The organism is Nocardioides sp. Z40_12 (assembly GCF_058215795.1).
In genome coordinates this window covers 55099-109751 of the sequence record NZ_JBZAJA010000002.1, presented here as the reverse complement: position 1 = coordinate 109751, position 54653 = coordinate 55099, and the positions used below count along the sequence as shown (strand labels likewise).

Sequence of the window (54653 nt, the reverse complement as noted above, 5' to 3'; positions counted from 1 at the left end):
GGACCCTCCCGGTTTCGGGCACCTTCACCGACCTGCAGCGCGACCTCTACGAGCTGGTGCTCGCCGCCCAGCAGCGCGGCATCGAGGCCGTCCGCCCCGGCGCCGCGTTCCTGGCCGCGCACGAGGCCGCGATGGAGGTGCTCGCCCACGGGCTGGCCGACCTCGGCCTGCTGCCGGTCAGCGCGGAGGAGGCCCTCGACCCGTCGTCCAAGGTCTACGCCCGCTGGACCCTGCACGGCACCTCGCACATGCTCGGCATGGACGTGCACGACTGCGGGCGGGCCGCCCCGGAGGCCTACACCAAGGCCGAGCTCGCCGAGGGGATGGTGCTGACGGTGGAGCCCGGCCTGTACTTCCAGGACGACGACCTGCTGGTCCCCGAGGAGCTGCGCGGCATCGGCATCCGGATCGAGGACGACATCCTGGTCACCGCCGAGGGCAGCCGCAACCTCTCCGCGGCGCTCCCGCGCAGCTCACACGACGTCGAGGAGTGGATGGGCCGGCTCCGGGGCTGAGGCGGCGGGCGCCCCGCCGCCCCCGGCTCCACCACCGCCTGGCCCCTCCAGCCGCCGGAGCCGCCGGAGCAGGCCGAGCGAGATCAGCACCGCGACCGCCATCGCGGAGACCGTCACCGCGAAGGCCGCCGTGTGGCCCCGTTCCGGGCCCACGTGGTCGGCGAGCCGCCCCGCGACGCCCGCGCCCACGGCGTACCCGACGTTGACGGCACTACCCAGCAGGCTCAGGCCCAGGGAGAACCGTCCAGGCGGCAGGGTGCGCTCGCCCAGGGTGAACGCGCTGATCATGAAGGGCGCGACGCCGAAGCCGAGCGCCAGGACCACCAGGGTCAGCGTGCCCAGCGAGCCGACGGCGAGCAGCGGGACCGCGCCGACCAGCAGGAACACCGCGCAGAGCACCATCCGCCGTTCCTGGGCGAAGGAGGCGGGGAGCAGCGCCGTGCCGAGCCCGGCGATCACGCTGCCGATGCCGAGCGCGGCGTGGACCAGGCCGACCAGGCCGGAGCGGCCGGAGGCGTCGGCCAGCACCGTGGACCCGGTCTGGGTCGCCCCGAACAGCGCCCCCACGCAGAGCAGGGCCACCAGCAGGGCGACGAAGACCGGGGTGAGCACGCGGGCCGGTCGGACGACCTCCGCGGCGTCCGTCCCCTCCCCGGTCGGTCGACCGGCCCCGGGCGCCGACTCCTGCAGCGTCACCGTCTCGACGGCCGGACGGGGCCGGGCCGTCGGGTGCAGGGCGAAGGCGGTGCCGAAGACGAGCAGTCCGACCGCCCCGGTCGCCATCGCGGCGGTGGGCGAGGCGACGGCGACCAGGAGCCCGACCAGCGCCGGGCCGAGCACGAAGGAGGCCTCGTCCGCGGAGCCGTCGTAGGAGAACGCGGTGTTGAGCAGCCGCTCCCGGTGCGGGTCACTCGACCCGATCATCGGCCGCCAGCGCGCCCGGGATAGCGGACCGACCTGCGGGATCAGCAGCCCGGCCAGTCCGGCCGCGGCGATCAGCGTGGTGCCGCCGGCCCCCTGCTCGCCGGCCAGGACCAGGGCGGCCAGCGCCCCGGCACCGGCCAGGGACTGGCCCAGCACCACCGGGCGCTGGCCGAACCGGTCGGACAGGGCACCCGCGAGCGGGGCCCCGACGGCGTTGGCCACGGCCAGGACGCCGGCGGCGAGCCCACCGGCGGCATAGCTGTCGGTGGCGGAGGAGACCAGGAGCAGGGTGCCGAGCTGGCTCATGGAGAGCGGCAGCCGGCCGAGGAAGGCGACGGCCACGTAGGCCGGACCGGCCAGCTCGAGGAGCCGCCGGTAGGAAGCGAGCGGAGACAAGGGGGTGGAGACTTTCGGGTAGGCGCTGACGACGCGCGCCGTACCCACCTCCAAGAACGCGCAGAACCCTCTGCGCCGCACATCTTAGCCGAGAGGCCCGGCGAGGTAGATTCGCCGACGTCATGGACTGTGCCCACTACGACGCCCGCCGGTGTCGCTCCTGCTCCTGGCTGGAGGTGTCCCGGCCCGACCAGCTGGCGGCCAAGGCCAGGCACCTGCGCGAACTGCTGGACCCCTTCGGCGCGGGCGAACCGATCGCGTGGCTGCCCCCGGTGGCGGGCCGGGAGGCCGGGTTCCGCAACAAGGCGAAGATGGTGGTGGCGGGCAGCGTCACGGCCCCCACCCTGGGCATCCTGGACGAGGACCGGCGCGGCGTCGACCTGCGCGACTGTCCGCTGCACACCCCCGGGCTGCAGGCGGCGCTTCCGGCGCTGGCCGACTTCGTCACCCTCGCCGCGATCGAGCCCTACGACGTGGCCCGGCGGCGCGGGGAGCTCAAGCACCTGCTGGTCACCGAGTCCCCCGACGGCGAGCTGATGGTGCGGTTCGTGCTGCGCTCGCAGGAGCCGGTGGCCCGCATCCGCAAGCACCTCCCGGCGCTGCTCGCGGCGCTGCCCGGCGTGCGCGTCGTCTCGGTCAACCTGCAGCCCGCGCACAAGGCCGTGCTCGAGGGCGAGCGCGAGCTCGTGCTGCACGGGGAGACCCTGGGCATGCGGGTCGGCCACCTGACGCTCCACCTGAGGCCGCAGAGCTTCTTCCAGACCAACACCGAGGTGGCCACGGCGCTCTACCGCCAGGCGACCGACTGGGTCGCCGAGATCGTCCCGGCGCCGGTGGAGATCTGGGACCTGTACTGCGGCGTCGGCGGCTTCGCCCTCCACCTCGCCGGCCCCGGACGGCGGGTGCTCGGTGTCGAGGTCAGCGCCGAGGCGGTGGCCAGCGCCCGGCGTACGAGCCGGGACGCCGGCCTGGGCGAGGTCACCTTCGAGGCCGGCGACGCCACCGCCCACGTGCTCGCCGCCGACCACTCCCCCGACCTGGTGGTCCTCAACCCGCCCCGGCGTGGCATCGGACCGGCCCTCGCCGGCTGGCTGGAGAGCTCGACGGTGCCGCACGTCGTCTACTCCAGCTGTCACGCGGAGTCGTTGGCGCGCGACCTGGCGGCGATGCCCTCGCTGGTCCCGGTGCGGGCCCAGCTGCTCGACATGTTCCCGCACACCTCGCACTACGAGGTGCTGGTGCTGCTGGCCAGGAGGCCCGCACGATGACCCGGCGGGTGCTGGACGAGGAGTACGTCGAGGCGGTGCTCAGCCTGGTCGAGCAGGTGCCGCCGGGGCGGGTCGTCACCTACGGGGCGCTCGCCGACGCCGTGGGCCGGGGCGGTCCACGGCTGGTGGGACGGGTGATGGCGCTGCACGGCGGCGGCGTCCCGTGGTGGCGGGTGGTGCGCGCCGACGGACGGCCCGCCGAGTGCCACGACGGGGCGGCGTGGGAGCTGCTGCGCGCCGAGGGGGTGGCCACCCGCACCCCGGAGCGGGTCGACCTCGAGGTCGCCATGTGGTGGCACGGCGCAGACTGACCCCCGTCCGGGACCACCTCTTTCCAGAGCACTCGCTCTGCTATCTTCTCCTCGCCCCCACGAACCCGAGGAGATCGCACATGCCCACCCTGACCACCGACGGCCCCGTCTGGACCCTCGACCTCGGCGACGACGAGAACCGCTTCTCCCCCGAGTGGCTCGCCGCCACCTCCGGCCTCCTCGACGAGGTCGCCCGGTCCACCGAGCCGGCCGCGCTGGTCACCATCGGCTCCGGCAAGTTCTTCTCAAACGGTCTCGACCTGGAGTGGCTGGGTGCCCACCCCGAGCAGCTGGGCAGCTACGTGGACAGCATCCACGCGCTCTTCTCCCAGGTCCTCACCCTGCCGGTGCCGACGGTGGCGGCGATCAACGGCCATGCGTTCGGGGGCGGCGCGATGCTGGCGATGGCCCACGACCACCGGGTGATGCGCGCCGACCGCGGCTTCTTCTGCTTCCCCGAGGTCGACATCCACATCCCCTTCACCGCCGGGATGTCCGCCCTGATCACCGCCAAGGTGACCCCGCAGGCCGCGGTGGCCTCGATGCTGACCGGACGCCGCTTCGGCGGCCCCGAGGCGGCGAGCACCGGGCTGGTGGACGCGGCCACCGACCTGGAGTCGCTCGCCGGTGCCGCCGCCGACCTGGTCCGCGACCGGGCCGGCAAGGACCGCGCGACGCTGGGGGCGATCAAGGCGACGATGTACTCCCACGTCGTCGAGGTGCTCGCCCGCCCGCAGGCCTAGGCGGGCGGCGGCGATGGGGCGCCGGCGCGAGCACGACCTGGACACCCTGCTCGACCATGCCCGCGCGCTGTGGACCCGCAAGGGCCGGGACGCCGTCAGCATCCGCAGGCTGAGCGCCGCCTCGGGGGTGAGCAACGGCGCGATCTACCACGCGTTCGGCTCACGCGACGGCCTGCTCGCCAGCACCTGGGCCCGGGAGGGACGCCGTTTCCTGCTCCATCAGCGAGCGGCGGTCGCGAAGGTGGTCGCCGAGGGGGGCACGGCGGTCGAGGCGGTCGTCGCGGCGGCCTGCGCGCCGGCCGACTACGCCACGCACGACCAGGACGGCACCCGCCTCCTGCTCTCCGTGCGCCCCGGTGACCTGCTCGACGGGAGCCTCTCCCCCGAGCAGGTCGAGGAGCTCACCACGCTGCGGCGCGACCTCGACGCGCTGGTCCGCGAGCTCGCCGAGCGGCTCTGGGAGCGGACGGACCGCTCCGCCCGGACCACCGTCGGCTACTGCCTCGTCGAGCTCCCGTCCGCCCTGCTCCTGGAGCCGCGCAGGGTGGCGGACCCGCTGGGCCGGGTCGTCCTGGAGCGCGCGGTCCGGGGAGTCGTCTCGGCCCCGCCGCCCTGAGCCAACCCCGTGCGGTCCCGACCACCTCGGCAGGGCCTAGCCTCGGTAGAGTCCCGCTCGGTCGTGGGGGCGGCCGTCCGGTCCGGCACCAGCACGAGAACCCCAGGAGACACCATGGCTTGGACCCTGCACGGCGACGGTCGCACCGTCGCACCGGACGCCATCGTCCGGCCCGGCGAGCGGCTCACGTGGCCGCGGACCATCGGATTCGGCGCCCAGCACGTGGTGGCGATGTTCGGGGCCACCTTCCTGGTCCCGCTGCTCACCGGCTTCCCGCCCAGCACCACCCTGCTCTTCTCGGGGATCGGCACGCTGCTCTTCCTCCTGCTGACGCGCAACCGGGTGCCGAGCTACCTGGGCTCCTCGTTCGCGTTCATCGCGCCGATCCAGGCCTCGATGACCGAGGGAGGCATGGGCGCCGCGCTCTTCGGCGTGATGGCCACCGGCCTGCTCCTGGCCGCCGTCGGCGTGGTGGTCAACCTGACCGGGACCCGGTGGATCGACGTCCTCATGCCGCCGGTGGTCACGGGCGCCATCATCGCCCTCATCGGCTTCAACCTGGGCGGAGTCGCGACCGGGAACTTCCAGCAGGCCCCGTGGATCGCCACCCTGACGCTGGCCACGATCGTGGTCGTCGCGGTGCTCTTCCGCGGCATGGTCGCCCGCCTCTCGATCCTGATCGGCGTGGTGGTCGGGTACGCCGCGGCCGCCGCGACCGGCCAGATCGACTTCACCCTGGTCCGCGAGGCCAAGCTGTTCGGCCTGCCCGAGCTGACCACCCCCGACGTGACCTGGTCGGTGGTGCCGATGTTCCTGCCGGTGGTGCTGGTGCTGGTCGCCGAGAACGTCGGCCACGTCAAGAGCGTCGCCCACCTGGTCGGGGACGACAGCATCAACGACCGGACCGGGAACGCCCTGCTGGCCGACGGCCTCGCCACCGCCCTGGCAGGTGCCGGCGGCGGCTCCGCGACGACGACGTACGGCGAGAACATCGGGGTGATGACCGCGACCCGGATCTTCTCGACCGCCGCCTACTGGGTGGCCGGCATCGCGGCCATCGCGCTCAGCCTCTCGCCGAAGTTCGGGCAGCTGCTCAAGACCATCCCCGACGGGGTGCTCGGCGGCGTGACCGTGGCGCTGTACGGGCTGATCGGCCTGATCGGCGTCAAGATCTGGATCGACAACCAGGTCGACTTCGGCCGGGCGGTCAACCAGTACCCGGCCGCTGCCGCGCTGATCATCGGCATCGGGGACCTCACCCTCAACGCGGGTGAGATGACCTTCACCGGCATCGCCCTCGGCACCGTGGCGGCCGTCGTGCTCTACCACCTGATGGCCGCCCTGGAGCGGCTGCGCGGGGGGCGGGTGGACGACGGCACCGAGAACCCCGACGAGCCCGACGACCGCCGCTACGTCTGAGCCGCGGCCGTAGCGGTCTCCTCGGACCGCTCGCTCAGCGGCCCGGTCGCAACCGGTACCGGTCCGGCCCCGCCTGCTCCACGTCGTCGTAGGAGGCCACGCCGCGCCCCTGCACCTCCACGCACATGTGCCGGGTCAGCATGGTGACGACGGTGGCGTCGGCGAACCGGCTGCCGCGCCGCCGCACCTCGGCGAGGACGTCGTCGACGTGCACGAGGTCGCGACCGGTGCGCTCCACCAGTGACCGCACCGCCGCCAGCACCTCCGCCCTGGCAGTGCCCTGCGGGGACGGCGCGGCGGCCACCGGCGGCGGCGCCAGCGGCTGCTCGGGCACCCGCACGACGCGGGCGGGCCCCGGCGGCGCCGCCAGCGGCTGCTGGGGCGCCCGCACGGGGTGGGCGGGTCCCGGCGTCGGCGCCGCGCCCGGCTCGGGCCGGGGGCGACCGGTCGTGGACCGCATCTCGGCGGCCAGGGACGTCGAGACGTCGAAGACGTAGAGGGCGAGCCCGTGGACGACGGGCCAGGCTCCCGCACAGGCCACCACCAGCGGCAGCTGCCAGCGCCCGTCGGCCAGGACCCTGGCGGCGCCCGGGGGCAGGTCGTCCAGGGCGGCGCGGTCCAGCAGGGAGCGCACCCCGGCCCGCCCGGGCCAGACGAGGCCCCGACGGGTGGCCACGCTCTCCAGGTGACGCATCCGCTCGCTGGCCAGCACCTGCACGACCCACCTGCGGCGGGCCGGCACCGCCCCGATCCGGAGGAGGTCGCGCACCAGCACCCCCATCGCGTGGCTGTCCTGCCCCTCGGCGTCCCAGGGGAGCCTCAGGTCGACCACCGTGCCGCCGGGACCGTCGACCAGGAGGTCGGCGATCGGGCCGCTCCATCCGTCGGCGCCGGCGACGGGCAGGTCGAGCGCCATCCTGGAGGGCGCGACCCCGACTGCCTGGAGGGCCAGCACGGTGGCCAGCCGGACCGTGTCCCGGGTGACCAGGTGGCCGCGCCCCGCGCCCAGATGGCCGCCGAGCGTCGTGGCCACCTGGCTCCACACCAGAGGCCAGTCGACCGTGGCGTCCGGCTCGTCCATCCTGCCCCCTCCGGCCGCTCAGGCCAGCTCCTCCAGGAGCGCCGGCACCTCCCGCGGCAGCTCTCGCGCCAGGAAGCCTACGGCTCCCTGGGCCTGCGCGAGGCGTTCGCCCGCCCTGGCGTGCAGGTGTGCCCCCCACAGGGCCGCCAGCCACGGCTCGGCGCCCCGGGCCAGGAGCCCGCAGACGAGGCCCGCCTGGACGTCGCCGGAACCGGAGACACCCAGCCCCGGGCCGCCCCCCGGGACCACCCACACCTCGAGGTCGGGGGTGACCACGTGCTTGTCGGTGCCGCCGCAGAGCACCACCACCTGGGAGTCCCGGGCGACCTGGCACGCGGCCGGGACCGGGTCGGCGGCGACCTCCTCCTCGTCGCCGCCGACGGTGCGGGCCAGCTCCGTGGGGTTCACCGTGAGCACCGCCCGCCGCTGGAGGTGGTGGAGCCCCTCGGGCGTGCGGGTCAGGAAGGCGGACCCCAGCGCGTCGAGCACGACCGGCCCCCGCAGCCTTGGCACCAGCGAGGCGAGCAGGGAGGCGGCAGCCTCCACCTCACATGCCCCGGTGCCCAGCAGCACCGCGTCGCAGCCCCCGGCCAGGTCGGCGATCGCGGCGGCCGCGACGGCTGAGATCTCGCCGTCGAGCTCCGCCAGGGGCCGCACGGCGCCCTCCGGCACCGCGACCGCCAGCGCCGCCGCAGTACTCGCGACGGTGCCGATCTGGAGCTTGCCCGCCCCGGCCCGCAGCGCGGCCTCCCCGGCCAGCAGCACGGCGCCGGGGGTGGCCGCGCTCCCGCCGACCACCAGGACCTGGCCCCGGGCGTGCTTGTCGTCCCCGGGGGCGGGGAGCGGGTGGTCGCGCAGGAACGCCGGTGCGAGGAGCCGCGGCTCAGGCCCGCCCATCGCCGCGCCCCGCCTGCGAGGGCTCATGGGTGACGTCGGCCCCGGGCGCGGCATCGAGGGCACGGGTGTCGGCGAAGCCGACCAGCTCCAGCAGGTCGCCGTCGCGGCGGTAGCGGGTCATCGAGGCGTTCGGGATCTGCACCCGGCGGTCGATCTCGAGCAGGTCCTGCTCGGAGATCCCCTCCAGCACGTAGCGGAAGGTCATGATCACCGCCTGGTGGGTGAAGAGCCACACGCGCGCGCCGTCGTACCCCTCGCGCAGGTCGTGGAGGAGGCTGCGCACCCGCAGCGCCACGTCCGCCCAGCTCTCCCCGCTGGGCGGCTGGTAGTAGAACTTGCCCAGCCTGTCGCGCCGCACCGTCTCCTCCGGGTGCCTGGCCCGGATGCCCTTGCCGGTCATCCCGTCGAAGAGACCCAGGTCGCGCTCGCGCAGCCGCTCGTCCAGGACCAGCTCGATGTCCGTGCCGTCCAGGGTCAGCCGTGCCGTCTCGGCGGCCCGCCGGTAGGGCGAGCTGATCGCGACGGTGGGCAGCCCGTCGGAGGCCTGGTCGCGCAGCCAGTCGCCCAGGGCCCGTGCCTGCGCCGACCCGTCGTCGGAGAGCTCGACGTCGGCGTCGCGCATCTCCAGGTCGAGCACCTCCGCCCCGGCCTCGCGCGCCTGCTGGTCGGCGAGGTTGCCGACACTGTGCCCGTGCCTGACCAGGGTCAGCTCCGCCGGTCCGCCCGGCATCCGTGGTCGCATCGATCCTCCCGTCGTCGCCACGCGAGTACCCCGGAGTCCCCGGGGCGATGCACGACGGGGAATGGAGCCGGCCACGGGCGGGTTGTCACCTGCGTGCGCACCAGGACGAACGTCGAGGGAGAGCTGCTGACGCGGCGCCTGTTCATCGACCTCGTCCGCGCCCAGGGCACCCGCTGTCGCTGACCTCTCGACGCCCACCCCGCGAGCGCGGGGGCGCGTCCCAGCCGCCCCGCTCGCTCCCCCGGTCGGCGCGACGCCTCGCGCCGCCGTCCCACGAAAGGTCATCTCGATGAGCACCCACTCCACCGCCGCCACCGCGGCCCCCGACCGGCAGGAGCGACCGCGGCGCCGCTGGCTGCCCTCCTTCGGCACCCAGGTCCTGATCGGCCTGGTCCTCGGCGTCGTGCTCGGCCTCGCCGCCCGGTCGATGGGTCCGGACTCCGTCGACGCCGCCGGCGTCGCCGACCCCAACTGGCTGACCGAGACGCTGACCCAGGTGGGCGGCATCTTCGTCACCCTGCTCCGCGCCATCGTCCCCGCCCTGGTCTTCCTGGCCATCGTGGCCTCCATCGCCAACCTGCGCGACGTCACCGGCGCCGCCAGGCTGGCCTGGAAGACGCTGGCGTGGTTCGCCGCGACCGCCCTGCTCGCGGTCGGCATCGGCATCGCCCTGGGCCTGCTGCTCGAGCCCGGACGCAACACCTCGGTCTCCGCCGCCGCGGCCGCTGAGCCCTCCAGCACCGGCTCGTGGCTGGACTTCCTCAACGGCCTGGTGCCCGCCAACCTCCTCGGGCTCCAGGCCAGCGCCGGGGACGACGGCAGCGTCAGCCTCTCATTCAACGTGCTGCAGATCCTGGTGACGGCGATCGCCGTCGGCATCGCGGCCCTCAAGGTCGGCCCCGCCGCCGACCCCTTCCTCGGCTTCGTCCGCTCCGCCCTCGCGGTCGTCCAGAAGGTGCTGTGGTGGGTCATCCTGCTCGCCCCGGTCGCGACCGTCGGCCTGCTGGGCCGGGCCGTGGCCACCTACGGCTGGGACGCCCTGGGCTCGCTGGGCACCTTCACCGCCGCGATCTACCTGGGCCTGGCCCTGGTGCTCTTCGTCGTCTACCCGGTGCTGCTGCGGGCCAACGGGCTCTCGGTGCGCCAGTTCTTCTCCGGTGCCTGGCCGGCCATCTCGCTGGGCTTCGTCTCGCGCTCCTCGGTGGGCACCATGCCGGTGACCCAGGCGGTCACCGAGCGCAACCTCGGGGTCCCGCGCGCCTACAGCTCCTTCGCGGTGCCGCTGGGCGCGACCACCAAGATGGACGGCTGCGCCTCGATCTATCCCGCGATCGCCGCGATCTTCGTCGCCCAGTTCTTCGGCGTCGACCTCGCGCTGACCGACTACCTGCTGATCGCCTTCGTCTCGGTGATCGGCTCCGCGGCCACCGCCGGCGTCACCGGGGCGACCGTGATGCTGACCCTGACGCTGTCCACCCTCGGGCTGCCGCTGGAGGGCGTGGGGCTGCTGCTGGCGATCGACCCCATCCTCGACATGGGCCGCACCGCCACCAACGTGGCCGGCCAGGCCCTGGTCCCGACGCTGGTCGCCAAGCGCGAGGGCATCCTCGACCTGGCGGCCTACTCCGCGAGCCGCGAGGGCCGCGCCTGGCGCGAGGAGGAGGTCGACCTGGTGCCGGCCGACGCCGGCTCCCCGGAGGTCGGGCGCCCCGCGCCGCAGCAGGCCGTCACGGCCTGACCTGCCCGGCGTCGCCGGCCGCGGTGGGGCGTCCCTCGGGCACCTTGGTGACCAGGGTCAGCACCACCGCGGCCAGCGCCACCACCCCGATCGTGGTGTAGGCGGTGGTGTAGGACAGGTCGTCGCCGATCAGGGCGGAGGCCAGCAACGGCCCGAAGACCCCGCCGATGCTCCAGCCGATCAGCATCAGGCCGTAGATCGCCCCGGCGTTGCGGACGCCGAAGAAGTCGCCCGCCGTGGCCGGCATCGTCCCGAAGGCGCCGCCGTAGCAGAGGTAGATCACGGCGGCCAGGACGAAGAAGAGGGCAGGGCTCTCCGCGTGCGGGATGGCGATCAGGCAGAGCCCCGAGAGCCCCAGCATCGCCGCGAAGGACCTCATCCGGCCGAGCTTGTCGGAGGCGGCGGCCCAGACGACGCGGCCCGCCCCGTTGAAGACGGCCAGCACGCCGACCACGGTGGCGGCCGCGCCGGCGGAGTAGCCGGCGATGTCCGAGGCGCTGGCGGCCGCCTGGGAGATCAGCGAGATCCCGGCCGCCACGTTGAGGGTGAGGATCGCGGTCAGCAGGTACCACTGCGGGGTCCGCAGCGCCTCGCCCTGGGTGTAGTCGTGCACCTGGGCCCCCGAGCCGGTGGCCGCGGTCGCCGGCTGGCCGCCGACGGTGTAGCCCTCGGGAGGGTTCTTGAAGAGCGAGGCGCCCAGCACCGACATCACCAGGTAGGCGATCCCCAGCGGGATGAACGCCTTGGTCGGCACGTCGGGGTCGCGGTCGATGAGCCAGTTGGCCACCGGCGAGGTGAGCACCGCGCCGAAGCCGAAGCCCCCCACCGCGAGCCCGGTGATCAGCCCACGCTTGTCGGGGAACCACTTCTGCAGCATCGCGATCGGGACGATGTAGGCGACCCCGAGACCGAAGCCGCTGATCACGCCGTAGCCCAGCACCACCAGCCAGAAGCTGTCGGCGTCCCGGGCGAAGCCCGCCAGCAGCACGCCGAGGCCGTAGATCACCCCGCCGGCCATGGCCACGATCCGTGGCCCGCGCCGGTCCTGGATGCGTCCGCCGACGTAGGTGCCGACGAAGATCATCCCGATGGTGACCTCGAAGGGGATGGCCGCCTGGACCTTGCTCAGCTCGAAGGCGTCGGCCTCCTGGAGCGCCTTGGAGAAGACGCTCCACGCGTAGACCGCCCCGATGGAGAACTGCAGCAGCAGGCCGGCGGCGACCAGCAGCCACCGGTTGGTGGATCCGGAGGGACTGGTGCGGTCTGGCTGCGTGCTGGACATCGCGACACCTCACTGCTCGAAACGGACGGGTCCCTCGCGTTCCAGTCGCTCCCGCTGCGGGACGACCGTGTACTTCGGGTCGTTGGCCGAGGCGATGCCCGCCTCGAAGACGCCGAACCGGGTGCAGGCCGAGCCGGCCATCAACGCGGTGCCCGACAGGACGCCGAGCAGCCGGCTGCGCCCGCTCAGGGCCGCCCCGACGGCGCCGGCCGCGGTGAGCACCTTGGAGGCCCGCATCAGCCGCCCGGCCCGGCCCTCGTGCAGCGGCTCGGCGGTGAGGCCCATGGACTGCTCCATCCGGTGCTCGGCGACCAGCTCGAGCAGCGCGCCCCCCACGGCCAGCCGGCGGACCGGCCCGGTCTCGCGCCGCGGCGCCCCGACCAGCCCGAGCCCGGCCGAGGAGGCGGCCGCCGAGCCGACGAAGACGAACGGCAGCTCGCGGTAGGAGTCGTGCCACGTCGGGGTCGCGGTGTCGGAGAGCAGCACGGCGGTGTAGGCCGCCAGTGGCGGGCCGAAGAGGGCCGCCCAGAGGCCGGCGGGCCGGTCGGCGAAGGAGGCCAGCCGCGAGGCGACACCCAGCACCCCGGTGCGTCGACTCGTCGGCAGCAGGTCGAGCAGCTCGGCGATCCCGGCGATCCCGGCGCCGGGGGCGAAGCCGGTGAGGATCCAGGTGCCCACCGACATCGGCGAGGTCAGCTTCGCCACCCGGAGCATGTTGACGAAGCGCGACGGCTTGCCCAGGTCGTGGACGAGGGCAGCCCCGGAGAAGGCCACCGCACCGAGCGCACCCAGCCGGGCAGTCCGGCGCAGGTGGGGGCGCCCGGTGAGGTCGGCACCTGCCGCCACGAGCGCCGACCCGGCGGCCAGGCCGCCGGAGAACAGGTAGGCCGGGATGTCGGCCTCCCACGGGGCCGCCTTGACGATCGGCCGGCCGTAGTAGGAGGTGAAGTCGGCGTCCGGGACCACCTGCTCGACGCCGGGGCCGTGCTTGCGCCGCCCGCCCGGCCGCCGGGGACGGCGCCCGCCGCCCGACCCGATCACCGCCGTGGTCTGCCGCTCGTCGTCGGGGCGGGCACCCTCGGGACCGGTCACGGTGTGCCGCCCCGGCTCGGCGCGCCCGCCCTGGTCGGACGGTCCGCCGGTCACGGCCGCCTCCCCAGGAAGGCCGCGGCGGCGCCCACCAGGAGCACCCCGGCGGCCGCCGAGGCGCGCCGGAACATGTGCGGCAGGTCCGCCGTGGTCACCACCGGGTCCGGCGGGAAGCCGTAGACCTCGGGCTCGTCGAGCAGGAGGAAGATCGAGCCCGTCCCGCCGACCCCGTCGTGCGGGTCGTTGCCGTAGAGGCGGGCGTCCATCACCCCGGCCTCGTGGAGCTGGGCCACCCGGGCGCTCGCCCGCTCGCGCAGCTCCTCGACGTCGCCGAACTGGATCGACTGGGTGGGACACGACTGCGCGCAGGCCGGGGTCTGGCCGGCTCCGAGCCGGTCGTAGCACAGGGTGCACTTCTGGGCGATCCCGACGTTCTTGGCACCGTCGGGCCCCTTGCGGCGGTCGATCACCCCGTAGGGGCACGCCGGCACGCAGTAGCCGCAGCCGTTGCAGATGTCGTCCTGCACGACCACGGTGCCGAACTCGCTGCGGAAGAGCGAGCCGGTCGGGCAGACGTCGAGGCAGGCGGCGTGGGTGCAGTGCTTGCAGACGTCGGAGGACATCAGCCAGCGGAAGTCGGGCTTCTCCCCCTCCTCGGCCTCCACCCGGTCGGCGACGGCGCCGGCGGTGTCGGTGGGCCGGACCGTCGGCATCCCCAGGTCGGCCACCTCGGCCGGACGCAGGCCCGGGTCCTGCGAGCCCAGCCTCTTCGGCTGCTCGATGAAGGCGACGTGGCGCCACTGGTTGGCGTTGAGGGAGTGGCTGTTGTCGTAGGAGGTGGCCGTCATGTCGAAGTGGTCGGCCGGGACGTCGTTCCACTCCTTGCAGGCGACCTCGCAGGCCTTGCACCCGATGCAGATGCTGGTGTCGGTGAAGAACCCCTTCCGCTTCGGGTGGTCGCCCGGATAGCCGGCGTTGGCCGTGGGGTTCACCGGCCCGGACAGACTGTTCCTGCCGCCGATCACTGGTCGTCTCCGCTCACGTCGTCGCCTCCGTCGGGCCTGGGTGTCTCGTCCCCGGAGTCGTCGGCGAACGCGCCGGGCCCGGTGGTCACGATGGGGCGGGTCAGGTCGTGGTCGACACCGGCTTGCCGCTGGTAGTCGGCGACCAGGGCGGTCAGGTCGCGGCCGGTGGGCCGCCGACCCGCACGCACGTCGCAGGTGCCGACCTTGGTCTCCTGGATCAGCACGTTGGGGTCCAGCGAGATCCCGAAGAGGTCGTTGGCGGAGTCGCCGGTGACGATCCCACCTTGTCCCCAGTGGTAGGGCAGCCACACCTGGTGGACGACCCGTCCCTCCACCCGCAGCGGGGTGAGCCGGTCGGTCACCATCACCCGGGCCTCGATCGCCGCCCGGGCGGTGACGATCGTGGCCCACCCGCCGTTCTCCAGCCCGCGCTCGGCGGCCAGCTCGGGCGAGACCTCCACGAACATCTCCGGCTGCAGCTCGGCCAGCCGCGCGACATAGCGGCTCATCCCGCCTGCCGTGTGGTGCTCGGTGAGCCGGCTGGTGGTGAAGACGAACGGGAAGACCTGCGCGTGCTCCTCGGGCGGGCTGGGGTTCATCCGGTTGCTGGACCGGACGTACTCCTTGCGCGTCGGGTTGGCCTGCTGGCCGTAGACCGGGTTGGCGAACGGCGACTCCACGGGCTCGTAGTGCGTCGGCATCGGGCCGTCGAGCAACCCGGTCGGCACGTAGAGCGCACCCTTCCCGTCGCCCTGCATGATGAACGGGTCGACCCCGGAGATCCCCGCCACGCCGTCGTCCTCGGGACCGGGCCGGTAGGAGGGCGGCTTGCCCTTCTCGAAGTCGGGCACGTCGTGGCCGGTCCACTCCTGTGCGTCCTCGTCCCACCACACGTAGGCCTTGCGCTCGCTCCACGGCCTCCCCTCGGGGTCGGCCGAGGCGCGGTTGTAGAGGGTGCGGCGGTTCGCCGGCCACGCCCAGCCCCACTCCGGCGCGACCCAGGACTGCTCGCTGCCGGGCTTGCGCCGGGCCGCCTGGTTGACCCCGTCCTTGTAGACGCCGGTGTAGATCCAGCACCCGCCCAGGGTCGACCCGTCGGCCTTCATCTCCAGGAACGTCGAGAGCGGGCGGCCGGTCGCCACCTCGTAGCCGTTGACCTCCTTGAGCACCGCCTCCGCACTGGGCTCGCCCCACACCGACCCCTCCTCGCCCTCCTCGTGGGTCGGGTAGTCCCAGGCGAGGTCGAGGACCGGGCGGTCACGCTCGTCGGTGGAGCCCGCCAGGCGCTCGCGGACCATCCGGCCGAGGTGGTAGAAGAACCACAGCTCGGAGCGGCAGTCGCCGGGCGGCTCCACGGCCTTCTCCCGCCACTGGAGCATCCGCTGGGTCTGGGTGAAGGTGCCCTCCTTCTCCACGTGGGAGGCGGCCGGCATGAGGAAGACCTCGGTCGCGCACTCCTCCGGCACGATCTCGCCGGTGGCGACCTCGGGCGAGTCCCGCCAGAAGGTGGCGCTCTCGATCTCGAACAGGTCGCGCACCACCAGCCAGTCGAGGTTGGCCATCCCCAGCCGCTGGACCTTGCCGTGGGCGGAGCCGACCGCCGGGTTCTGGCCCAGCAGGAAGTAGCCCTTGACCTTCCCGTCGATCATGTCGAGCACCGTGCGGTACGTGCCGTGGTCCCCGGAGATCCTGGGCAGGTAGTCGAAGCAGAAGTCGTTCTCCGGGGTCGCCGCCTCGCCCCAGTAGGCCTTGAGCAGGTTGATCGCGTAGGCGTCGGCCTTCGACCAGAACCCCTTGGCCCCCGGCTGCCGGACCGAGTCGGGCCACTTCTCCAGGGAGGTGTGCTCCTCGGCGTTGGGCATCGGAAGGTAGCCGGGGAGCAGGTTGAACAGGGTCGGGATGTCGGTCGAGCCCTGGATGCTGGCGTGGCCGCGCAGGGCCATGATCCCGCCGCCCGGACGACCCATGTTGCCCAGCAGCAGCTGCAGGATCGCGCCGGTGCGGATGTACTGCACGCCCACCGAGTGCTGCGTCCAGCCGACGCTGTAGACCAGCGCCGTCGTCCGGTCCCGCCCGGAGTTCTCCGTCCAGGCGCGGCAGACCTCCAAGAACGCCTCCTCGCTGACGCCGCAGGTGCGCGAGACCATCTCGGGGGTGTAGCGCGCGTAGTGCCGCTTGAGGATCTGGTAGACGCAGTTCGGGTCCTGCAGCGTCTCGTCGCGGGGCGGCTGCCCCTGGACCTGCATGCCGTGGGTCTCGTGCTGCATGGCGCTGGCCGTCTCGCGCTGCATCGGCGCGTCGTCGCCCGCGGCGTCGCCCTCCTGAGTGGCGTACTGCCACGACTCGGTGTCGTAGGTGCGCGTCTCGGGGTCGAAGCCGGAGAAGAGCCCGTCGAGGTCCTCGGTGTCGCGGAACCGCTCGCTGACGATCGTGGCCGCGTTGGTGTAGTTCACCACGTAGTCACGGAAGTCCAGCTCGTTGCTCAGCACGTAGTTGACGATGCCGCCCAGGAAAGCGATGTCGGAGCCCACCCGCAGCGGCACGAACGTGTCGGCGAGCGCGCTGGTCCGCGTGAAGCGCGGGTCCACGTGGATCACCTTGGCCCCGCGCGCCTTGGCCTCCACCACCCACTGGAAGCCCACCGGGTGAGCCTCGGCCATGTTGGAGCCCTGGATGATGATGCAGTCGGAGTTCGCGAGGTCCTGGAGGAACCCGGTGGCGCCGCCGCGCCCGAAGCTGGTCCCCAGACCGGGGACGGTGGCGGAGTGTCAAATACGGGCCTGGTTCTCGATCTGGATGGCGCCCATCGCGGTGAACAGCTTCTTGATGAGGTAGTTCTCCTCGTTGTCGAGCGTGGCGCCGCCGAGGCTCGCGATGCCCATCGTGCGACGGACCCGGCGGTCCTGCTCGTCCTGCTCCTGCCAGAAGTCGCGCCGCGTCTTCACGACGCGGTCGGCGATCATCTCCATCGCGGTCTCGAGCTCGAGGTCCTCCCACTCGGTGCCGTGGGGGCGCCGGTAGCGGACCTTGGTCTGCCGCAGCTCACTGGTGACGAGGTTCTTGCTGGCCGCGCCCTTGGGGCAGAGCCGGCCACGCGACACGGGGCTGTCGGGGTCGCCCTCGATCTGGGTGACCTCCCCGTCCTTGACGAAGACCTTCTGGCCGCAGCCCACGGCGCAGTAGGGGCAGACGCTGCGGGCCACGCTGTCGGCGGTCGTGGTGCGGGAGACGATCTCCTCGGTGTGCTGGGAGCGCGCCGCGGTGCCGCGACCCAGGACGTCGTTGCCGCGCAGCTGGCGCAGCACCGGCCAGTCAAGGAACGTCTTCACGATGTGGCCCTCCTCACCGACCGCGCTGTACCCACTATGCGCCGATCACGCACGGATGACCACCGGTGACGTGCCCGCGGGCACGAACTCGCCGATCACCGGGTGGCCCGGGAGCTCGCCGGCGACCAGCAGGCCGCCCGAGGTCTGGGCGTCCGCGAGGAGCACCATCTCCTCCTCCCCCACCGCCGACTCCAGGTGGGGTCGCACCCAGTCGAGGTTGCGGCGGCTGCCGCCGGGCACGTAGCCGGCGGCGCACGACTCGCGCACCCCGTCGAGATAGGGCACGGCGGCGCTCTCCACGACCGCGGTCACCCCGCTGGCCCGCGCCATCTTGTAGAGGTGGCCCAGCAGGCCGAAGCCGGTGACGTCGGTGGCGGCGGTGATCCCGGCGTCCAGCGCCGCCCGTGAGGCGTCGCGGTTGAGGGCGGTCATCGTGGCGATCGCCTCCTCGAACCGCTCCCCCGTCGCCTTGTGCCGGTTGTTGAGCACGCCCAGCCCGAGCGGCTTGGTCAGCGTGATCGGCGTCCCCGCCACCGCGGCGTCGTTGCGCAGCAGCCGGTCCGCGCGCCCGATCCCACTGACGGCCAGCCCGTACTTCGGCTCCGGGTCGTCGATGCTGTGGCCGCCCGCCAGGTGGCAGCCGGCCTCGAGGCAGATGTCGGCCCCGCCGCGCAGCACCTCGCGGGCGAGCTCGAAGGGCACCCTGTCGCGGGGCCAGGCCAGCAGGTTGACGGCAAGGACCGGCTCGCCGCCCATCGCGTAGACGTCGGAGAGGGCGTTGGCGGCGGCGATCCGGCCCCAGTCGTACGGGTCGTCGACCACCGGGGTGAAGAAGTCGGCGGTGGCGATCAGCGCCTGCCCGCCGGCGAGGCGTACCGCGGCGCCGTCGTCGCCGTTCTCCAGCCCGACGAGGAGGTCGCCCGGGGCCCCCGTCCCCCCGTCGGCGGCCCGCCCGCCAGGCAGGCCGGCCAGCACCCGCTCCAGCTCCCCGGGCGGCACCTTGCAGGCGCAGCCGCCCCCGGAGGCGAACTGGGTCAGCCGGACCGCCGGGGCGCTCGTCATGGCCAGGAGCCTATGGGGCGACGGTCCGGACCGCACCCCCCTAGAGTGGGTGCCGACGTCGCAGGGAGGCGTTTCTCGTCTGGTGACGGGCGCGGTCCTCAAAACCGTAGGGGCCCAGTACCTGGGTCCGGCGGGTTCGATTCCCGTCCGCCTCCGCCACGTCACCCTGACGACCTGCGGCCGAGCTCGGGAGGACCAAGGTGCCGGACCCGCGTCGCTCGGTGCCACGCACCGACACCCTGCTGGCCGACCCGGTCCTGCGCGCCGCCGTCTCCCGGCTCGGTGACCGGCTCGTGAAGGCGGCCGTGGTCGCGGCCCAGCAGCGGTGCCGGGCCGGGGAGATCGCGCCCGACCAGGTGCTCGCCGAGGCGATCGCGGCGCTCCCCGCCGGTGCCACCGCCCTGCGCCGGGTCGTCAACGCGACCGGTGTGGTGGTGCACACCAACCTCGGCCGCGCCCCGCTCTCGGCCGCCGCCGTCGAGGCGCTCGAGGTCGCGGCCGGTGCCACCGACGTCGAGCTCGACCTCGCCACCGGGCGCCGCGGACGACGAGGCCGGTCGGCGATGGCCGCCCTGGCCGCCGCCGTCCCCGACGCCGGGGGCGTCCACGTGGTCAACAACGGCGCCGCCGCGCTGGCCCTGGTCGCCTGCGCGCTGACCGAGGCCGGGCACGGTCCCCGCCCCGAGGTGGTGATCGCCCGGGGCGAGCTGGTCGAGATCGGCGACGGCTTCCGGCTCCCCGAGCTGCTCGAGTCGGTGGGGGCCAGACTCCGGGAGGTCGGGACCACCAACCGGGTGCGGCTCGAGGACTACCGGGCCGCCGTGGGCGAGCGGACCGCCTTCGTGCTCAAGGTGCACCCGTCCAACTTCGTGGTCTCCGGCTTCACCTCCACCGTCGACGTGCGCGAGCTGGCGGGGCTGACCGGGCCGCACGGCCCGGTCGACGTCGTCGCCGACATCGGCTCCGGGCTGTTGGCCCCCCACCCGCGCCTCCCCGCGGAGCCGAGTGCCTCGGCCGCCCTGGCCGCGGGCGCCGGCCTGGTCACCGCCTCCGGCGACAAGCTGCTCGGCGGGCCCCAGTGCGGCCTGCTGCTGGGGCGGGCCGACCTGGTGGAGGCGCTGCGGCGCCATCCCTTCGCCCGGGCGCTGCGCGTCGACAAGCTCACCCTGGCGGCCCTGGAGGCCAGCCTCGTCGGCCCGCCGACCCCGGTCGCCCGGGCGCTGGAAGCCACGCCCGAGGCGCTGCGGACCCGGGCGGAGCGGATCCGCGGGCTCCTCGGCGACCACGTCGAGGCCCGGGTCGTCGACACGGTGGCGGCCGTGGGCGGCGGCGGCGCGCCCGGGGTCCCGCTGCCCAGCGCCGGGATCGCCCTCCCCGCGACCCTGACCGAGCCGCTGCGGACCGATCCTGAGCTGCCGGTCGTCGGCCGCGTGGAGCGGGGATCGCTCCTCCTCGACCTGGTCGCCGTCGCCCCCGAGGACGACGACGCCCTGGTCGCGGCGGTACGCCGGGCCTTCCGCCCGGACGCGGGCCGGGAGGGCTGAGGCGTGCACGTCGTCGCGACCGCCGGGCACGTCGACCACGGCAAGTCCACGCTGGTCGACGCCCTCACCGGCATGCGCTCCGACCGGCTCGAGGAGGAGCGGCGGCGTGGCCTCTCCATCGAGCTGGGCTACACCTGGACCTCCCTGCCGGGCACCGGGGAGATCGCCTTCGTCGACGTGCCGGGGCACGAGCGGTTCGTCTCCACGATGCTGGCGGGCATCGGCCCGGTCCCGGCGGTGCTCCTGGTGGTCGCCGCCGACGACCCCTGGATGCCGCAGGCCGCCGAGCACCTCGCCGCCCTCGACGCCCTCGGGGTCCGGCACGGGGTGGTCGCCGTGACCCGCTCCGACCTCGCCGACCCGGCACCGGCGTCGGCCCGGGCCGCCGCGGAGGTCTCGCGGACCTCGCTGCGCGGCGCTCCGGTGGTCGCGGTCTCGGCCCGCACCGGGCTCGGGCTGCCGGAGCTCAGGGCGGCCCTCGGCACCATGGTCGCGAGCGTGCCGGTCCCGGACGCCGCCGCCGACGTGCGGCTCTGGATCGACCGCCGCTTCACCGTCAAGGGTGCGGGCACCGTGGTCACCGGGACGCTCCCCGCGGGCCGGGTGGCGCGGGGCGACGAGCTGGCCGCCGGCTCCAGGAGGGTCCGGGTGCGGGGCGTCCAGGCGCTCGGTCGCCCGGTCGACGCCGCGGTCGGGGTCGCCCGGGTGGCCCTCAACCTCACCGGGGACGAGCTGGACCTCCTCGACCGGGGCGACGCGCTGGTCACCCCCGGCGCCTGGCACTCCTGCGAGGTCGCCGACGTCCGGGTCGTCGGCCCCGAGGCGCGCCTCGCCACCCACCTGCAGCTGCACGTCGGCGCGGCCTCGGTCCAGGTCCGCGTGCGGCCCCTCGCGGCCGACCTGGTGCGGCTGACCCTGGAGCGGCCGCTCCCGTTGCGGGTCGGCGACCGCGCGCTCCTGCGCGAGCCGGGCAGCCGCGCCGTGTGGGGCGTCCGGGTGCTCGACCCCGCGCCGCCGCAGCTGCTGCGCCGGGGGGCCGCCGCGGCGCGCGCCAAGGTGCTCGCGGCCGACTCCGGAGAGCCCGACCTGGGCTCCGAGATCGGCAGGCGCCGGCTCGTCGACGGGGCGTTCCTGCGCCGGATCGGGGTTTCCGCCACCGAGCCGGGCACCGCCGCGCTGCGGGTCGGTGACTGGTGGCTGGCCTCCGACCTGGTGGACGAGGTGCGTGCCGAGGTCTCCCGGCTGGTCGCCGAGCACGACGCCCGGCACCCGCTGGACCGCGGGGTGCCGCTGGTCGCCCTGGCCGAGCGCCTCGCCCTGCCCTCCCCCGACCTGGTGAGCGCCGTGCTGGCCGGCGCACCAAGCGCGGCGGACGTGACGGGCGGGCCGGACCCCGGGACCGGCCGCGGCGCCGAGGCGCTGGTGGTGCGCGACGGCCGGGTGCTCACCCCCGGCCGGGCGAGCACGCTGCCGCCCGAGGTGGAGACCGCCGTGCGCGCCCTCGAGGCCGACCTGCGGGACCAGCCCTTCGCCGCCCCGACGGCCGACCGGCTCGCCGAGCTGGGCCTCGATCCGCGGCGGGCCGCCGCGGCCGCCAAGGCCGGCCGGGTGCTGCGCGTCGCGCCGGGGATCGTGCTGCTCCCCGGGGCCGACCGGGTCGCCGCCGAGTGGCTGGCCGAGCTGCCCCAGCCCTTCACCACCAGCGAGGCGCGCCGACGGCTGGGCACGACACGACGGGTGGTCCTGCCCCTGCTCGAGCTGCTGGACCGCGCGGGGACGACCCGGCGACTGCCCGACGACCGGCGCGAGATCGGCTGACCCTCCGGGTACCGGGGCGGGTCACGGGGCACGTTCAGCGCAGCGAGCTGCGCACCACCAGGCTCAGCAGGTCCACCAGCAGGCAGACCGCGACGAGCGCCAGGATCGTGGTGCTCATCGCCGCCAGGTCGAAGCCGGCCCGCTGCTGCTCCAGCAGCCGCCCCAGGCCACCGGCGCCGACCACCCCCACCACCACGGTCTCCCGCACGGTCACCTCCCAGCGGTAGAGGCTGTAGGCGACCAGCTGGCCCAGCGCCGCGGGCACGGAGGCGTAGGCGAACGAGGCCACCGGCGAGGCACCGAGCGAGCTGAGTGCCACCCGCGGGCGCTGGTCGAGCTCCTCGACGACCTCGGCGAAGAGCCGACCCAGGATCCCGAACGTGTAGATGCCCAGCGCCAGGGCGCCGGGCAGCGGGCCGGGGTAGACCACGAAGAGCACCAGCAGCGCCCACACCGGGGGTGGGACGGCGCGGGTCACCAGCAGCAGCTGTCGTGCCGCCCAGCCCGCCAGCCGCCGCCCCGCCGAGGCGCGGGCACCCGCCGCGGGCCGGGCGGCCACCAGGGCCACGACGAGGCCCAGCAGGCTGGCCAGCGTGATCGCCACCACCGACATCTGGAGCGTCTCCACGCTGCGGCGCAGCAGCAGCGGCCACCCGCCCTCGGGCAGCTCGGGCGGCACCATCGCCGCGACGAGCCGCTCCAGCCGCTCGGCGGTGCGCCCCGAGAGCCACCGCGCCGGGTCCGGCTCCAGGTGCCACACCGACGCCACCACCAGGCACGCGCCCAGCGCGGCGGAGAGGCGGACCCGGCTCCTGGTGCCCCGGCGCAGCAGCAGGCCCCACCGGTCGATGAGGGCACCGAGCAGCACGAGCGCATAGATCGAGGTCCACATCTCGCCGTACTGCAGGCCGGCGAAGCTGAGGCTGAGCTGGAGGCCCAGGCCCCCGGCGCCGACCATGCCCAGGATGACCGCGGACCTGATCGAGCACTCGAACCGGTAGAAGGCGTACGACGTCGCGGCCGGCACCAGCCCGGGCAGCAGGCCGTAGCAGAGCGCGGTGACCCGGCCTGCGCCGGCGCGACGCATCACCTCGTAGGGCTCGTGGTCGGCCTCGTCGAGGAGCTCGGAGTAGACCTTGCCGGTGATGGCACCGAAGGGGATCACGATGGCCAGCACCCCGACCAGCGGGTCGCGGCCGAGCACGGTGACCAGGAGGAGTGCCCACACCGCCTCGTGCACCCCGCGCGGCAGGGCCACGCCGGCCCGGGTCAGCAGCAGCCCCGTACGACGGAGCAGGCGGGCCGGCCGGCGCCCGGTCGTCGGCGCCCACCACGTCTGGCTCATCACCGGTGCGAGCAGGACCCCGAGCACCACCGAGCCGAGGGTGCCGAGCACCCCGAAGGCGACCGTGGTGAGCGTCGCGTCCCAGGTCGCCCGGAGGAACTGCGGGTCGAGGTCGGGGCGCAGCGCGTGGGCCCAGAACTGCCCGAGGAAGCCCCACCCACCGGAGTTGACCACCTCGCCGTCGTCGGGGAGCAGCCCGGCCACCGCCCAGACCACGACGAGCAGCCAGAGCGCCGACCAGAGCCGTCCGGTGAGCCGCCGACCCGACTGGTCGGCTCCCCGACCGCTCGTCGAGCGGCCCGGCCACCCGCGCCGACCGGTCCCCCCGCTCGCCTCGAGCCTGGTGAGGTCGGTCAGCCCGGTCACGTCCGGCCCAGGGCGTAGAGCTCCTCGCGCAGCGCCACGTCCACCTGCGTGGCCGGGAGGTCGAAGAGGACCTCACCGGCACGCAGCCCCACGACCCGGTCGCACCAGCGCACCGCGAGCTCGAAGTCGTGCAGGCTCACCAGCAACGCGCGGGCCGGGGTGGCCACGGTCTCGCAGAGCAGTCGCATCACCTCCTCGGCGCGGGCCGGGTCGAGGCTGGAGACCGGCTCGTCGGCCAGCACCAGGTCGGGGTCCTGGACGAGCACCCGGGCCAGCGCCACCCGCTGCTGCTCGCCGCCGGAGAGGTCCCCGGTGCGGGCGTGCAGCTTGTCCGCGATCCCGGTCCGGGAGAGGGCCGCCCGCGCGGTCTCCTCCTCACGGGGCCTGACCAGCGAGGAGAGGGCCTGCCAGGTGCTCCACCTGCCGAGGTGACCGGCGTTGACGTTGTGGACCACGCGGAGCCGCTCGACCAGGTGGAGCCGCTGGTGGATGGTGCCGATGCGTCGGCGCACGGCGGCGAGGTCGCGTGCCCCCAGCCGGCCGAGCTCGCTGCCGAGGACCTCCACCTCGCCCGCGTCGGCGACCACGGCGCCGGTGCAGAGCGAGAGCAGGGTCGACTTCCCGGCACCGCTGGGTCCGACCAGCGCGACGCGCTCCCCGGGGCGGACCGAGAGATCCACCCCGCGCAACGCGGTGTGCGTGCCGTAGGCGACGCCCACCCCGCGCAGCGCCACGGCTGCCCCCGGCCCCCCGGCCCCTTCGGGCATCAGGAGACCAGGCCGAGCTGCTGGGCGATCTCCTCGATCTGCTCGTAGTTGTCGGCCTCGGTGGGGACCAGGGCCCCGGCGCCGTAGCCGGCCAGGACCTCCCGCTCCTCGGGGGTCGAGCCGTCCAGCGCCAGGAGCGCCTCGCGGAGCTCGTCGGTGAACCCCTCGCCGAACCGCTCGTCGGTCTCGGGCCCGGCGATCCAGTGGTAGTCGTGGTAGGTGGGGGTGCGGAAGACCTCGACGACCTTGTCGAGGTCGACGGTCCCGGCCTCCTTGCGCGCCTCCCACACCTGCTCGTTGAGCGCGCCGGCCTGGTAGGAGCCGGACTCCACGAGGTCGATCGTCTTGTCGTGCGAGCCCGAGAAGCCGACCTCCCCGGCGAAGTCCTCGTCGCTGACCACGCCCGCCTCCCGCAGGAACCACTCCGGCATCAGGCGGCCGGAGGTGGAGGAGTCGCTGCCGAAGGTGAACCGGGTCCCCTTCAGGGCGGAGAGCCCGGCGACGTCCTCGACCGGCTCGACGCCGGACCCGGTGCCGGCGATGAAGACGCTCCGGAACTCCGCGTCGATGTCCCGCTGGGCGAGCAGGGCCGCGCCCGGGGTCTGGAGGCGGGCCTGGACGCCGGTGAGACCGCCGTAGAAGACGAGGTCGAGGTCGCCGGCGCTGAAGAGGGAGACGGACGCGGAGTAGTCGGTGACCGGGACGTACTCGACCTCGACGTCGAGCGTCTCGGCGAGGTAGTCGGCGAGCCGCTGCTCCCGTGCTCCCAGCTCGGCGGGGTCCTGGTCGGGGATGGCGCTGATGCTGAGCACGGGGCGGTCGTCGGGCTCCCCGCCCGAGGACTCCTCCCCGCACGCGGCCAGCAGGGACGCCGGGAGGAGGAGAGCAGAGATGAGGACGCACGCGCGAGCCCGAGTCATGGACGCAACGTAGCGTCCGGGGACGCCGATGGGCACCCTCCTGCTCAGCGCAGGTGGGTCAGCGGCTCCGGTCCGGGCGGACCCGCAGGGTGCGCAGGGTGGTCGCGAGCATCTCGTAGTGACCCACCAGCATCAGCACCTCCAGGCTGGTCCGCTCGTCGAGCTCGGCGCGCAGCCGACCCCACAGGGCGTCGTCCAGGTCCCGGTCGCGGTGCAGCTGGTCGGTGACCTCGAGCAGCAGCCGCTCCCGGGGCGACCAGCCCACGGCGTCCGGCCCGTCGGCCACCCGCTCGATCTCGGCCGGGGAGAGACCGGCGCGCGCGCCCAGCCTGGTGTGCTGGGTCAGCTCGTAGTCGCTGCCGGTCAGGGTCGCGACCCGCAGGATCACCAGCTCGGTCTCCCGGCGTCGCAGGCGACCACCGGGCATCAGGGTGCCCGCGAAGAGCAGCCAGCCCCAGAAGAGGCGCTGGTTGCGGCCCAGGGTGCGGAAGACCCCCGGCGGCTCGGTGCCGGTGACCCGCCCCGCGACCCGTGCGAAGCCGGCGACCAGCGGGCCCACCTCTCGCCAGCCGCCGGGGGTGATCCGGGCCGCTGCCGGTCCGGCCTCAGGCGGCATCGGTGGTCTCCTCCGTACGGCGGGCCGTCCCCACCTCGGGGAGGGCCCGGTTCGCGCCCCAGCTCATCGCCCGCATGGCGCCCGCGTAGGCGGGCGGGCAGAGCCGTTGCACGAGGTGGATCAGGCGGATGTCCGGGGAGGTGTAGACCCAGTATCGGTTGCGCCGCACCCCCTCGAGGATCGAGTCGGCCGCCTGCTCCGCGGTGACCGCGCGGGCCCGGAAGCGGGCGTGCAGCTTGTGGAACCGCGGGCTCGTCTTGTCGATCCCGGCGATCGTCACCGTCTCGGTCAGCGGCGTCGCGACGCCGCCGGGGCAGACCAGGCTGACCCCGATGCCGTGGCGGCGCAGGTCGAAGCGGAGCACCTCCGAGAGGCCGCGCAGGCCGAACTTGCTGGCGCTGTAGGCGGCGTGCCACGGCATCCCGATGATGCCCGCGGCCGACGAGACGTTGACCAGGTGACCGCCCCGGCCGGCCTCGATCATCGGCGGCACCAGCTCCTCGATGACGTGGATGGGGCCCATCAGGTTGACGTCGACCAGGCGCTGCCAGTGCCGGTGCTCGAGGCTCTGCACGGTGCCCCAGGTGGAGATCCCCGCGATGTTCATCACCACGTCCATGGCGCCCGAGGTCGCGGTGACGTCGCGGGCGAGCCGCCGGACGGCGTCGTGGTCCGAGACGTCCGCCGGGGCGGCGTGGGCGACCACGCCCCCGCGGGCCCGGATCTGCGCCACCACCTGGTCGAGCCGCTCCGCGTCGAGGTCGGTGAGGTGGAGCACCGCGCCCTGGGCCGCCGCGGCCTCGGCGGTGGCACGCCCGATGCCGCTCGCGGCACCGGTGAGGAAGACCTTGCGACCCTGGAGGCTACGGCTGCGGTTGCGGACGGAGAGCATGCCCGCAGAGTGTGCCAGAGATCACACGCGGGGGCCTCAGGCCAGCGCGGCGCGTCCCATCGCCACCAGCCGGGCACCGGCCCGCGACCTGTCCTTGCCCCGCAGCAGGGAGACGACCCGGCTGGGCGCGTTGGACCAGGTGGTCTCCTCGAGCCAGCCGTTGGGCAGCGAGAGCCGAACCACCTTGTGCCAGGCGCTGGCCACCTGCTGGGGCAGCGGGCGGGAGTTGTAGGAGAGCCCGTAGCGGTCGAAGACCGCCCTGACCCGCGGGGCGATCTCCTGGTAGCGGTTGCTGGGCAGGTCGGGGAAGAGGTGGTGCTCGATCTGGTGGGACAGGTTGCCGCACATCAGGTGCATGGTGGGCGACCCCGAGATGTTGGCCGAGCCGAGCATCTGGCGCAGGTACCACTCGCCCCGCGTCTCGTCCTCGTCGAGCTCGGGCTGCTCGAAGGTCTCCACCCCCTCGGGGAAGTGGCCGCACATGATCACCGAGTGGCTCCACACGTTGCGCACCACCGTGGCGGTGGCGTTGGCGCTCAGGGTGGAGCGCCAGCCACGACCGGAGAGGGCCGGGAAGGCGACGAAGTCGCGGACCACCTGTCGGCCGGTCTGCACCAGGGTCTCGGCGATGCGGCGGCGGAGCTCGGGGGTGATCCCCTTCTTCTCGCGCAGGTGCTCGCCCAGCTCGATGTCGTAGGTGGCGATGCCGTACTCGAACATCAGCGCGTTGACGGCGTTCCACACCGGCTGCACCAGGAAGCGGCGCGACCACTCCTGGTCCTCGTCGACGCGCATGATCCCGTAGCCGAGGTCGTTGTCCTTGCCGACGATGTTGGTGAACCGGTGGTGCTGCACGTTGTGCGCCCGCTTCCACTGGGAGGGCGGGGAGGCGTGCTGCCAGTTCCAGGTCTCGGAGTGGATCTTGGGGTCGCGCATCCAGTCCCACTGACCGTGGAGGACGTTGTGGCCGATCTCCATGTTGTCGAGGATCTTGGCCAGGGAGAGACAGGTGGTGCCCACCACCCACGCCGGCCGGCGCCTGCTCCCGACGGTCAGGACGAGCCGACCCGCGACCTCGAGGCCGACCCGCAGCGCGATCACCCGGCGGATGTAGGCCGCGTCGCGCTCCCCCCGGGCGTCCAGGACGTCCTGCCTGATCTCGTCCAGCTCGCGCCCGATCGCCTCGACGTCCTCGGGACGCAGGTGGGCGATCTGGCTGGCGGCCTTCCTCTCGATGACGGTCACGGTCTCAGTCCCTCGGTTCGGTGCGGTGGTGCGGTCGCCGGTGTCGGCGCGGGTCCATTGTGCCGTGCAGGCCCCCGTGCCTGCCAGGATCCCTGGGATCCGCCCACCGGTTGGGCCCCAGTACCCGCGGGATACATTCCTACGCGTGGACGAAGTCGCTTGGATCGAGGCCCGCACGCTGGACGTCGAGACCACCAGGGAGACGTTCGCGCTGGCGGCCCGGCACGTGCTGGCCGACACCGCCCGGGAGTACCACGCGGTGATCACCGTCGCCGAGCTTGCCCAGGCCGTGCAGCAGCGCACCAAGATCCGGCAGCGACAGGCGCCCAGCCTGTGGATGGGCGACGTGCTCTACCGGGTCGCCAAGGACTGCCGCCGCCGGGGCGAGCCGCTGCTGGGCGCGCTCTGCGTCGGGCCGGAGGGCCGGATGAGCGAGTGGTACGCCGACACGGTCAACAGCGTGCGCGGGGACGTCGTCACCGCCCCCGAGCAGCACGCGGCCCAGGAGAGGCTGGAGTGCTACCGCCGGCACGGTGCCGAGATCCCGCCGGACGGCGGTCAGCCCGCACTGCCGCCCCGTCGCGAGATGGCGAAGCGCGCCCCCGCGACCCGCACCCCGCGCGCCGCCGCGGCGCCCCGCGCCCCGCGGGAGCCCAAGGCGGTGGTGAGCAAGGCTCGTCAGGTGGATCCGCCCAAGGCGGCCACCTGCCCCCGGTGCTTCATGCAGCTCCCGGCCACCGGGGTCTGCGACAACTGCGACTGAGCGACGCGCCACCTCGAGCGCGGACACGCGCCGCGGAGAGACGACCGGCCTGCCGGTTCAGTCCGTGTGGAAGGTGCCGTGTCGCCCTGCGCCCTCGCTGAACCTCACCGCACCGAGCACGCCGTCCTGCTGCAGCGAGGAGACGCCGGTCTCTAGCTCGAAGCGCATCGCCTCCTCGCGGCTCAACCCGTTCTGCTGGTACGCCGACCGGCGGTCGTTGCGCAGGCACAGCTGGGGGAAGGCCGCGAGCTCCCGGGCGAGCTCCTCCGCGGCGGCGCGTGCGGTTCCGGGGGGCACGACCCGATTGGCCAGCCCGAACGCCAGCGCCTCCTGGGCCGGCACCGGCCGCCCGGTGAGGATCATGTCCAGCGCGCGACTCATGCCGATGAGGCGCGGGAGCAGGACCGTGCCGCCGTCGATCAGCGGCACGCCCCACCGGCGGCAGAAGACCCCGAACGTCGCGTCGTCCGCAGCGATCCGCAGGTCGCACCAGGCGGCGAGCTCGAGCCCACCCGCGACCGCGTAGCCCTCGACGGCGGCGATGACGGGCTTCGAGAGCCGGAGCCTGGTCGGACCCATCGGGCCGTCCCCGCCTGCCTCCACGACGTTCGCCCGCTCGGTGCCGATGCCCTTCAGGTCCGCGCCGGCGCAGAAGTTCCCGCCCTCGCCCCACAGCACCGCGACGTCGGCGTCGGGGTCCGCGTCGAACGCACGGAAGGCCGCCGCCAGCTCGGCCGCCATGGGGCCGTCGACCGCGTTGCGGCGCTCGGGCCGGTCCATGACCACCGTGGTGACCCGCCGGTCGGTCTCGATCCGGATGGACGCGTACGCCTGGGGCACGGAGCTCACTGCGCCTCCCACAGGGGGTCGCGCAGGGCGCGGCGCAGGATCTTGCCCACCGCCGACTTCGGCACGGCGTCCACGAACTCGACGCGCTTGGGCACCTTGTAGCCGGCCAGCTGCGAGCGGACGGTCTCCTGGAGCTCCTCCGCGGTCGCCGAGTGCCCGGGCTTGAGGCTGACGAACGCCGTCACGGCCTCGACCCAGACGGGGTCGGGCGCACCGACGACGGCGCACTCCGCGACGGCCGCGTGCGCACTGAGCGCGTCCTCGACCTCGCGGGGGTAGACGTTGTAGCCGCCGGTGATGATCATGTCGCTGCGACGGTCCACCAGGTAGAAGTAGCCCCGGTCGTCCTGGTAGGCCATGTCCCGGGTGCGGATCCATCCGTCGGCCGTGACCATCTCGGCGTTCAGCTCGTCGGCCTCGTGGTAGCCGGCCATCTGGGACGGCGCCCTGACCTGCACCTCGCCGATCTCGCCGGCCGCCACCGGCTTCCCGTCCTCATCGGTCAGGCGGACGCCGAACTCGACGGAGGCCTGGCCACAGGAGCCCAGCAGCGACGGGTCGCGGTGGTCGTCCTTGGTCAGGACCGTGATCGCCAGCGGCGCCTCGGTCTGTCCGTAGTACTGGGTGAAGACGTGCCCCCACGTCTCCAGGGCGCGCTGCATGAGCGGCCGCGGCATCGGGCTGGCGCCGTAGATCACCGTGCGCAGCGACGAAACGTCGGCGTCCTCGATGCCCTCGTGGGCGAAGAGCATCCCCAGCATCGTGGGGACCAGGTTGATCTCGGTGACCCGGTGACGCTCGATCGCCGCGAGGAACCCCGTCGGCTCGAACCCCGGAAGCACCACCGAGGCGCCGCCGCGGAGCCAGTACGGCAGGATGAACGTGCCGCTTGCGTGGATCAGGGACGCCGCGTGCATCATCACCGAGTCCGGCCCCGGGGCCACGAGGTTGGTCAGGACGTTGATCGCGATCCCGGCCCACGATCCCTGCGTGTGGGTGGCAGCCTTGAGGGTGCCCGTGGTGCCCGAGGTGTGCAACAGCAGCACCGGGTCGCTCTCCTCGAGGTCGATTAGCGGGTCCTCGGTCCTCTGCGCGTCGGCCTCCGTCAGCAGGTCGCCACCCTCCCGCGCGCCGGGGCCGCCCAGGCCCAGGAGTCGGATCCCGTCGAGGCCGTGCACGGTCTTCTCGGCCACCTCGTCGAGCTCGGCGTCGTGCAGCAGCCAGTGGGTGCGCGTCCCCTCCAGCATCCGCCGGTGCTCCTCGGGCGACAGCCTGGTGTTGAGCGGGACCCGCACGATCCCGGCCTTGAGGCAGGCGAAGTCGATCGGCACCGACCAGAGGGTGTTCCCGTAGAGCAGACCGAGATGGTCGCCCTTGGTCAGGCCCGCGGCCAGCAGGGCGCGCGCGATCCTGTTGGCCGCCTCGTCCACCTCGCGGAACGTGAGGGAGCGGTCACCGAAGATCACCGCCGTCCGGTCTGCGTGCTGTGCCGCACCGCGCCGTACCAACTCTGCTGCAAGAACCACGGTGGACCCTCCCATAAAACCGGTCGAATGGACGGTTTTATTAGACTAGGCGCCGTGGAGACCGTCAAGAGACGCCAGGACCGGTGGGTCGCGACGCGTGCCGCGCTGCTGGAGGCGGCCGTGCGGACGCTGGTCGAGGACGGGTACGCCGGCACGACGATGCAGCGGGTCCAGGCGAGAGCCGGGGTGTCCCGTGGGTCGCTCCTCCACCACTTCGGGTCGATGCAGGAGCTTCTCGTCGCCGCCATCCACCACGTCGCGGAAGGGCAGCTGCGCGAGATCGCGCGCCTGGTGGAGGGCGAGATGGCACCGCAGGACCTGGAGGGGCTGGTCGGCATCCTCTACCGGTTCATGTCCGGGCCCATGTTCGCGGCCGGGCTGGAGCTCTGGATGGCAGCGCGGACCGACTCCGACCTACGAGGCGAGCTCGTTCCGGTCGAGCGCGAGCTCGGACAGGGGCTCCGCCGGATCTTCAGCGAGGCCAAGGAGCTGCCCGCACCGCTGCGGCTCGAGCGCGCGGATCTGGAGACGCTGCTCGTCCTCCTCAGGGGGCTGGCCATCACCGCGGTGCTCCGCGACGACGAGCAGGCGCAGCGGGCCCTGCTCACCAAGTGGGCCGCCGACATCACGAAGGGCTAGCACCTGCCCAGCGCCGCGGGGTACGACGGCGACCGGAGCGAGCCGATCAGCCGCTCACGGTGAGGCTGGAGCCTCCACCTCGGCCTCTGCCTCCGCCTGGCTGGCCACGCAGAACTCGTTGCCGTCGGGGTCGGTGAGCGTGACCCACCGGAAGGAGTCGTCGCCGCGTCGCTCGACGAGCGTGGCGCCGGCGCCGACCAACCGCTCCACCTCGCTGTCGAGGTCGTCGGCGGTGAGGTCGAGGTGGAGCTTGTTCTTGCCGGGCGTGGGGTCGCCGACCTGCTGGAAGGCGAGCGTGACCGGGCCGCCGGTGACCATCAGGAAGCTGCCGCCGTACGGGTCCACGACCTCACCGCCGACCTGGTCGGCCCACCACCGGGCGAGGGGCACGGGGTCGCGGGAGTCGAAGTTCACCATGCCGAGTCGAAGAGTCATGCGAGGGACGATAGAGGTCCCCGCCGACATCTGCGACCAGGACAGCTCAGCAGGCTCGAGCGGACGGCCACGATAGGACCCTTACCTCGAGGGCCGGGTCTCCAGGAAGACGGCAAGGCCGTCCAGCAGGCGTTGCAGGCCGAAGTCGAACCAGGCGTCGAGGTCCCCGTCCGCCTCGTTCTCGCTCGCGACCCTTGCCAGCACCGGGAACGAGCCGTGCTGCAGCATGTCGGCGACCCGAGCCGAGCGAGCCGCCCACCACTCCTCGCGCGTCGAACCCGAGTCGCGCTCCGCCCCGTCCTCGTTGACGAGCAGCAGCGCCGCACCCTGGACGTAGCTGGACACGAGCATGATCGTCCACGACATCTCCTGGACGGTCAGGCCCAGGCCGTCCACGGCCCCGAGGGCGCGCTCTGTCGTGGCGAGGACATGCGGTCCGAGAGGAGGCCGCGTCGTGGCCAGCACCTGCAGGGACCACAGGTGCTTGCGATAGAGATCCCAGTCACAGCGCGCCGACCACTCAAGCCGGGCTCGCCATCCCTCGAGCTCCGAGGGCGGAGCAGGAGCCTCGCCCGTCACCACGTCGATCATCAGCTCGATCAGCTCTTCCTTGCCCGGCACGTGCCGGTAGAGCGACATCACCCCCGACCCGAGCTCGGCCGCCACGTTGCGCATCGACAGGCTCTGCAGCCCCTCCCGGTCGGCGAGGCGGATTCCCGTCTCCACGATGCGCTCGACCGTCAGCGGTGGCTTACGACGCTTGACACCGCCTTCGCTCCCCGCCCGGTCGGGCGCAGGCGCACCGCCCTGGGAGGCGCCTCTCGGATCCGTCATTGGCAATCTCCGACCACTATGCGTACAGTGTACTCATCTATTGCGTACAGCGTACCCATCGGGAGTGATGACATGCCGACCCCTTCCCTCCACGCAGGACGACGTGAGTGGGCGGGCCTTGCCGTCCTGGTCCTGCCCGTGCTGCTGGTGTCCATGGACATCTCGGTTTTCTTCTTCGCGTTGCCCAAGCTGGCCGCGGATCTCCAACCCACCGGCACTGAGCTCCTCTGGATCATGGATGTCTACGGCTTCCTGCTCGCCGGCCTCCTCATCACCATGGGCGCCCTCGGCGACCGCCTCGGCCGGCGCAGGCTCCTCATGGTCGGCGCCGTCGTCTTCGGCTGCGCCTCGGTCGCGGCAGCCTACGCCGACACGGCGGGAGCACTGATCCTGGCCCGCGCCGCGATGGGCCTCGGCGGTGCCACCCTGGCGCCGTCCACACTCGCCCTGATCCGCACCATGTTCCGCGACGACGCCCAGCGCACGACGGCGATAGGTCTCTGGACCGCGGCGTTCGCCGCCGGCGGCGTCCTCGGACCGGTCATCGGTGGACTGCTGCTCCAGACCTTCCCGTGGGGCTCGGTCTTCCTCATCAACGTTCCCGTCATGATCGTGCTCCTGGGGGCTGGTCCGGTCCTGCTTCCTGAGCACCACGACCCCGACGCCGCCCGATTCGACCTCGTCGGCACCGTGCTCGTCATCAGCGCCGTCCTCTCGGTGATCTACGGCGTCAAGGAGATCGCCGCTCACGGCCTCGAGCCTCGCGCCGCGATCGCCCTGGCCGCCGGGGTGCTGATGGGGTTCGTCTTCGTGCGGCGCCAGAGCGGTCCGCGCGGCATCCTGGACCTCCGACTCTTCCGGGCCCCCGCGTTCAGTGCCTCCCTGGCCGCGAACACCTTGGTCATGTTCTCGATGCTCGGCACCGCCTTGTTCATGACGCAGTACCTGCAGGTCCTCAAGGGGCTGGAGCCGCTCACAGCGGCGTTGTGGTCGCTGCCCGCCGTCGTCGCGACGGTCGTCGGCGTCGGCGTCGCCTCCGCCCTGGTGACCAGCATCCGGCCCGGGAACCTCGTGGCCGCAGGACTGACCCTGACGACCGCCGGGTTCGTCGTCATCACCTTCGTCGAGGCTCAGTCCCCGCTGACGCTGATCCTGGCCGGGAGCGGCATCATGTCGATCGGCGTCGGCATCGTGTCGACCCTCGGCACCGACCTGGTCCTCACCAGTGCCCCGCCCACCCGCGCCGGTGCCGCCTCGGCGCTGTCGGAGACCGCCAACGAGCTCGGGGGTGCGCTCGGCATCGCCGTCTTCGGGAGCATCGGCGGTGCGGTCTACCGCTCCCGGATGCAGGACGACGCCGTCATGGAGACGTTGCCCGGCGAGACCGCCGCGCAGGTCGAGGAGTCACTCTCCGGCGCAGCCGGTGTCGCGTCGTGGCTGCCGGACGTGACAGGGGCGGCAGTCCTCGACAGCGCCTATGCCGCCTTCATCGACGGACTGCACGCCGTCGCGAGCACGGCCGCCCTCGTGATGGTCGTCGCCGCCGCGAGCGCAGCCCTCCTGCTCCGCCACGTTCCGGTGAAGTCGCCGGCCGCCGTCGAAGCCGATGACGAGCGACTCGACGTCAGCGGGCTGCCGTGACCGCCCACGTCCGGGCCGAGCGAATCTGTGTGAACCGCGGTGGCCGGGTCGTGCTGAGAGGCGTGGACGTCACGGTGTCCGCCGGGTCCCGCCTCTCGATCACCGGTGAGAACGGCGCCGGAAAGACCACGTTGCTCCAGGTGCTGGCTCGCCGCCTCGAGCCCGACGCCGGCTCGGTCTCGGTCGTCGGGACGGTAGCGCTGGTCGAGCAGTCCATCCCGGTCTGGGATGGTCAGACCGTCGGGTCCCTGGTCCACGACGCGCTCGCCCGGCCACTGGCTGCGCTGGAGGCACTCGAGTGCGCGACCGCGGCGCTCGGACGCGGCGAGGAGCGAGCCGAGGACGAGTATGCCGCAGCGCTCGACGCGGCTGCCGACCTCGACGCCTGGGACGCCGAACGCCGGGTGGACGTGGCGCTGTCTGCGCTCGGAGCCTGCACGGACCGGAGCCGACGGCTCTCCTCGCTCTCGGTCGGGCAGCGTCATCGAGTCAGGCTTGCCGTCGTCCTCGGGGCACCCGCCGATGTCCTGCTGCTCGACGAGCCCACCAACCACCTCGATGCCGCCGCACTCTCGTTCCTGACCGAGCAGATCCACCAGCACCCGGGAGGCGTCGCGCTGGTCTCGCACGACCGGACCCTCCTGCGTGCGGTGGCCAACGGCTTCCTCGACCTCGACCCTGGCCCGGACGCCTCGAACTCCTGCTTCACGGGCACCTACGACGCCTGGGCCGACCACCGTCGCCGGGCGAGACGGCGCTGGGAGACCGACCACGCCGCCCAGCAGGATGAGCGAGCACGAGTGGCGGCAGCGGCCGACGCCGCCAGGGGCCGCCTGGCTGCCGTCTCCGCACCGGAGAAGGGGCACGGCAGGCACCAGCGCAGCACTCGGGTCGCGGGCACGGTGCAGGCGTTCAACCGTCGCGTGCACGAGCTCGACGCCCACGCGGTGACCGTGCCGCCCCCGCCGCTCTCGCTGCGGTTCCCTGCGTTGCCGAGCCGGCGAGCTCAGCGCCTGCTGGCCGCGAGCGACGTCGCGGTCCGCAACCGCCTGGTGCGCCCGGTCTCGCTGAGCATCGACGGAGGGGACCGGCTCGTGGTGACCGGACCCAACGGAGCGGGCAAGTCGACGCTGATGGCGGTGCTGGGCGGCACGATCACCCCGACCTCGGGTGCCGTCTCGAGGCGTGCGGACGCGCGTGTCGTCGTGGTGACCCAGGAGAGTCCCCGCTGGCCGAGCGACTGGTCGGCCCAGCGCGTCTACGATGCACACGTCGCCGCGGCCTGGACCGATCGACCCGGCGAGCCGGTCGGGCTGAGCGACCTGGGACTGCTAGAGCCGGCGCACCGCGCGACGCCGGCCGGGCGGCTCTCCCAAGGTCAGCAGCGCCGCCTCCACCTCGCCATGTGCCTTGCCGAGCAGCCGGACGTGCTCCTGCTCGACGAACCGACCAACCACCTCTCTGCGGCGGCGGTCGACGACCTGACCGAAGCGTTGCAGGCGACCGACGCGGCGGTCGTGGTCGCGACCCACGACCGACAACTGCTCGCCGATCTCCGCACCTGGCCACGGCTCGCACTGAGCGCGTGAGGCGACCGACGTCAGGGCGCGCGGACCCGGACCGATCGCGATTCCCCTCGGGCTGGACGCCGGCCGGCACCTCGATCCGCGCGGGGGTCCGGTGGAGCGCACTCGTGCGGCATACTGGCGCCGGGTCGCGATGCGCCGTCGGTGAGGTGCCACTCGGTTGTACCGAGGATTCTCCCGACTGCGACTCCGGCCCCCCGCCTCCGTAGCTCAGGGGACAGAGCAGCGGCCTTCTAATCCGCCGGTCGCAGGTTCGAATCCTGCCGGGGGCGCGGCCGGGTGTGGGATTCGGGCCGGACGGCCCGAATCCCACACCGGATCTGCTCCCGAGGCGAGACGGCTCAGAGGTCGGCGGGGCGGAGCACCAGGAAGATCCCGTGCGCGATCTGCTTGTTGCCCTTGTTGATGTCGAGCTTGCCGGGGACCAGGAACGGGTCCACGTCGTTGCGGTCGTTGTCGCGCAGCCGGACGATGCCGAGCCTGGGCGCCAGCACGTCCACGGTGACCTGACCACCCTGGGCGGTGGTGAGCGCGACCTCGTCGGACCTCAGCGCGGTCCCGGAGTCGATCGTCGCCCCGGGGACCACGTGGTAGAGCAGGACCTGCTCGATCGCGTCGACGCCCACGGCGGAGACGAGGGCCTCGAAGACGGCCTTCTCCGAGAACTGGAACCTGCCGGTGAGGTCCTTGGCCAGCAGCCGGAAGGACAGGTCGGTGGGGGCGAAGGCGGTGAGCGCCACGTCCCCGTCGGTGAGCACGCCGACCGGGCTGTCGGGCTTGGCTGCGAGGACGGCGAGCACGGCCTCGGTGAGGATGTCGAAGTCCCCGGGGTTGTAGTCGAACTGGTTGCCGTCGGAGGTCAGGACCGCGGCAAGGCTCTGGTTGCCGAGAGGCTCGGGCTCGGCGGCCTGGGCCGGCATCGCCGTCCCTGCGGCGAGCAGTGCCGTGGTCGCGAGCGTGGCGAGCGTGGTGCGGATCTTCATGGGGTCCTCCCCTGTGCGAGGGCTGCCCGATGCGGCCCTTCTACAGGTCTTTCGCCGCCCACCGGCCTCCCGGATTCGCCCACGCCGAGAATCTCAGGATTCGGAACCGCTCGGCCCGGGAGGACTCAGAGCCGGCGGATCACCTTAGCCGGCTGCCCCACCGCGAGCACGTCGGCCGGGAGGTCGGAGACCACCACCGCGCCGGCACCGACGACGGTGTTCTCCCCGATGGTCACGCCCGGGCAGACGATCACCCCGCCACCCAGCCAGACGTTGTCGCCGATGGTGATGGGGGCCGCGCCCTCCCACTTGTCCTTGCGCTGCTGCGCGTCCAGCGGGTGGGTGGGGGTGAGCAGCTGCACGTGCGGCCCGATCTGGACGTCCGCGCCGATGGTGATCTGGGCGACGTCGAGGGCGGTGAGGCCGTAGTTGATGAAGGTCCGGGGCCCGATGGTGATCCGGTCGCCGAAGTCGAGGTAGACCGGCGGACGCAGGTCCACCTCCTCGCCGACCTCCCCGATCAGCTCCTCCAGCAGCCCGCGCCGGGTCTCGGGGTCCGCCGGGTCCGAGGCGTTGTAGGCCGCCATCCGCTGCTGGGCGGTCACCGCCATCGCGGCGATCTCCCGGTCGGTCACGTAGGGCTGGCCGGCGAGCATCCGCTCCCGCATCGTCATCACGCCGGGCAGGTCGCTGGTGGTCATGGCGCTCACGCTAGACGACGCCCCGACCCGCACCCGACGCCGGCGCTCACCCGGCGGCGTACGCGTCGATCTCCTTCAGCAGCCGGGCCCGCACGTCGTCGGGGGCGAACGAGTCCCGTACGGCGTCCTTCGCCAGCGCGACCACGCCCCGGTCGTCGAGCCCCAGCAGGTCGGCGGCGATCTGGTACTCCCGGTTGAGGGAGGTGCCGAACATCGGCGGGTCGTCGGAGCTGACCGAGAACCTCACCCCGGCGTCCCGGAAGGCCACGATCGGGTGCTCGGCAAGGCTGGCCACCGCCCGGGTGGCCACGTTGGAGGACGGACAGACCTCCAACGGGATCCCGGCCTCGGCCAGGTGCGCGAGCAGCGCCGGGTCCTGCGCCGCGGTCGTGCCGTGCCCGATCCGGTCCGCACCCAGCCGCTCGAGCGCGTCCCAGATCGTCTGCGGGCCGGTGGTCTCCCCCGCGTGCGGCACCGACCGCAGCCCCGCCGCCCTGGCGGCGGCGAAGTGGGGCTCGAACTGCGGCCTGGGCACCCCGATCTCGGGACCGCCCAGGCCGAAGCCGATCAGCCCCTCGGGCGCGTGGTCCAGCGCGTAGGCCAGCGTCGCGTCCGCGGCGGGGATCCCGGCCTCGCCCGGGATGTCGTAGATCCAGCGCAGCACCAGGCCGAAGTCGCGCTCGGCCGCGAGCCGGGCGTCCTCGATCGCCTCGGTGTAGGCCTCGATCGGCATCCCACGGCCGGGCTCGTGCGGCCGGACGCTGGTGTACGGCGTGCAGGTGAGCTCGGCGTACCTCACCTGCTGCCCGTGCGCCATCTCCCGAGCGACCTCGTAGGTCAGCAGCCGCACGTCCTGGGGGGTGCGCACCAGGTCCACGACGGCCAGGTAGACCTCGATGAAGTGGGCGAAGTCCCGGAACTCGTAGAACGCCGCGAGCTGCTCGGGGTCCGAGGGCACGGTGCCGGGGTGACGCTGCGCCAGCTCCGCGACGATGCGCGGCGAGGCCGAGCCGACGTGGTGGACGTGCAGCTCGGCCTTGGGCAGCCCGGCAATGAAGGAGGAGAGACTCACGCGGGCCAGTCTCCCCCGGAACCGCCGCCCCGGCTCAGTGGAACCACAGCGCGAGCGCCAGCGGCGTCAGCCCTGCGAGCAGCCACGGCGTCAGCAGCGAGAGCTGGTTGAGCACCCGCACCCCGACGATCGCCAGCAGGCACACGATGGTCGCGATCGCGGAGAGCACGGGGAACGCCCCCGGGTTCTCCACCGTCAGCGCCAGGAGCACCAGGCCGCCGGCGAAGTGGGCGGCGGTGGTGAGCACCAGGGCGGAGATGATCCACTTCTGAACTCGTTCGACCTGCATCTGTCCCCCGCTCAGCCGAGGGAGGCGATGAGCTCGGACGGGTCGCCCCCGAACGGCTTGCCGTCGACCAGGACGGTCGGGGTGCTCTGCACGCCCTCGTCGAAGGCGTGGCGGGTGGCGTTCTCCACCCACAGCTCGTAGGTCATGTCCTCGATGCCGTCGCGGATCTCCGACTCCTCGGCCCCGGCCTCGACGGCGAGGTCGATGAGCCACTCGTCGTCGGGGAGGTCGCCGGACTCCCCCGGCTGCTGGGCGAAGAGCAGGTCGTGGAACTTCTTGGCCACCTCGGGACCGGAGCGGTCCAGCACCACGCCGAAGGCGTTGGCGGCGCGCTTGGAGTAGTCGCCGATCCGCCCGAGGATCTCGATCGGGTAGTACTTCACCTGCACCTTGCCCTCCTCGGCCGCCTCGGCCAGCGGCTCGGCGGTGGCGATCTCCAAGGAGGCGCAGCCCGGGCAGAGGAAGTCCTCGTAGATCTCCACCGTGGTCGGGGCGGAGTCGTCACCGATCGCCAGCGCGTAGTCACCGGTGGTGTTGGCCGGCACCGCGGCGTTCTCCCGCTTGTCGTCCTCGTTCTTCTGCCAGAGCAGGACGCCGCCGATGATCGCGACCACCAGGAGCACGATGCCGCCCACGATGAGGCGCTCGTTGCGCTTCCTCTTCTGCTGCTCGCGCCGCAGCGCCTCCGCCTGCCGGGCCGCCTTCTCCCGGCGGGCCTCTCGCCTGGCCTGCTGAGCGGCCTTCTCCTCAGCCCTGGAGCGGGTCGGCTTCTTCTTCGGCGGGTTCGCCATCGTCGTTCCTTTCCACAATGCGCCCCTCGGGGCGGAAGATCAGGTTGTCCAGCGCCAGCCGGGTCCGGGGCCACCGGACCAGCCACGCCGAGGCCAGCAGCAGGGCGACGTCCCGGGCGATCTCCCACGGGTACTCGGAGGAGGCTCCCTCCTTCGCACCGCCGCCGCCGAAGCAGCCGCAGTCGATCTCCAGGCCGCGCGCCCACGCAGAGGCGATGCCCACGATGAAGGCGGCGAAGAGCACGGCCGAGAGCACGGCACTGGCGCGGGTCAGGACCCCGAGGATGAGGCCGACCCCCACCACCACCTCGATCGTGGGCAGCAGCACCCCCAGGGTCGGCACGATGCCCTCGGGCAGGAGGTCGTAGGCGCGGATGGCCCGCGCGCTCTCCAACGGATCGGGGAGCTTCAGCGCGCCGGCGACCACCCAGACGCCACCGGTCACCAGACGGGCGACGGTGCCGATCCAGGGCCAGACTGCGTGGTGCTGCACGTGCCTCACCCTAGTCGCGGTGGCTGAACGGCACCTGAGGACCCCGGGGCCCGACGACGTGAGTCCGGCCACCTTCCGCCCGGGCCGTTAGGGTGAACGCCGTGAGCGACAAACTGGTGTGGATCGACTGTGAGATGACGGGCCTCGACCTCGGGGCGGATGCGCTGATCGAGGTCGCCGCGCTCGTCACGGACTCCGACCTCAACGTGCTGGGCGAGGGCGTGGACCTCATCATCAAGCCGCCGGCCGAGGCGCTGGAGCAGATGGTGGAGTTCGTCCGCTCGATGCACGAGACCTCGGGGCTGCTCAAGGAGCTCGACGGCGGCATCACCATGGCCGATGCCGAGGAGCAGGTGCTGGCCTACATCCGCGAGCACTGCCCGGAGGGCTCCCGGCCCCCCTTGGCCGGCAACTCCATCGCGACGGACCGGGCGTTCCTGGCGCGCGACATGCCGACGCTCGAGGGTCACCTGCACTACCGCAACATCGACGTCTCCTCGATCAAGGAGCTCTCGCGGCGCTGGTTCCCCCGGGCCTACTTCTCCTCCCCCGCCAAGCGCGGCAACCACCGGGCCCTGGCCGACATCCAGGAGAGCATCGAGGAGCTGCGCTACTACCGCGAGGCGGTCTTCGTCGCCCCGCCCGGCCCGGACTCCGCCACGGCGAAGGAGATCGCCGCCAGGCACGCCGGAGCGCTCACCGGCCTGGGCGAGGAGCAGGGCACGGCAAAGCCCGCGACCGGCGCCGCCCCCGATGCGGACACCGCCACCGAGTAGGGCTACACTGTTCCCCGGCCCCGGCACTGTCGGGGCCTCATGGTGGGCGTAGCTCAGCTGGTAGAGCGCCGCGTTGTGGTCGCGGATGTCGCGGGTTCAAGTCCCGTCGTTCACCCCATGGTGATCTCCCCGGAGATCCGCGCAGGGCCGGACCGCGAGGTCCGGCCCTGACGCATTTCCGGCCCTGCTGCATTCCCGGGACTGCCGCGTCTCCCGGCGCTGCTGCGTTCCCCGCCCGCCTCGACGGGTCAGCTGGCGAGGCTGGCGGCCGGGCCCGCGTCGGACGTCGGCTGCGCGTCGTCCGGCGCGTCGTCCGGCGCGTCGTCCGGCGCGTCGTCCTCGTGGCCGGCCTCGGCCGCGGCCAGCTGGACGTGCACCGCGTCGGCTCCCTCGAGGGGCAGCATGACCCGGAAGGTCGAGCCGACGCCGTGGCCGGACTCGACCTCGATGAGACCGCCGTGGGTCTCCACGATGGCCCGGGCGATCGACAGGCCCAGCCCGCTGCCCTGGGTGGCGCGCTCGTGGGCGACGCTGGAGCGGAAGAAGCGCTCGAAGAGCTGGGCCTGCTCCTCGGCGGGCACCCCGATCCCCGTGTCGCGCACGGCCAGGACGGCCGCCTGCCCCTCGACGCCCAGCGAGATCTCCACCCTGCCCAACGGGTCGGTGAACTTGATCGCGTTGCCGAGCAGGTTGACCAGCACCCGGCCGAGCCGCTCCTCGTCGCCGGTGACCAGGACCTCCTCGTCGGGCAGCGTCAGCGAGCAGGCGATCTCCGCGGCCAGCATCGCCGGCGCCATCTCCTCGTGGGCCTGGGCGACGACGTCGCGCAGGTCGAGCTGGCAGGTCGCCACGGCCAGGCTGCCGTCCTGGATCCGGGAGAGCATCAGCAGGTCGTCGATCAACGACAGCAGGCGGCGGCTGTTGCCCTTGACCCGGCCCAGCGCCTGGACCTGACCGTGGTGCAGCGGGCCGAAGCCGCCCTCCTCCAGCATCTCCAGGTAGCCCAGGATGCTGGTGATCGGGGTGCGCAGCTCATGGCTGACCCCGGAGACGAAGGAGTCCTTGACCGCGTCGATCTCGCGCAGGTGCTCCAGGGCGGTCCGCTCGACCTCGAGGGCCTCCTCCAGCAGCCGCTGCTCCTTGACCCGCTGGGTGACGTCCTCACCGGTGCTGACGTAGCCCACCGCCCGGCCGTCCTCGTCGAGGAGCTGCGAGATCGCCAGCTGGAGGGTCCGCACCTCGCCGTCGCGGTGCAGGAACTCCATGTCGACCGCGCCGCGCCCGGGCTCGGAGAGCGTGGTGGCGACCGACTCGAAGTCGTTCTCCACCCCCAGGAGTGCGGCCAGGCGCGTCACCTCCTCGGCGGAGTGGAACAGGCTCGGGGACCGCCCCAGGACCTCCTCGGGGCGGTAGCCCAGCAGGGCCTGCGCGCCGGGGTTGAACAGGTCGATGTGGCCCCGACCGTCGGTGCCGATGATGGCGATGCCGGAGGCACCCTGGACCAGCTGCTCCACCTTGGCCTGCTCGCGACGGGCCTGCCAGCTCTCCCGCCGCTGGGCGCCGACCGCGATCGCGAACGGGATGCAGGTCAGCGCGCAGGCGCAGATCAGGAGGGACAGCGTCACGCCGAGCATCTCGGCACGCACGGGACCGGTGCCGGCGGCCGCGGCCATCGGGCCGAAGCCCTGGACCGTCATCGAGTGGGCGATGATCGCGACCACCATGAGCTGGACGACCGTCTCCCTCATCGGCGCGCGCAGGGCCGCCCACCCCAGGGCGGGGATCAGCACGAAGGCCAGGCTGACCGGCAGCTCCAGCGGCGAGAACACCAAGATGGCCCCCGCGACGGTCAGCACCCACTGGGCCACCCGCTCGGTCAGCGGCGCCACCCCCGGGAACCGGGGTCTTCCCATGAAGTGCGGCAGGAGCACCAGGTAGGAGGCGATCTGCGGCACCCCGACGGCCAGGAGGATCACCCACCACTCGGCCAGTCCGGTGGCGGCACCGACCGCCGCGCAGAGGGAGGCCGCCACCAGGGCGCCGCCGACGCTCGAGCCGACGAAGTACTTGAAGTCCTCCTCGTTGAGCAGGGCCGGCCGGCGGCGACCGCGCAACGTCACGCCCTCGGCCACCAGGACCGCCCCGAGACCCGCGGCGAGACCCCAGCCGAGGGCGACGAGCGGCTCGCGGCCGTTGGCGAGGTAGAGCCCGCCGGCGAGGGCGGAGAGGATGAGGGCCAGCGCGGGCCGGGTGGGGCGCGGCACGACCAGCAGCGCCCCGGCCATCAGGCCGACCGGGAACGCCTCGGCGATCAGGGTCGACTCGGGCTGGGACCAGAGCACGTAGTGCCCCGCGAGCACGAAGACGAACAGGACGAGGGCGAGCCCGACCTGGTTGCGACGTGCCATCGGACCCTCCTCCCGGGCGCAGCGATGCCGACGGTCCCGAGACTAAACTCACCGGTAACCGGGTGGCGACCTTTCCGGCGAGGGATCACCCGATCGGTGGACTAGGTTGACCGAGTGACTACGGGCATGGCTAGAAATGACTACGACGTCGTGGTGATCGGGGGCGGACACAACGCCCTGGTCTCCGCGGCCTCCCTGGCGCGAGCGGGACTCTCGGTGCTCGTCCTCGAGCGTCTCCCCCACCTCGGCGGCGCCGCGGTCTCCGCCGAGGCGTTCCCGGGCCTGCCGGCGCGGCTCTCGCGCTACTCCTACCTGGTCAGCCTGATGCCCGAGCAGCTGATGGCCGACCTCGACCTCGACGTCCGGCTGGTCTCGCGCCGCACCGCCTCCTACACGCCGTACCGCCGTGACGGCCGCGCCGCAGGCCTGCTCGTGGAGCGCCCCGAGCAGGAGGCGACCAGGGCCTCCTTCGCCGCCCTCACCGGCGGCGACGAGGAGTACGCCGCCTGGCGCGACTTCTATGCCGAGGTCGGCGCGATGGCCCGCGCCATCGCCCCCACCCTCCTCCAGCCCCTGCCTACCGAGCGGGAGGTGGCGAGCCTCGTCGACCCGGTGGTGTGGCGCGAGCTGGTCACCGAGCCCCTCGGCGCCGCCCTGCGGCGGCGCTTCCGTGACGAGACGGTGCGTGGCGTGGTGGCCACCGACGCGCTGATCGGCACCTTCGCCTCCCTGGAGGACCCGTCGCTGGTCCAGAACCGGTGCTTCCTCTACCACCTGCTCGGCAACGGGACCGGTGAGTGGCGGGTGCCGGTCGGCGGCATGGGCTCGGTCACCGACGCACTGGCCAAGGCAGCCGCCGGAGCGGGAGCCGCGCTCGTGACCGGTGCCGGCGTGAGCGCGGTGCGCAGCGCCGGCGACGGCGCCGAGGTGACCTGGCACGACGGTGACCGCGAGCACGGCGTGACCTGCCGCCGCGTGCTCTCCGGGGTCGCCCCCTGGGTGCTGGAGATCCTGCTCGGCTCGCCCGAGGAGGCGGCCTCGAAGCCGTCGGGCTCGCAGCTCAAGATCAACCTGCTCCTCGAGCGCCTGCCGAGGCTGCGCTCCGGGGTGGACCCGGAGGTCGCCTTCGCCGGGACCCTGCACGTGGCCCAGGCCTACGACCAGCTCGAGGCCGCCCACGCGCAGGCGGCGGCCGGGCGGATGCCCGACGTGCTCCCCGGCGAGGTCTACTGCCACTCGCTCACCGACCCGTCCGTCCTCGGCTCGCTGGCCGGCACCGGGGCGCACACCCTGACCTACTTCGGGCTGCACACTCCCGAGGCCCTCTTCGAGGGAGATCGCGAGGCGGCGCGTGACCTGGCGGTCGAACGGGCACTGGATGCTCTAGACGAGCACCTGGAGGAACCCGTGCGCACCCTGCTGATGACCGACGCCGACGGCCGGCCCTGCCTGGAGGCCAAGGTGCCCCAGGACGTCGAGGCCGACCTGGCGATGCCCGGCGGCCACATCTTCCACGGCGACCTGGAGTGGCCCTGGGCGCCGAACCGGTCCCGGCTGGAGACACCGGCGCAGCGCTGGGGCGTGGCCACCGACCGCGACGCGGTGCTGCTGTGCGGCTCCGGGGCGCGCCGCGGCGGTGCGGTCTCGGGGATCGGCGGGCACAACGCCGCCCAGGCCGTCCTGGAGGAGCTGTGAAGGACGACGTGCTGGCGCTGGTCCAGGCCGGCGGCCAGGGGTCGCGGATGGACGTGCTCACCCGGGAGCGGGCCAAGCCCGCCCTGCCCTACGGCGGCACCCACCGCCTCGTCGACTTCGCGCTGAGCAGCATGGTCAACTCCGGCCTGCGCGACGTGTGGGTCAGCCTGGAGTACCAGGTGGCTTCCATCGACGAGTACCTCGCGGGCGGCCGCCCCTGGGACCTGGACTCAGGCCGCGGCGGCTTCCGCCGCGTGGTGCCCCAGACCGGCAGCGGCCCGGCCACCGAGGACGGCTTCGCCTTCGGCAACGGAGACCTGCTGCTGCGGATCGCCCGGGACCTCGAGGCCCGCGCCGCGAGCACCCTGGTGGTCACCAGCGCGGACCACGTCTTCAACGCCGACCTGCGCGAGCTGATCGCCGAGCACCAGTCCTCGGGTGCCGCCGCGACGGTGCTGACCAGCGAGGTGACCAAGAAGGAGGCCTCGCAGAACGTCGTCGTCGAGGCGCGGCGCGACGGCACCGTCACCGCGGTGACCCCCAAGCCGTCGCGGCCCTCCTCCGGGACCGTGGCCACCGAGGTCTTCTTCTACCAGACCGCCCCCCTGCTGGAGGCCCTCTACCGGTTGCGGGCCGAGCTCGCCGGCACGGCGGAGGGCGACGACAGCGGGCTCGGTGACTTCGGCGACCACCTGCTGCCGGACCTGGTGGACCGGGGGCTGGTGCGCGCGGTCGGGCTGCCCGGCTACTGGCGCGACCTCGGTCGGCCGGAGGCCTACCTGCAGGGGCACCGCGACCTGATCGACGGCCATGTCGACGTCTTCGACCAGCCGGACCGTCCGGTGCTCACCCACTGGACCGACCGGGGGCCGGGACGGGTCCGTCCCGGCGGGGAGCTTGCGGACAGCCTGCTCTCCCCCGGCTGCGACATCGCCGGCACCGTGCGCCGCAGCGTGCTCGGCCCGGGGGTGGTGGTCGAGGCGGGCGCCGTGGTGGAGGACGCCGTGCTCTTCGCCGGCACCGTGGTACGACGCGGCGCCCGGGTGACCACCAGCGTGCTCGACGACCGGGTCGAGGTCGGCCACGACGCCGTGGTCGGCGTCCCGCCGACCGCGCGGCTGGCCCGCGACGAGGACGTCGTCCTGATCGGGCGGGACTCCACGGTCGCGCCGCGGACCTCGCTGGCCGCGGGCGCCAGGCTGGAGCCCGGGTCCACCGCCTGAGAGGGCCTCTGACCGACCCTCGATTTCTCTCCCGTCGCCCCCGCTGGTAGTGTTCCTCTCGCTTCACGCACGCGCCATTAGCTCAATTGGCAGAGCAGCTGACTCTTAATCAGCGGGTTCGGGGTTCGAGTCCCTGATGGCGTACAGAAGAGGGCCCCTCACCCGGATCACCGGGTGAGGGGCCCTTCTGCATGTGCGCTCCCGGCCGCGGCCTGTTGCCCCGGGCGGGGCCCTGGTCGAGAGTGGGGGCATGACTGCTGCGACCCGTGACCTCGAGGAGTTCCTGGAGGGCGCCCGGGTCGACCCGGCCGTCCTCGACCTGCGTCCCGACTACCGCGCCCTGCTGGTCGCGGTCAGCGGGCTCACCCCGGCGGCGAGCGACACCGAGAGCGAGGAGCTGCTGCTGGCCGCCGAGGGCGCGGCCCGGGAGGCCCTGGCCCGGGGCCCGGTCCAGGACCTGGCGCACGTCGCCGCCTGGCGCGAGGCCTACCGCGCCTTCGGCGCCAAGCCGCAGCGCACCCGCAACAGCCTGGAGGCGCTGCTGCGTCGCGCCCCCGACGGGCTCCCCCGGGTCAACCGGCTCACCGACCTCTACAACGCCGTCTCGGTGCTGCACCAGGTGCCGCTGGGAGGGGAGGACCTCCACCGCTACACGGGCTCACCGCAGCTGGTGCGCGCCACCGGGGTCGAGCCCTTCGACACCCTGGCCCAGGGCGAGCCGGTCACCGAGCACCCGGAGCCGGGCGAGGTGGTGTGGCGCGACGACGCCGGGGTGACCTGCCGGCGGTGGAACTGGCGCCAGGGCCGGCGCACCCAGCTGCGCGACGACACCACTGCGGCGCTCTTCATCCTCGACGCGCTCGACCCGATGACCGACGAGCAGCTCCACGCCGCCGCCGACGACCTGCTCCGGCACCTGGGCCACGGCGCGGGCACCCTGGTGGGCGCCCGGCGGCTGCTCGGCGCCGCTCAGAGATAGAGGCCGGTGGTGCCGCCCTCGATCCGCTCGGCGGCCACGGCGTGCACGTCGCGCTCGCGCATCACGACGTAGACCTCGGCGTTGACCTCGACCTCGGCCTTGTCCTCGCTGTCGAAGAGCACCCGGTCGCCCACCTGCACCGCCCGGGCGTGCGGCCCGGTGGCCACCACCCGGGCCCAGCTGAGCCGGCGGGCGCCCATCGCGGCGGTCGCGGGGATGACGATGCCGCCGGTGGAACGTCGCTCGCCCGCGTCCTGGTCGAGCTCGACCAGGACCCGGTCGTGGAGCATCTTGATCGCGACCCCGGAGGAATCGCTCGCCCGACGGGTGGGGTCAGTCACGTGCGATCTTGCGGATCACGGCGAAGAGCAGGACGACGCCCGCCACCCCCGCAGCCGCCTTGAGGATGTTGTCGGTGCGCGGCGCGCCGGTGTCGAGATCCACGAAGTGCGCCTTCACCGAGGTCACCTCGCGGTTCACGATCGTCTTCGGGTGGGCGCGGTAGAGCAGCTGGTCGATGGTGTCGGCCAGGCGGTCTCGGGTCGTCTCGATCTCGCGCTCGAGCGCGGACACGTCGTTGGTCACTCTGGAAGGTTACCAACCAGGGCGGGGTCGAAGCCGAACGGCAGTTCCAGGCGGTGCCTGGCCATCAGCTCCCGATCGGTCAGCACGTCGTACGTCGCGCCGTCAGCCACCACCACCCCCTCGCTGAGCACCACCGCGCGGGCGCAGAGCTCCAGGGCGTAGGGCAGGTCGTGGGTCACCATCAGCACGGTGATGTCCAGGGAGCGGAGGATGTCGGCGAGCTCGCGGCGGCTCGCCGGGTCGAGGTTGGAGCTCGGCTCGTCGAGCACCAGGATCTCCGGCTGCATCGCCAGCACGGTGGCCACCGCCACCCGGCGGCGCTGGCCGTAGGAGAGGTGGTGCGGCGGCCGGTCCGCGTGGTCGGCCATGCCGACCGCCTCCAGCGCCGCGAGCACCCTGGCGTCCAAGTCGGCGCCGCGCAGGCCCAGGTTGGCCGGGCCGAAGGCGACGTCCTGACGCACCGTGCCCAGGAAGAGCTGGTCGTCGGGGTCCTGGAAGACGATGCCCACCCGCCGGCGGATCTCCTTGAGGTTCTCCTTGGCCACCGGCAGACCGCTCACGCGCACGCTCCCGGCCCCCGCGGTCAGGATGCCGTTGAGGTGGAGCACCAGGGTGGTCTTGCCGGCCCCGTTGGGCCCCAGCAGCGCCACCCGCTCGCCGGCGTGGACGTGCAGATCCACCCCGAAGAGCGCCTGGTGGCCGTCGGGGTAGGCGTGGGCGAGGCCCCGGACGTCGAGGACGGGCTCGCTCATCTGCGCCTCCCCGCGTCGTCCCGCGTCATCGCGGCAGCGTCCCGTCGTAGCCTCGCGACAGCATCGCCAGGTGGACCCGTTCGCCGCGCTCGTAGGAGCGGATGAACAGGGCGCCCAGCGACCGGGCCAGCATCGGCCAGTGGCGCGGTGAGCGCGGGTCCGCCCCGCGCGAGCGCATCGCCGTCGTCATCCGGCGCAGCTCCTCCAGCACCACGCTGAGGTAGCGGACCATGAAGCCCATGATCTGGACCAGCAGGTCGGGCATCCGCAGGCGCGCGAGCCCGCGCAGCAGGTCGGCCGGCTCGGTGGTGGCGGCGAGTGTCAGCGCTGCCAGCACGCCCAGGGTGCCCTTGACCAGCAGGCCCCAGGCGGCGAGCAGGCCGGGCTCGGAGAGGGCGATCCCGAGCACCTCGACCCGCGGGCCCGTCGCCACGAAGGGCACCAGCAGGGCGAAGACCACGAACGGCACCTCGACCACCATCCGCCGCGCCAGGTAGCCCGGCGGCACCCCGGAGACGGCGACCACGGCGAGCAGGACGAGTGCGTAGCCGACGAAGACGGCGTACGCGTCCCGAGGGGTCGCGACCACGACCAGCATGAAGACCAGCACCCCGGCGATCTTCAGGTGCGGCGCGGCCCGGTGCACGGGGCTGTGCCCGTGGTGATGCAGCAGGTGACCGTGCTCGGCGCCCATCGGCTACTCCCGGCCCGCGGAGGGCCGCAGGGCGCCGTCGTCGGCCTGGGGGTGGTCGCGCTGATCCCGGTCGCCCCGGCCCTGCAGGGCCCAGAAGAGCCCGCCGGCCAGCAGCAGCACCACCAGCGAGCCCAGGACCCCGGCCATGCCGGAGCTCAGCCGCTCGTCCTCGACCCCCTCGACCTGGTAGTCGGCGAAGGGGCCCTCCCCCGCGGCGTGCTCCTCGGCGGTGTCCAGGAAGCCGGTCTGCTCCGCGACGTGCTCGAGACCGTCGGGACTGCTGCTGGCGTAGTAGCTCACGAAGCCGGCGACCAGCAGCGAGACCAGCAGGAAGACCACCAGGAACCGGCGTCCACGCCGGCTCTCGTGCTCGGGCGACCTGCTCATCCCCTCGCCCCCGGCTCCCGGATCTCGAGCGCGTGACGCTGCAGCAGCGGCCGCGCTCCGTGGACCAGGTCGGGGCGGACCGCCACGACGCTGGCGACGACCATGCCGGTGACCAGGGCCTCACCGATGCCGATCAGCCCGTGCCACCCGAGCATCGCCGCGAGCACCTTGCCGGTCTCCACCGGCGCGGTCCCGCCGACGGCGAAGAGCGCGGTGAAGACCAGGGCGGCGGCCGGGACGCTGACCAGTGCGGCGAGCGCGGCGGCCGGGACGACCGAGGCGGTCCGCTTGGGCAGCACGGCACGCGCCGCGACGAAGACGCACCAGCCGACGGCGACGGCGACCAGCGACAGCAGCGTGATGTTGGTGCCCAGGGCGGTGATCCCCCCGTCGGCCATCATCAGCGCCTGGACGATCAGGACGACGCTGATGGCCAGGACGGCGGTCCACGGACCGGCCAGGACGGCCGCCAGGGCCCCTCCCATCAGGTGACCGCTGGTGCCGGCGCCCACCGGGAAGTTCACCATCTGGCCGGCGAAGACGAACGTCGCGACGAGCCCCGCCATCGGCGCGGTACGGTCGTCGAGCTCCCGACGGGCACCGCGGAGCGCCACCGCGATCCCGGCTGCGGCCACCGCTCCGGTCGCCACCGAGGTGGGCGCGTCGAGGAATCCGTCGGGAACGTGCATCCCCCCACCGTACGCTCTTGCAAACGATTTGCATCTAGGAGATCCCGCTCTTGAACCACCGTCTCTCCCCCGGCGACCCCGCCCCCGACTTCACCCTCACCTCCGACACCGGGGAGCAGGTCTCGCTGGCCGACCTGCGCGGGCGCCGGGTCATCGTCTACTTCTACCCCGCGGCGATGACGCCCGGCTGCACCAAGCAGGCGTGCGACTTCACCGACTCCCTGGCCTCGCTGCAGGCGGCGGGCTACGAGGTGGTGGGCATCTCCCCCGACAAGCCGGAGAAGCTGGCGAAGTTCCGCGAGCGCGACGCGCTGACCATCACCCTGCTCTCCGACCCCGAGAAGGAGACGCTGCGCGCCTACGGGGCGTTCGGCGAGAAGAAGCTCTACGGCAAGACCGTGGAGGGGGTCATCCGCTCCACCGTCGTGGTCGACGCCGAGGGCAAGGTCGAGCTGGCGCAGTACAACGTCAAGGCCACCGGGCACGTGGCGAAGCTCCGCCGTGACCTCAAGCTGGACGCTGCCTAGACTCCCCCCTCGTAGCCGAAGTGGTGGAACTGGCAGACACGCAGGTTTTAGGTACCTGTGCCTTCGGGTGTGCGGGTTCGAGTCCCGCCTTCGGCACTCGCGAGCGACGCGTCAGGAGATGAGCGGCCGGCACGGTCGACCGACGCGTGGGCTCACCCTTCCCACCATGTGACGCGAGCCACTACGTTCCGGCCATGGATTCCGCGCTCACCACCATCGGACTGCCGATCGCCCTCGGCATCATCATGTTCGGCCTCGGCCTCGACCTCACCCTCGGGGACTTCCGACGGGTCGCACGGACCCCCAAGGCGGTGACCATCGCGCTGGGCTGCCAGCTGCTGCTCCTGCCGCTCCTCTGCTTCGGCCTCGTCGTCGTCTTCGACCTCCCCGCCCTGCTGGGGATCGGCATGCTGCTGCTGGCAGCGTCACCGGGCGGCACCACCGCGGCACTCTTCAGCCACCTGTTCCGCGGCGACGTGGCCCTCAACATCTCCCTCACCGCGATCAACTCGGTCATCGCGGTGATCACCCTCCCGCTGATCACCGGCGCCGCGATCGCCTACTACGACCGGCAGGACGACGTGTCGATGCCGCTGGTGGAGATCGTCAAGGTCTTCGCCCTGATCATCCTGCCGGTGGGTCTCGGCATGCTGGTCCGGGACCGCCGCCCCAGCTTCGCCGAGGCGATGGACAAGCCCGTGCGGATCGGCTCCGCGGTGATCCTCGCGGTCCTGGTCGTCGGCATCCTCGTCGACCAGCGCGCCGACGTCGGAGGCTACGTGGCCGACATCGGCCTGGTCACCGCCCTCTTCTGCGCCCTCAGCCTCGTCATCGGCTACGCGGTGCCGCGGGCGCTGGGAGTCTCCGGGCCGCAGTCGATCTCCTCGTCGATGGAGATCGGGGTCCACAACTCGACGCTGGCCATCTTCGTCGCGGTCGAGGTGCTCGACTCCACCGAGATCTCGGTCCCTGCGGCCGTCTACTCGATCGTCATGTTCGTCTTCGCCGCGGTGTGGGGCTCGTGGGTCTCGCGGCGGGTGGCGGCCGACGAGCCGGTCGCCGCCCCCGTCGGCTGAAACCTCAGCCCAGCGCCTCGGCCACGACGGGTGCGAGCGCTCGGAGCGCCCGCCCGCGGTGGGAGATCCGGTCCTTCTCGGCCGGGTCGAGCTCGGCGCTCGTCAGGCCCTCCTCGGCGTGCTCGTCGGCGACGAAGAGGACGTCGTAGCCGAAGCCACCCTCACCGCGCAGCTCCCGGATGATCCGGCCGTCCATCCGCCCGAGCACGACGTGCTCCTCGCCCCCGGGCAGGCAGAAGGCCACCGCGCAGGCGAAGTGCGCGGTCCGGCGCTCGTCGGGCACGTCGCGCAGCTGGGCGAGCAGGAGCGCGTTGTTGCTGGCGTCCACCTCGGCCCGCTCGCCGGCGGCCGAGCCGCTCCAGCGGGCCGACAGCACGCCCGGCATGCCGTTGAGCGCGTCGACGCACAGGCCGCTGTCGTCGGCGATCGACGGCCGGCCCGTGGCGGCCACGGCCGTGCGGGCCTTGAGCAGCGCGTTGCCCTCGAAGGTGGGCTGGTCCTCGACCGGCTCGTCGTAGCCGGCCACGTCGTCGAGGCCGAGCACCACCACGCCGGGCACCTGCTCGGCCAGGATGCGTTGCATCTCGGCGAGCTTCTTGGCGTTGCGGGACGCGAGGAAGACCTCAGGCACCGGCGCCTCCGGGGAGCGGCGCGGCCAGCGCCTCGTGCTGCAGGCGGGTGAGGTCGGCGCACCCCTTCTCCCCCAGCCGGAGCAGCGCGTCGAGCTCGGCGCGATCGAAGGCCGCACCCTCGGCGGTGCCCTGGACCTCGACGAACTTGCCCTCGCCGGTCATCACGATGTTCATGTCGGTCTCGGCCCGCACGTCCTCCTCGTAGGGCAGGTCGAGCCGGGGCACGCCGTCGATGATGCCGACGCTGACGGCCGCCACCGAGCCGGTCAGCGGCTCGCCGCTCAGCGCCCCCGTCGAGCGCAGGTGGGCGATCGCGTCGGCGAGGGCCACGTAGGCCCCGGTGACCGCAGCGGTGCGGGTGCCGCCGTCTGCCTGGAGCACGTCGCAGTCGAGCTGGATGGTGTTCTCGCCGAGGGCCTGGTAGTCGATCACGGCCCGCAGGGAGCGGCCGATGAGCCGCGAGATCTCGTGCGTCCGGCCACCGATCCGGCCCTTCACCGACTCCCGGTCGGAGCGGGTGTTGGTCGCCGAGGGCAGCATCGCGTACTCCGCGGTCACCCAGCCCAGGCCCGAGCCCTTGCGCCACCGCGGCACCCCCACCGAGGCCGAGGCCGCGCAGAGCACGCGGGTGCGACCGAACTCCACCAGCACCGAGCCGGCCGGGTGGTCCTGCCAGTTGCGGGTGAAGCGGATCTGGCGCAGCTCGTCGTCGGCTCGTCCGTCGGCGCGGGTCTTGGCGGTCTCACTCATGGCCTCGACCCTAACGGGCGACCTCGGCGCCGGCTCGGTCAGGCGACCTCTTCGGCTGCGGCGCGCAGCAGGTCGACCAGCTTGTCGTGGTCGCGCATGATGTCGGGCTCCGGCCCCACCAGGGCGACCGCCGCCGGCCGCTCCGGGGAGAGGCCCATCCACGGCAGGGCCAGACCGGCCAGACCGGGCATGGTCCACGAGCTCTCCACCACCGGGACACCGAGGCGCAGGCGCTCGATCAGGGCGTGCACCTCGTCGGGGCCGGTGGGGACGCCGGGGCCGCGCAGCGGCCACGGCGAGAGGTCCAGGTGCTGGGCCACCTCCTCGGTGGGCAGCTGGGAGAGCAGCGCCAGCCCGCCGGCCGAGGCCCACAGGTGCTCGGGGGGCTCCCGCAGGGTCGGCAGCGTCGGGAGGCTCTCGCTGGGCGCGAAGGCCAGGGCGTGGGTGCGCCGCTCGCGCAGCTGGAGCACCGCGGCGCTGTGGCCGGTCAGGTCGCGCAGGGAATGGGCCAGCTCGAGCGCCCGGCCCAGCAGCGGCCGGGTCAGCGGGTCGGCGCCGAGGTAGAGCGCCCGGGGCCCGAGGACGTAGAGACGGCCGCTGCGCTCGACCCACCCCTCGCGCATCAGGGCGTGCAGGACGCGGGAGACACCGGCCTTGTCGACCCCGAGGCGACGGGCCACCTCCGAGACGCCCAGCGGCTCCACATGGAGCATCTCCAGGGTGCGGAGTCCACGAAGCAGGCTGGCCGACATGCCCGCATCCTAGGGGCTCGGGCGCTCGGCTGGTGGACGAACCCGTCACCCGGCGATCCGGAGCCGGCCGTGGAGCCGGCTCCGGATCGCCTGACGGCTACTTGACCTCGGCCCGCAGCAGCCGGATCCAGCCGAGCACGAACGGGATGAGGATCCACAGCAGCGCGGTGGTGCCC

Annotated in this window: 55 protein-coding genes, 5 tRNA genes and 1 pseudogene (2 of these 61 only partly in view); 24 read left to right on the top strand and 37 right to left on the bottom strand. The window is 73.3% G+C overall.

All coding sequences use genetic code 11. The features are described 5' to 3' along the window. A protein-coding gene (locus AC4BG9_RS03705; RefSeq protein WP_490569732.1) for an aminopeptidase P family protein crosses the window boundary here: on the top strand, nt 1–515 show its final stretch. Its footprint begins 934 nt before the window's first position; 515 of the gene's 1449 nt are visible here — the last part of the coding sequence; its start codon lies off the left edge, out of view; its stop codon occupies nt 513–515. Here the strand turns inward: AC4BG9_RS03705 and AC4BG9_RS03700 are convergent. After that, the gene (locus AC4BG9_RS03700) at nt 474–1835 is read right to left on the bottom strand and encodes an MFS transporter (RefSeq protein ID WP_490569731.1); all 1362 of its coding nucleotides are present in this window, start codon (nt 1833–1835) and stop codon (nt 474–476) included. The two genes, AC4BG9_RS03705 and AC4BG9_RS03700, sit on opposite strands and share 42 nt — an antisense overlap. A 122-nt stretch (nt 1836–1957) precedes the next feature. Between AC4BG9_RS03700 and rlmC the strand changes: the two genes are divergently transcribed. The 5 genes from rlmC (at nt 1958) to AC4BG9_RS03675 (ending at nt 6192) form a co-directional block, all read left to right on the top strand. Further along, nucleotides 1958–3103, top strand: coding sequence for a 23S rRNA (uracil(747)-C(5))-methyltransferase RlmC (rlmC, locus tag AC4BG9_RS03695; RefSeq protein ID WP_490569730.1), 1146 nt, complete (start codon nt 1958–1960; stop codon nt 3101–3103). Then, on the top strand, nt 3100–3414 hold the full coding sequence (locus AC4BG9_RS03690; RefSeq protein ID WP_490569729.1) for an MGMT family protein: 315 nt from the start codon (nt 3100–3102) through the stop codon (nt 3412–3414). The genes rlmC and AC4BG9_RS03690 overlap by 4 nt, the downstream gene beginning before the upstream one ends. Before the next feature lie 80 nt (nt 3415–3494). Next, nucleotides 3495–4157 carry an enoyl-CoA hydratase-related protein gene (locus AC4BG9_RS03685; RefSeq protein ID WP_490569728.1) on the top strand — a complete coding sequence of 221 codons (663 nt, stop codon included), beginning with the start codon at nt 3495–3497 and terminating at the stop codon, nt 4155–4157. A gap of 13 nt (nt 4158–4170) precedes the next feature. After that, a complete protein-coding gene (locus AC4BG9_RS03680; RefSeq protein ID WP_490569727.1) occupies nt 4171–4773 on the top strand; it encodes a TetR family transcriptional regulator in 603 nt (200 codons plus the stop codon). Nucleotides 4774–4887: 114 nt separating this feature from the next. Further along, nucleotides 4888–6192 carry a uracil-xanthine permease family protein gene (locus tag AC4BG9_RS03675; RefSeq protein ID WP_490569726.1) on the top strand — a complete coding sequence of 435 codons (1305 nt, stop codon included), beginning with the start codon at nt 4888–4890 and terminating at the stop codon, nt 6190–6192. A 34-nt stretch (nt 6193–6226) separates the two neighbouring features. Here the strand turns inward: AC4BG9_RS03675 and AC4BG9_RS03670 are convergent, their stop codons facing one another. Genes AC4BG9_RS03670 through AC4BG9_RS03660 form a run of 3 tightly spaced genes read right to left on the bottom strand, consistent with a single transcriptional unit; the run spans nt 6227 to nt 8900 of the window. Beyond that, nucleotides 6227–7273 carry a hypothetical protein gene (locus AC4BG9_RS03670; RefSeq protein WP_490569725.1) on the bottom strand — a complete coding sequence of 349 codons (1047 nt, stop codon included), beginning with the start codon at nt 7271–7273 and terminating at the stop codon, nt 6227–6229. A gap of 18 nt (nt 7274–7291) precedes the next feature. Continuing rightward, nucleotides 7292–8197 (bottom strand): NAD(P)H-hydrate dehydratase, encoded by a 906-nt coding sequence (locus AC4BG9_RS03665; protein ID WP_490569724.1) that lies wholly within the window; start codon nt 8195–8197, stop codon nt 7292–7294. Next, entirely contained in the window at nt 8157–8900 is a 744-nt protein-coding gene (locus AC4BG9_RS03660) for a histidine phosphatase family protein (RefSeq protein ID WP_490569723.1), read from the bottom strand. The genes AC4BG9_RS03665 and AC4BG9_RS03660 overlap by 41 nt, the downstream gene beginning before the upstream one ends. Before the next feature lie 301 nt (nt 8901–9201). On the opposite strand from AC4BG9_RS03660, the gene AC4BG9_RS03655 reads away from it, so the two are divergent. Next, on the top strand, nt 9202–10650 hold the full coding sequence (locus tag AC4BG9_RS03655) for a dicarboxylate/amino acid:cation symporter (RefSeq protein WP_490569722.1): 1449 nt from the start codon (nt 9202–9204) through the stop codon (nt 10648–10650). On the opposite strand, the gene AC4BG9_RS03650 is transcribed toward AC4BG9_RS03655, so the two are convergent. From AC4BG9_RS03650 to selD, 6 genes and pseudogenes are all read right to left on the bottom strand, one after another. After that, nucleotides 10640–11932: an L-lactate MFS transporter gene (locus AC4BG9_RS03650; protein ID WP_490569721.1), complete on the bottom strand. Its 1293-nt coding sequence runs from the start codon at nt 11930–11932 to the stop codon at nt 10640–10642. The genes AC4BG9_RS03655 and AC4BG9_RS03650 overlap by 11 nt on opposite strands. A 9-nt stretch (nt 11933–11941) precedes the next feature. After that, on the bottom strand, nt 11942–13078 hold the full coding sequence (gene nrfD / locus AC4BG9_RS03645; RefSeq protein WP_490569720.1) for an NrfD/PsrC family molybdoenzyme membrane anchor subunit: 1137 nt from the start codon (nt 13076–13078) through the stop codon (nt 11942–11944). Next, entirely contained in the window at nt 13075–14013 is a 939-nt protein-coding gene (locus AC4BG9_RS03640) for a 4Fe-4S dicluster domain-containing protein (RefSeq protein ID WP_490569719.1), read from the bottom strand. Before AC4BG9_RS03640 ends, nrfD begins: the two co-directional genes overlap by 4 nt. Nucleotides 14014–14042: 29 nt before the next feature. Beyond that, a pseudogene (fdh, locus tag AC4BG9_RS03635) lies at nt 14043–16802 on the bottom strand (formate dehydrogenase); the annotation flags it as partial. Nucleotides 16803–16814: 12 nt separating this feature from the next. After that, the gene (locus AC4BG9_RS03630) at nt 16815–17375 is read right to left on the bottom strand and encodes a hypothetical protein (RefSeq protein ID WP_490569718.1); all 561 of its coding nucleotides are present in this window, start codon (nt 17373–17375) and stop codon (nt 16815–16817) included. Between the two features lie 45 nt (nt 17376–17420). Next, on the bottom strand, nt 17421–18437 hold the full coding sequence (selD, locus tag AC4BG9_RS03625) for a selenide, water dikinase SelD (RefSeq protein WP_490569717.1): 1017 nt from the start codon (nt 18435–18437) through the stop codon (nt 17421–17423). A 64-nt stretch (nt 18438–18501) separates the two neighbouring features. Between selD and AC4BG9_RS03620 the strand changes: the two genes are divergently transcribed. From AC4BG9_RS03620 to selB, 3 genes are all read left to right on the top strand, one after another. Further along, nucleotides 18502–18596, top strand: a tRNA-Sec gene (locus AC4BG9_RS03620). Between the two features lie 41 nt (nt 18597–18637). After that, the gene (gene selA / locus AC4BG9_RS03615; protein WP_490569716.1) at nt 18638–19981 is read left to right on the top strand and encodes an L-seryl-tRNA(Sec) selenium transferase; all 1344 of its coding nucleotides are present in this window, start codon (nt 18638–18640) and stop codon (nt 19979–19981) included. Between the two features lie 3 nt (nt 19982–19984). Then, nucleotides 19985–21799 (top strand): selenocysteine-specific translation elongation factor, encoded by a 1815-nt coding sequence (gene selB / locus AC4BG9_RS03610; RefSeq protein ID WP_490569715.1) that lies wholly within the window; start codon nt 19985–19987, stop codon nt 21797–21799. Between the two features lie 34 nt (nt 21800–21833). Here selB and AC4BG9_RS03605 read toward each other — a convergent pair whose 3' ends face one another. The 6 genes from AC4BG9_RS03605 to AC4BG9_RS03580 are packed head-to-tail and all read right to left on the bottom strand — an operon-like array spanning nt 21834 to nt 27950. After that, nucleotides 21834–23510, bottom strand: a complete 1677-nt coding sequence (locus AC4BG9_RS03605) for a PhnE/PtxC family ABC transporter permease (protein WP_490569714.1) — start codon at nt 23508–23510, stop codon at nt 21834–21836. Then, nucleotides 23507–24277 (bottom strand): phosphonate ABC transporter ATP-binding protein, encoded by a 771-nt coding sequence (locus AC4BG9_RS03600; RefSeq protein ID WP_490569713.1) that lies wholly within the window; start codon nt 24275–24277, stop codon nt 23507–23509. The genes AC4BG9_RS03605 and AC4BG9_RS03600 overlap by 4 nt, the downstream gene beginning before the upstream one ends. Further along, complete coding sequence (locus AC4BG9_RS03595) at nt 24277–25197, bottom strand: putative selenate ABC transporter substrate-binding protein (RefSeq protein ID WP_490569712.1); 921 nt, start codon at nt 25195–25197, stop codon at nt 24277–24279. Before AC4BG9_RS03595 ends, AC4BG9_RS03600 begins: the two co-directional genes overlap by 1 nt. A 58-nt stretch (nt 25198–25255) precedes the next feature. Continuing rightward, on the bottom strand, nt 25256–25813 hold the full coding sequence (locus tag AC4BG9_RS03590) for a carboxymuconolactone decarboxylase family protein (protein ID WP_490569711.1): 558 nt from the start codon (nt 25811–25813) through the stop codon (nt 25256–25258). Continuing rightward, on the bottom strand, nt 25803–26705 hold the full coding sequence (locus tag AC4BG9_RS03585) for an SDR family oxidoreductase (RefSeq protein WP_490569710.1): 903 nt from the start codon (nt 26703–26705) through the stop codon (nt 25803–25805). Before AC4BG9_RS03585 ends, AC4BG9_RS03590 begins: the two co-directional genes overlap by 11 nt. A 36-nt stretch (nt 26706–26741) precedes the next feature. Further along, complete coding sequence (locus tag AC4BG9_RS03580) at nt 26742–27950, bottom strand: fatty acid desaturase family protein (RefSeq protein ID WP_490569709.1); 1209 nt, start codon at nt 27948–27950, stop codon at nt 26742–26744. A gap of 145 nt (nt 27951–28095) precedes the next feature. Here AC4BG9_RS03580 and AC4BG9_RS03575 point away from each other — a divergent pair, with 145 nt between their 5' ends. Beyond that, complete coding sequence (locus AC4BG9_RS03575) at nt 28096–28713, top strand: hypothetical protein (protein WP_490569708.1); 618 nt, start codon at nt 28096–28098, stop codon at nt 28711–28713. 57 nt (nt 28714–28770) lie between these two features. Here the strand turns inward: AC4BG9_RS03575 and AC4BG9_RS03570 are convergent, their stop codons facing one another. Further along, the gene (locus tag AC4BG9_RS03570; protein WP_490569707.1) at nt 28771–29562 is read right to left on the bottom strand and encodes a crotonase/enoyl-CoA hydratase family protein; all 792 of its coding nucleotides are present in this window, start codon (nt 29560–29562) and stop codon (nt 28771–28773) included. Further along, nucleotides 29559–31088, bottom strand: coding sequence for a class I adenylate-forming enzyme family protein (locus AC4BG9_RS03565; protein WP_490569706.1), 1530 nt, complete (start codon nt 31086–31088; stop codon nt 29559–29561). The genes AC4BG9_RS03570 and AC4BG9_RS03565 overlap by 4 nt, the downstream gene beginning before the upstream one ends. A gap of 54 nt (nt 31089–31142) precedes the next feature. Here AC4BG9_RS03565 and AC4BG9_RS03560 point away from each other — a divergent pair, with 54 nt between their 5' ends. After that, nucleotides 31143–31727, top strand: a complete 585-nt coding sequence (locus AC4BG9_RS03560; protein WP_490569705.1) for a TetR/AcrR family transcriptional regulator — start codon at nt 31143–31145, stop codon at nt 31725–31727. Between the two features lie 54 nt (nt 31728–31781). On the opposite strand, the gene AC4BG9_RS03555 is transcribed toward AC4BG9_RS03560, so the two are convergent. Both AC4BG9_RS03555 and AC4BG9_RS03550 read right to left on the bottom strand, forming a co-directional pair. Next, nucleotides 31782–32162 (bottom strand): VOC family protein, encoded by a 381-nt coding sequence (locus AC4BG9_RS03555; RefSeq protein ID WP_490569704.1) that lies wholly within the window; start codon nt 32160–32162, stop codon nt 31782–31784. A gap of 81 nt (nt 32163–32243) precedes the next feature. Then, the gene (locus AC4BG9_RS03550; RefSeq protein ID WP_490569703.1) at nt 32244–32888 is read right to left on the bottom strand and encodes a TetR/AcrR family transcriptional regulator; all 645 of its coding nucleotides are present in this window, start codon (nt 32886–32888) and stop codon (nt 32244–32246) included. A gap of 180 nt (nt 32889–33068) precedes the next feature. On the opposite strand from AC4BG9_RS03550, the gene AC4BG9_RS03545 reads away from it, so the two are divergent. The 3 genes from AC4BG9_RS03545 (at nt 33069) to AC4BG9_RS03535 (ending at nt 36495) form a co-directional block, all read left to right on the top strand. After that, nucleotides 33069–34637 (top strand): MFS transporter, encoded by a 1569-nt coding sequence (locus AC4BG9_RS03545; RefSeq protein WP_490569702.1) that lies wholly within the window; start codon nt 33069–33071, stop codon nt 34635–34637. A gap of 62 nt (nt 34638–34699) precedes the next feature. Further along, complete coding sequence (locus AC4BG9_RS03540; RefSeq protein ID WP_490569701.1) at nt 34700–36226, top strand: ATP-binding cassette domain-containing protein; 1527 nt, start codon at nt 34700–34702, stop codon at nt 36224–36226. A gap of 196 nt (nt 36227–36422) precedes the next feature. Further along, a tRNA-Arg gene (locus AC4BG9_RS03535) sits at nt 36423–36495 on the top strand. A gap of 69 nt (nt 36496–36564) precedes the next feature. Here AC4BG9_RS03535 and AC4BG9_RS03530 read toward each other — a convergent pair. The 6 genes from AC4BG9_RS03530 to AC4BG9_RS03505 all read right to left on the bottom strand — a co-directional run bounded on the left by AC4BG9_RS03530 (nt 36565) and on the right by AC4BG9_RS03505 (nt 40552). Then, on the bottom strand, nt 36565–37206 hold the full coding sequence (locus tag AC4BG9_RS03530; protein ID WP_490569700.1) for a fasciclin domain-containing protein: 642 nt from the start codon (nt 37204–37206) through the stop codon (nt 36565–36567). A 125-nt stretch (nt 37207–37331) separates the two neighbouring features. Continuing rightward, nucleotides 37332–37907, bottom strand: coding sequence for a sugar O-acetyltransferase (locus AC4BG9_RS03525; RefSeq protein ID WP_490569699.1), 576 nt, complete (start codon nt 37905–37907; stop codon nt 37332–37334). Between the two features lie 46 nt (nt 37908–37953). Next, complete coding sequence (locus AC4BG9_RS03520) at nt 37954–38979, bottom strand: adenosine deaminase (RefSeq protein WP_490569698.1); 1026 nt, start codon at nt 38977–38979, stop codon at nt 37954–37956. Between the two features lie 34 nt (nt 38980–39013). Then, complete coding sequence (locus AC4BG9_RS03515) at nt 39014–39268, bottom strand: hypothetical protein (RefSeq protein ID WP_490569697.1); 255 nt, start codon at nt 39266–39268, stop codon at nt 39014–39016. 11 nt (nt 39269–39279) lie between these two features. Then, a complete protein-coding gene (locus AC4BG9_RS03510; protein ID WP_490569696.1) occupies nt 39280–40059 on the bottom strand; it encodes a DsbA family protein in 780 nt (259 codons plus the stop codon). Continuing rightward, nucleotides 40016–40552 (bottom strand): MauE/DoxX family redox-associated membrane protein, encoded by a 537-nt coding sequence (locus AC4BG9_RS03505; RefSeq protein ID WP_490569695.1) that lies wholly within the window; start codon nt 40550–40552, stop codon nt 40016–40018. The genes AC4BG9_RS03510 and AC4BG9_RS03505 overlap by 44 nt, the downstream gene beginning before the upstream one ends. A gap of 101 nt (nt 40553–40653) precedes the next feature. Between AC4BG9_RS03505 and orn the strand changes: the two genes are divergently transcribed. Both orn and AC4BG9_RS03495 read left to right on the top strand, forming a co-directional pair. Next, complete coding sequence (gene orn / locus AC4BG9_RS03500) at nt 40654–41328, top strand: oligoribonuclease (protein WP_490569694.1); 675 nt, start codon at nt 40654–40656, stop codon at nt 41326–41328. 42 nt (nt 41329–41370) lie between these two features. After that, nucleotides 41371–41446: transfer RNA gene (locus tag AC4BG9_RS03495), tRNA-His, on the top strand. A gap of 130 nt (nt 41447–41576) precedes the next feature. Here AC4BG9_RS03495 and AC4BG9_RS03490 read toward each other — a convergent pair. Then, nucleotides 41577–43736 (bottom strand): ATP-binding protein, encoded by a 2160-nt coding sequence (locus AC4BG9_RS03490; protein WP_490569693.1) that lies wholly within the window; start codon nt 43734–43736, stop codon nt 41577–41579. A 126-nt stretch (nt 43737–43862) separates the two neighbouring features. Here AC4BG9_RS03490 and AC4BG9_RS03485 point away from each other — a divergent pair, with 126 nt between their 5' ends. From AC4BG9_RS03485 to AC4BG9_RS03470, 4 genes are all read left to right on the top strand, one after another. Next, nucleotides 43863–45431 carry a phytoene desaturase family protein gene (locus AC4BG9_RS03485; RefSeq protein ID WP_490569692.1) on the top strand — a complete coding sequence of 523 codons (1569 nt, stop codon included), beginning with the start codon at nt 43863–43865 and terminating at the stop codon, nt 45429–45431. Further along, nucleotides 45428–46654 (top strand): glucose-1-phosphate adenylyltransferase family protein, encoded by a 1227-nt coding sequence (locus AC4BG9_RS03480; RefSeq protein ID WP_490569691.1) that lies wholly within the window; start codon nt 45428–45430, stop codon nt 46652–46654. Before AC4BG9_RS03485 ends, AC4BG9_RS03480 begins: the two co-directional genes overlap by 4 nt. 71 nt (nt 46655–46725) lie before the next feature. After that, nucleotides 46726–46798: transfer RNA gene (locus tag AC4BG9_RS03475), tRNA-Lys, on the top strand. 106 nt (nt 46799–46904) lie between these two features. Continuing rightward, nucleotides 46905–47633, top strand: a complete 729-nt coding sequence (locus AC4BG9_RS03470; RefSeq protein WP_490569690.1) for a B3/B4 domain-containing protein — start codon at nt 46905–46907, stop codon at nt 47631–47633. Here AC4BG9_RS03470 and AC4BG9_RS03465 read toward each other — a convergent pair. The 6 genes from AC4BG9_RS03465 to AC4BG9_RS03440 are packed head-to-tail and all read right to left on the bottom strand — an operon-like array spanning nt 47624 to nt 50740. Further along, complete coding sequence (locus AC4BG9_RS03465) at nt 47624–47923, bottom strand: GroES family chaperonin (RefSeq protein WP_490570212.1); 300 nt, start codon at nt 47921–47923, stop codon at nt 47624–47626. The genes AC4BG9_RS03470 and AC4BG9_RS03465 overlap by 10 nt on opposite strands. A gap of 43 nt (nt 47924–47966) precedes the next feature. After that, nucleotides 47967–48218 (bottom strand): DUF3618 domain-containing protein, encoded by a 252-nt coding sequence (locus tag AC4BG9_RS03460; protein ID WP_490569689.1) that lies wholly within the window; start codon nt 48216–48218, stop codon nt 47967–47969. Continuing rightward, nucleotides 48215–48970, bottom strand: coding sequence for an energy-coupling factor ABC transporter ATP-binding protein (locus tag AC4BG9_RS03455; RefSeq protein ID WP_490569688.1), 756 nt, complete (start codon nt 48968–48970; stop codon nt 48215–48217). The genes AC4BG9_RS03460 and AC4BG9_RS03455 overlap by 4 nt, the downstream gene beginning before the upstream one ends. 25 nt (nt 48971–48995) lie before the next feature. After that, a complete protein-coding gene (gene cbiQ / locus AC4BG9_RS03450) occupies nt 48996–49664 on the bottom strand; it encodes a cobalt ECF transporter T component CbiQ (RefSeq protein ID WP_490569687.1) in 669 nt (222 codons plus the stop codon). Nucleotides 49665–49667: 3 nt separating this feature from the next. Beyond that, the gene (locus AC4BG9_RS03445; RefSeq protein ID WP_490569686.1) at nt 49668–50051 is read right to left on the bottom strand and encodes a PDGLE domain-containing protein; all 384 of its coding nucleotides are present in this window, start codon (nt 50049–50051) and stop codon (nt 49668–49670) included. After that, on the bottom strand, nt 50048–50740 hold the full coding sequence (locus AC4BG9_RS03440; protein ID WP_490569685.1) for an energy-coupling factor ABC transporter permease: 693 nt from the start codon (nt 50738–50740) through the stop codon (nt 50048–50050). The genes AC4BG9_RS03445 and AC4BG9_RS03440 overlap by 4 nt, the downstream gene beginning before the upstream one ends. 50 nt (nt 50741–50790) lie before the next feature. On the opposite strand from AC4BG9_RS03440, the gene bcp reads away from it, so the two are divergent. The 3 genes from bcp to AC4BG9_RS03425 all read left to right on the top strand — a co-directional run bounded on the left by bcp (nt 50791) and on the right by AC4BG9_RS03425 (nt 52343). Next, nucleotides 50791–51267, top strand: a complete 477-nt coding sequence (gene bcp / locus AC4BG9_RS03435) for a thioredoxin-dependent thiol peroxidase (protein ID WP_490569684.1) — start codon at nt 50791–50793, stop codon at nt 51265–51267. A 14-nt stretch (nt 51268–51281) separates the two neighbouring features. Beyond that, nucleotides 51282–51363, top strand: a tRNA-Leu gene (locus AC4BG9_RS03430). A gap of 98 nt (nt 51364–51461) precedes the next feature. After that, the gene (locus tag AC4BG9_RS03425; protein WP_490569683.1) at nt 51462–52343 is read left to right on the top strand and encodes a bile acid:sodium symporter family protein; all 882 of its coding nucleotides are present in this window, start codon (nt 51462–51464) and stop codon (nt 52341–52343) included. Nucleotides 52344–52347: 4 nt separating this feature from the next. Here AC4BG9_RS03425 and rdgB read toward each other — a convergent pair whose 3' ends face one another. The 4 genes from rdgB to AC4BG9_RS03405 form a co-directional block, all read right to left on the bottom strand. After that, nucleotides 52348–52974, bottom strand: coding sequence for an RdgB/HAM1 family non-canonical purine NTP pyrophosphatase (rdgB, locus tag AC4BG9_RS03420; RefSeq protein WP_490569682.1), 627 nt, complete (start codon nt 52972–52974; stop codon nt 52348–52350). Further along, entirely contained in the window at nt 52967–53725 is a 759-nt protein-coding gene (rph, locus tag AC4BG9_RS03415) for a ribonuclease PH (RefSeq protein WP_490569681.1), read from the bottom strand. The genes rdgB and rph overlap by 8 nt, the downstream gene beginning before the upstream one ends. A 38-nt stretch (nt 53726–53763) precedes the next feature. Next, on the bottom strand, nt 53764–54477 hold the full coding sequence (locus AC4BG9_RS03410) for an IclR family transcriptional regulator (protein ID WP_490569680.1): 714 nt from the start codon (nt 54475–54477) through the stop codon (nt 53764–53766). A gap of 97 nt (nt 54478–54574) precedes the next feature. After that, nucleotides 54575–54653, bottom strand: the 3' portion of a protein-coding gene (locus AC4BG9_RS03405) for an ABC transporter permease (RefSeq protein WP_490569679.1). It continues 707 nt past the right edge of the window; the window shows 79 of its 786 coding nt (coding positions 708–786); its start codon lies beyond the right edge, outside the window — the gene reads right to left on this strand; its stop codon occupies nt 54575–54577.

What these genes read in the sequence shown, in the direction of transcription:
- AC4BG9_RS03660 (WP_490569723.1), bottom strand. Translation starts at nt 8,900, where the DNA reads ATGCCGGGCGGACCGGCGGAGCTGACCCTGGTCAGGCACGGGCACAGT.
- AC4BG9_RS03485 (WP_490569692.1), top strand. Translation starts at nt 43,863, where the DNA reads ATGGCTAGAAATGACTACGACGTCGTGGTGATCGGGGGCGGACACAAC.
- AC4BG9_RS03680 (WP_490569727.1), top strand. Translation starts at nt 4,171, where the DNA reads ATGGGGCGCCGGCGCGAGCACGACCTGGACACCCTGCTCGACCATGCC.
- AC4BG9_RS03515 (WP_490569697.1), bottom strand. Translation starts at nt 39,268, where the DNA reads ATGCAGGTCGAACGAGTTCAGAAGTGGATCATCTCCGCCCTGGTGCTC.
- AC4BG9_RS03595 (WP_490569712.1), bottom strand. Translation starts at nt 25,197, where the DNA reads ATGACTCGGGCTCGCGCGTGCGTCCTCATCTCTGCTCTCCTCCTCCCG.
- AC4BG9_RS03525 (WP_490569699.1), bottom strand. Translation starts at nt 37,907, where the DNA reads ATGACCACCAGCGACCTGCCCGGCGTGATGACGATGCGGGAGCGGATG.
- AC4BG9_RS03650 (WP_490569721.1), bottom strand. Translation starts at nt 11,932, where the DNA reads ATGTCCAGCACGCAGCCAGACCGCACCAGTCCCTCCGGATCCACCAAC.
- AC4BG9_RS03545 (WP_490569702.1), top strand. Translation starts at nt 33,069, where the DNA reads ATGCCGACCCCTTCCCTCCACGCAGGACGACGTGAGTGGGCGGGCCTT.
- rph (WP_490569681.1), bottom strand. Translation starts at nt 53,725, where the DNA reads ATGAGTGAGACCGCCAAGACCCGCGCCGACGGACGAGCCGACGACGAG.
- AC4BG9_RS03590 (WP_490569711.1), bottom strand. Translation starts at nt 25,813, where the DNA reads ATGCCGCCTGAGGCCGGACCGGCAGCGGCCCGGATCACCCCCGGCGGC.
- AC4BG9_RS03455 (WP_490569688.1), bottom strand. Translation starts at nt 48,970, where the DNA reads ATGAGCGAGCCCGTCCTCGACGTCCGGGGCCTCGCCCACGCCTACCCC.
- AC4BG9_RS03440 (WP_490569685.1), bottom strand. Translation starts at nt 50,740, where the DNA reads ATGCACGTTCCCGACGGATTCCTCGACGCGCCCACCTCGGTGGCGACC.
- rlmC (WP_490569730.1), top strand. Translation starts at nt 1,958, where the DNA reads ATGGACTGTGCCCACTACGACGCCCGCCGGTGTCGCTCCTGCTCCTGG.
- AC4BG9_RS03465 (WP_490570212.1), bottom strand. Translation starts at nt 47,923, where the DNA reads ATGCTCCACGACCGGGTCCTGGTCGAGCTCGACCAGGACGCGGGCGAG.
- AC4BG9_RS03510 (WP_490569696.1), bottom strand. Translation starts at nt 40,059, where the DNA reads ATGGCGAACCCGCCGAAGAAGAAGCCGACCCGCTCCAGGGCTGAGGAG.
- cbiQ (WP_490569687.1), bottom strand. Translation starts at nt 49,664, where the DNA reads ATGGGCGCCGAGCACGGTCACCTGCTGCATCACCACGGGCACAGCCCC.
- AC4BG9_RS03490 (WP_490569693.1), bottom strand. Translation starts at nt 43,736, where the DNA reads ATGGCACGTCGCAACCAGGTCGGGCTCGCCCTCGTCCTGTTCGTCTTC.
- AC4BG9_RS03665 (WP_490569724.1), bottom strand. Translation starts at nt 8,197, where the DNA reads ATGAGCCCTCGCAGGCGGGGCGCGGCGATGGGCGGGCCTGAGCCGCGG.
- AC4BG9_RS03685 (WP_490569728.1), top strand. Translation starts at nt 3,495, where the DNA reads ATGCCCACCCTGACCACCGACGGCCCCGTCTGGACCCTCGACCTCGGC.
- AC4BG9_RS03445 (WP_490569686.1), bottom strand. Translation starts at nt 50,051, where the DNA reads ATGAGCAGGTCGCCCGAGCACGAGAGCCGGCGTGGACGCCGGTTCCTG.
- AC4BG9_RS03600 (WP_490569713.1), bottom strand. Translation starts at nt 24,277, where the DNA reads ATGCCCGAAGGGGCCGGGGGGCCGGGGGCAGCCGTGGCGCTGCGCGGG.
- AC4BG9_RS03530 (WP_490569700.1), bottom strand. Translation starts at nt 37,206, where the DNA reads ATGAAGATCCGCACCACGCTCGCCACGCTCGCGACCACGGCACTGCTC.
- selD (WP_490569717.1), bottom strand. Translation starts at nt 18,437, where the DNA reads ATGACGAGCGCCCCGGCGGTCCGGCTGACCCAGTTCGCCTCCGGGGGC.
- AC4BG9_RS03470 (WP_490569690.1), top strand. Translation starts at nt 46,905, where the DNA reads ATGACTGCTGCGACCCGTGACCTCGAGGAGTTCCTGGAGGGCGCCCGG.
- AC4BG9_RS03410 (WP_490569680.1), bottom strand. Translation starts at nt 54,477, where the DNA reads ATGTCGGCCAGCCTGCTTCGTGGACTCCGCACCCTGGAGATGCTCCAT.
- AC4BG9_RS03690 (WP_490569729.1), top strand. Translation starts at nt 3,100, where the DNA reads ATGACCCGGCGGGTGCTGGACGAGGAGTACGTCGAGGCGGTGCTCAGC.
- AC4BG9_RS03675 (WP_490569726.1), top strand. Translation starts at nt 4,888, where the DNA reads ATGGCTTGGACCCTGCACGGCGACGGTCGCACCGTCGCACCGGACGCC.
- AC4BG9_RS03425 (WP_490569683.1), top strand. Translation starts at nt 51,462, where the DNA reads ATGGATTCCGCGCTCACCACCATCGGACTGCCGATCGCCCTCGGCATC.
- AC4BG9_RS03555 (WP_490569704.1), bottom strand. Translation starts at nt 32,162, where the DNA reads ATGACTCTTCGACTCGGCATGGTGAACTTCGACTCCCGCGACCCCGTG.
- AC4BG9_RS03670 (WP_490569725.1), bottom strand. Translation starts at nt 7,273, where the DNA reads ATGGACGAGCCGGACGCCACGGTCGACTGGCCTCTGGTGTGGAGCCAG.
- AC4BG9_RS03655 (WP_490569722.1), top strand. Translation starts at nt 9,202, where the DNA reads ATGAGCACCCACTCCACCGCCGCCACCGCGGCCCCCGACCGGCAGGAG.
- AC4BG9_RS03585 (WP_490569710.1), bottom strand. Translation starts at nt 26,705, where the DNA reads ATGCTCTCCGTCCGCAACCGCAGCCGTAGCCTCCAGGGTCGCAAGGTC.